Raw genomic sequence first — 42,648 nt, 5'->3', positions numbered from 1 at the left:
GCCGAGACCGGCCCGCCCGCTCGACGAGGCCGCCGGGGCGGCTGCCGGACTGGCCGACGAGCCGGCGCCGGCGGCGGGCGCGACAGCCGGATCGTCGTCGCCGCAGGCAGGGACCGTCGCCGTCGCCAGGGTGAGGACGAGCAGAGTGACAGCCGACTTCACGCGCACCGCCCGATGCTAGGAGGACCGCCCGCCCCGGCACGACTCCACAGCCGATCCTTAACCCGCCGCTAAGCCGGCGGCCGGCGACCGGGCGGAAGCAACGCGGCGGCACCGGCGACCGAGCACGCCGGTCAGGCGTGCGAGAGCGCGAACGCGACCAGGAAACCGAGCACTGTGATCAGCCCGACCAGCAGGTGCGCGTCGGCGAACGCCTCCGGGACCATGGTGTCGGTGATCATCGCGAGGATCGCGCCCGCCGCGAGCGCGGTGATCGTCGCCAGCACCTCGGGCGGCGCGCCGCCCAGCAGTGTGTATCCGGCAAGCGCCGCCGCGCCGGAGATCAACGCGATGGCCGTCCACAGCCCGAACACGTAGCGCCGGGTGCGCCCGGCCTGCCGCATGCCGGCCGCGCTGGACAGCCCCTCCGGCACGTTGCTGAGGAACACCGCGATGACGGTGACCAGGCTGACCGGGCCGCCGGCGAGCAGGCTCGCGCCGATCACCACCGATTCGGGTACGCCGTCGAGCAGCGCGCCGACAGCGATGGCCGTACCCGAGCCGGGCTGCTCCTGCTCGGAGGGCTGCTCGTCGCCGGAGCGCTTGCGGTGCCGCGCGCCGTGCCGGGCCAGCAGCACGTTCGCCCCGGTGTACGCGAGCGCGCCGATCGCCGCGCCGATCACCACCGGCCGCAGGCCGCCCTGCTCGTGCGCCTCGTCGATCAGCTCGAACGAGACGGCGGAGAGCAGCACGCCCGCCCCGAACGCCATCACCGAGGCGGTCATCCGGCGCGGTACGCGCGCGAAGAACCCGACGGCCGCCCCGATCAGCAGGGCCGACCCGGCGAGCAGGCCCCAGAATCCCGCTTCCAGCCACTCCGGCACGCGCTGGACCCTACCCCCGGACGCGTGCCGCCAACCGGGTCAGAAGTCGGCGAACAGGTGCGGAAGTTCGCGGGGGAAGAGGCGGCGCAGCTCACCGGCCGCGTCCACGGGCACCTCACCCAGTCCGCGTACGACCACCTCGGCCGGGTCGAGCACCCCGTACGCCAGGGCGGACAGCCCGGCGGCGGTGAGCCGCGCGGTCGGCACGCTGCCCTCGGCGGCGGTCGGCGCCGGCAGCACCGCGAGCTTGCCGGTGGTGCCGTCGAGCAGGTGGCGACCGGCGAGCCAGCGGTCGCCTACCACCTCGACCAGTACCCGGCCGACCCCGACCGGCTGCTCGGCGAGCGCGTCCAGGCTGAGCAGCCGGGCCATCGGCGCGGTCGGGTCGGGCCGGGCCACCCGCGCCTCCACCTGTACGTCGAGGTCGGTGAGCCACAGCTCGGGCAGTTCGTCGGGGGTCACCTGGACGCTGATCCGGGCCACCTGGTCGACGTGCCGGGCGAAGAACTGGAGCACCGACGCGCGGGCGTACGCGTCGTCGACCAGCAGGTCGTCGGCGAACAGCGTGCCGGCGTGGTCGTCGATGCGGTAGGTCACCGCGCCGACCGTCTCGCCGCCGCGCACCACGGCGACCAGCCAGCGGTCGTCGCGGTCGCGCAGCCCGACCGCCCGGAAGTCCGGGAAGACCGCGAAGCCGTGGCGTTCGCGCAGGCACCGCTCGGTGTACGCGCGCCACCGCGGATACCCCGCGCCGATCCGCTCCCAGACCAGCTCGTCGGGCAGCTCGGCGCGCAGCAGCGGCGCCAGGTCCGCCGGGTTGAAGATCGCGGTACGCCGCCGGGGCAGCCCGATGTAGCCGAAGCGCTCGTAGAACGAGGCGCGGAACGGGTGCAGCGCGGTGAGCTGGTGGCCCTCCTCGCGCACGCCGTCGAGGAGCTGCTGCATGAGCGTGCGGACGTGGCCGCGCCGGCGGGCCAGCGGATGAGTGGCCACGCCGGCGACACCGGCCATCGGCAGCACCGCGCCGCGCAGGTTCTGCCGCATCGGTATCGCCGACACGGCCGCCGCGGTGACCCCGTCCTCCTCGGCCACCAGCGTCGTGTTCCCGGCGTTGTACGGCAGGTACGCGCGGAACTGGTCGGTCCGGGTGGCGCCCATCGGCGAGGCCTCGAACGCGTACGCCTGGAGCGGGAAGCTGGTGGTCAGTCGTTCATCGGCGGCCAGCCGGCGAATGTGCATCCGTTCATCCCAACCGCACCCGCCGTGGTGCGCAACCGGAAAGGGCGCCCGCTCACGCCTGGGTGACGTCCGAGATGACCACAGTCACGTTGTCCGGCGCGCCGGCCTGGTGGGCCAGTTTCACCAGTTGCTCGCCGCACTGCTGGCGGTCCCCGTAGGTGGCGAGTGCCGCCGCGATGGCGGCGTCCTCCACGTAGTCGGAGAGGCCGTCGCTGCACAGCAGCAGCCGGTCGCCGGGGAAGACGGTGAGTGCGCCGACGGCGGGCGGCGCGTCGGAGCCCTGCACCGCGCGGGTGACGAGCGAGCGCTGCGGGTGGTGCCGGGCCTGGTCGCGGGAGAGCGCGCCCTGGTCGACGAGCGCCTGCACGAACGTGTCGTCGCGGGTGAGCTGGGTCAGCTCGTGGTCGCGCAGCAGGTAGCAGCGGGAGTCGCCGACCTGGGCCAGGACCAGGGTGTCGCCGGCGAGCAGGCCGGCGGTGAGCGTCGTACCCATGCCGTCGCGGGCCGGGTCCACCGTGATGGCCGCGCGGATGCGCTGGTTCGCGGTGCTGACGACGGCGCGCAGCGCGTCGGCCGCCTCGTCGGCGCCGGTGGGCGGCGTCAGCTCGTCCAGGATCCGGATGACGATCTCGCTGGCCACCTCGCCGGCGGGGAGCCCGCCCATGCCGTCGGCCACCGCCACGAGGCGGTCACCGGCGAGGGCGGAGTCCTCGTTGTTGGTCCGGACGAGGCCGACGTCGTTGAGGATGGCCGAGCGGAGGATGAGCGTCATGACGACAAGCTTGCCAAGAAGAACGGGTCCGCGTCTGCACGCGCTGGCGGGTCTGCTGAAAGAAATGTCATCAGCTTGCATCCTGGGTATGCGTCAACTGTCCGGTGTGGACGGACGAGGATAGCGCAGCAGGAGGCTCGCGTGGACCTCCTCCTCGCCCACCGCCGCGTAGGTGTGCGGCACGTCGGAGGACCACCGCAGGTAGCCCCCGGGACCGGCGGTCAGCGGGGCGTCGGCCGGGCCGGCGCGGAGCACGCCGGAGAAGACCGTCACGTGTTCGGTCACGCCGTCGGAGTGGGCGGGGGAGAGCTGCGCCGGTCCCGGTGCGACCCGCATCCGGTACAGCTCGTATGTCGCCTCCCGGTCGTCGAACACCTCCAGCAGCGTGGCGCCGACCGCGGCCCCGCGTACGGTCGGCGCCTGGTCGGGCGCGGAGAGCACGGCGGTCAGCGGTACGCCCAGCTGCGCGGTGATCGCGTACAGGGTCTCCAGCCGGGGGTTGCGCACACCGTTCTCCAGGCCGGAGAGCGTGGCCTTGCCGACGCCCGCGAGGCGGGCCAGCTCGGACAGGGAGATGCCCCGCTCGGTGCGGAGCGAGCGGATGCGCCGGCCCACCTCCAGGGCGCCCCGGTCGTCGGCTGGTGCGGCGGCTGTCATGGGGGCTATCGTGCTACACCGTGCCGTTCCGTAAACGGAACGGTCGGAGGAGGAGAGCATGGGCGGTCGGCTCCAACCCGTCCTGGCCGGCGTGGTGACCGCCCTGGTCGGCTTCGCCAGCTCGTTCACAGTCGTCCTGGCCGGGCTGCGCGCGGTCGGCGCCGAACCGGACCAGGCCGCCTCCGGCCTGCTCGCGCTCTGCGTCGCCAGCGGCGCCTGCGCGGTCTGGCTCGGCCTGCGGCACCGGCTGCCGCTCGCCATCGCCTGGTCCACGCCGGGCGCGGCGCTGCTCGTCGCCACCGGACCGGTCCCCGGCGGCTGGCCCGCAGCGGTCGGCGCCTTCCTGGTCGCCGGATTGCTGATCATCGCGGCCGGGCTGATCCCCGCGCTCGGCCGCGCGGTCGCCGCGATCCCGGCCCCGATCGCCTCCGCCATGCTCGCCGGGGTGCTGCTGCCGCTGTGTACGGCGCCGGTACGCGCCCTGGTCGAGGTGCCCCGGCTCGCCGGGCCGGTGGTGCTGGTCTGGCTGCTGCTGCACCGGTTCGCCCGCCGCTGGGCGGTACCCGGCGCGCTCGCCGTGGCGGTGGTCGCGATCGCGCTCACCACCACCGGGCCGGCCCGGCTGGACGCCGCACCCGTCGTCGCGCTGACCGCACCGGCCTGGACGCTGCCCGCCGTCGTCGGGCTTGCGCTGCCGCTGTTCCTGGTCACCATGGCCGCCCAGAACGTGCCCGGCACCGCAGTGCTCGCCGGGTACGGCTACCGGGCCCCGCTGGGCTCCGCACTGCGGGTGACCGGGCTCGCCACCGTGCTCGGCGCCCCGGCAGGCGGCCACGCGGTGAACCTGGCCGCGATCACCGCCGCGCTGGCCGCCGGCCCGGACGCCCACCCGGACCCGGAGCGGCGCTGGATCGCCTCGGTCACCGCCGGGATCGGCCTGGCCCTGCTCGGTCTGAGCGCGGGCGTGGCGACCGCCCTGGTGCTGCTCTCCCCGCCGGTGCTCGTCGAGGCCGTCGCCGGGCTCGCCCTGCTCGGCGCGCTCGCCGGAGCGGTCACGGCGGCGGTCGCCCAGCCGGACGCGCGGGAGGCGGCGGTGGTGACGTTCGTGGTGACCGCCTCCGGGGTGAGCCTGCTCGGGGTGGGCGGCGCGTTCTGGGGACTGGTCGCGGGCTGGCTGATGCTGCTGCTGTTCCGCCGCCGGGCCGCACCCCCGCCGGTCGAGCCGGCCGAGCCGGAACCCGCCCCGTCGGTTCCCGCCCGCTCAGGGTGACAACTGTTAGCGTGACGTACGCAGGAGGCCCGCGAGGGTTCCCGCAACCGCCTCAGGGCCCGCTCTCACGCGGGCCCTTTGTGCCTCACCCACCCGGTTGCTCAGCCCATCGCTGTCTGCTGAGGCGGAAACCGCAGTTCGAGTTCGACCGTCTGAACATTCTCCTGACTCACTGTTATCGGTGCTGGCCGCCCGATGTGGTAGCCCTGAGCGAAGTCGACCTCGGCCGCGTGCAGAAGGTCCATCGTCTCCTTGTCCTGGACGTACTCGGCGGCGACACGGATGCCGAGCGTGTGACACAGTTCGACAAGCGCCGACACCACAGCCTGGTCTGCCGGGGATCGGCAGAGGTCGACGATGAACGCTCCGTCGATTTTGACGAGGTCCACCGGCAGGTACTTCAGTTGAGCGAGAGCGCCGTAGCCGGTGCCGAAGTCGTCGAGCGCGAGGTGGCACCCGATTTCCCTGATTCCCGTGGCGAAGGTCAGGGCCTCGTTCCGATTCTCGATCAGCGCGGTTTCGGTGATTTCGAATGTCAGGCACTCCGGCTTGACGCTGTGCCGATTGATCGCCTCGGTCACGAAGGTGAGTAGACCCGGGTCGGCGAGCGATTTTCCGGAGACGTTCACTTGATAGTGGGAGGTCTGGGCTCCGCGGCCGATCAGTTCCAGAGCATGATCGATGACCCATTTGTCGACGGACAGGATCTCACCCACACGCTCGGCCATGTCGAGGAAGGCCCACGGCGCGACCGGTTCGCCGGTGTCACTCCGTATCCGCAGCAGAATCTCGTGACGGGCGATCTGGTTGAGTGCGAGATCGGTGATGGGCTGGGCGTACAGGGCGAAACGGTTCGTCGAGACAGCGCCGAGAATCCGCGAACGGCAGCGCTCCGTCCGCTCCCTCTCGGCGGCCGGATGCTCCAGGACCTTGACGTCGGTCGCGCTCCGGCGTGCGTCGCGGGCCGCGTGCTCGCCGTCGATGAGAAGGTCGAAGCCGGTGTCCGGGATGTCGCTGCCGAAATGGACCACACCGGCTGAGATGTTGAGCCGCAGTGGCTTCTGGCGGACGCTGAAGAGATGATTCCGGAACTTGTCGACGATCCGCGCAGCCAGGCTCTCAGCCGCCCCCGCTTGTTCCTGTCGGGCAAGTAGCAAGCCCCACGAGCCGGAGCCCACCAGGCCGCTGGTCACGTCATGCCCGACGACTGTGCGCAGGGTCCGGGCGATGTCAGCCGTCAGTTGGTCCCGGTCCTCGTCGGTGAGCGCGTCAGGCATGCGGGTGGCGGGCTCGGTCGTGACGACGATCAGGGCGCCGCCGGTCGTGCGACGCGCCCTGTCGACCTCGTCGATGACATAGCCCCGGGTCTGTAGTCCGGTGAGCACGTCCCGTACGGCCAGATCGGCGCCGAGCATCTGACGGCGGATGGCGAGCCGACGCTGCTCCTGGCGAGCGAGCTCGAGCGCGGTGACGTCCTCGCCCGTGGCGATGACGCCGACCGGCCGGCCCGCCTCGGTCAGGATCTCGAGGTGGCAGGACACGTGGCGGATGCTGCCTCCGGGTTGGACCACCCGGAAGCCGATCTCGTCGGGACGGCTCTGCTCCCACGCCGTCCTCACCACGTCGAGGACACGCTCGACATCAGCGGGATGGACGAGTTCGAAGAGCGTCCGCGGGGTGAGGCGGAGCGTTCCGGGCGCGTGGCCGACGATCATCGCCATCTCGTCGGACCAGGAGAGCCGCTCGGAATGTTCCGTCTGGCCGGCGCCGAGCAGCCAGGTGACCGTGCCCCGCTTCGCGAGCTGGGCGGCGCGCGCCACCCGGGTGGCCTCGTCGGCGTCCCACGTCAGCGGGTCGACGAGGTCGGCATCCACGATGATCTTGTAGCCCTCTGTCAGGGAGAGGTCGTACTGACTCTGCACCGTCCGTGCGACACGTCGGGCGCGGGCGAGTTCGAGAGGGCTGGGCCTGGTCTCGGCCAAGGTCAGGATGTCATCGAGGTCCACGGCCCGCCCCCTGACGCCGGTCGCGCTCCGAACGGGTGAAGCCTGCTTCCTCGGCCAGTTCGCCCAGCCTCTTCTTGGCGGCGGTCTTGTAGGAGCGGACACTGTTCTCGGTCAGCCCGAGAATGCTTGCGATCTCCTGGTTGGAGAAGCCCTCCCGCGACATCTGGAACACTTCGGCGTGCCGTGCCGGTAGCTGGTGCAGCCAGCCTCGCAGCGTCTCCTGCGCCTCCCACACGTCCGCGATGTCCGAGTGGGACGACGGTGGCAGGTCTTCCGGTGCCACCGCGGCTTCCCGCTGGCGCCGATCGTGGTCCTTCAGCATCTTGAAACGGGCCGTGCTGATGATCCAGCCGGCCGGTTTGACGTGCTCGCGAAGCTTGGGCCACTCGACTCGGCCGTGCAGATACGCTTCCTGAAGGGCGTCGTCCACCGCTTGACGGTCTCGACACGTCGCCCTGAGGATCCGTTCGACCCGGTAGTAGGAGCCCTCGGCGAATTCGGCGAACTCCCGGTCGTGGAGCGCTTTCAGGCGGGCTGCCTCCGCCTCGCGCAGAGCGTCGCTGTCGGCGGGGCCCGGTGTCAGAGCGGCCGTGCCCTTGATGTCGGTCACGCCGCCTCCTCGACGGCCTCGGGCTTCGACGCGCTGCGTCCGCCCAGCTCGACCTCTCGATGCCCGTCGCGGTCGCGTTCCACGATCCGCACGACGTCATGGTCGGCCTCCGCGAGCCGAATCAGCCATGTCACCCGGGCTGTGGTGCGTGTCGTCGCCTCGCGTTCCTCGTTTATCCGGGCCCGGTATGCCACATAGGCTCGCACCAGGCCGGCGACCACTCCGGCGACTGCTGCAGCCACGGCCACCACCTGGTATCCGGTGAGCGGTTCCGCCAGCGCTTCGTTCATCGTTCCCCCTCGACCCCCTTGGTTCGCCAAATAACTATCCGTGGCGGAGGGTCGATGTAGATACGTGAGCGCGCGCAATGTTTTTGAAGATCAATGATCAAGGCATTCATCTGCGATTAGAGCGCAAAGTCACGCCATTGGGACTCTGTGCAAGCGGATTGGTGAGCGCCTTTTCGGGGCAACTTGCATTGATCATTGATTACCGTGGGTGATAAATGCATCACCTCTGCCGGGGCTCACTCCTCGGCGGGCAGCTCCGCGGCCGGGACGGTGAGGCGTACCGCGCCGTCGCCCACCGCGGCGATCCGGTCGGCCAGCACGTAGACCGCGCCGGTGCGGACCAGTTCGGTGGAGACCTTGAGGTAGCCGTCGCGCAGCAGCCGGGCGGCCAGGTCGGCCGGTACGTCGGGCTCCTCGACCGCCGCCGACTCGATCAGCTCGTCCAGGCTGCTGCCCGGGTCGACCGGGGCGGGCGCCTGCACTGTCACCGCGGCCGGGTCGCCACGCTGCACGAGATCGACTGTGCCCACCTCGACGCCTGCGGAGTCGACCACCCGCATGCCGGTGGTGACCCGGGAGACGGTGTCCTGCTGCTGGCTCATGCAGAAGCGGTTCCCGGGGCGCGCGGGCGCTAAACGGACGGGGCCCAGCCGCCCGGCGGGCGGGGGGACAGCTCGCGCCAGGTGTCGGTGCCGTCCAGCAGCGCGCGGACCGTCTCCTCGGCCTCCTCGACGCTGGCGTGCTCGTAGAACCGGGAGACCCCCTCGGCGCCGCCGGCCCGCTGCTCCACGTGCCAGCGGTCGCCGTCCACCCGGAGGAAGACGTCACGCCGGGCGAGGCGTCCCCATTTCCCGTTCCACCAGTGCCTACGCTGCTCCATGCCCGGACTCTATCGAACATGTGTTCGATAGACGTCGGCCCCCGCGGGATTCCCGCGAGGGCCGATCGGCTATGGCGTCAGCGCGGCGCGGGCGGCTCCTGCCGGCGGCCGAGCGCGTCGTCCAGGGCGCTGCGCTGGCCGGGGGTGCCGTGGTTGCCGGCGAGCAACGCGTCCCGGATCTCGGTGAGCAGCTTGACCTCCTCGCTCGGGGCCGACGGCGGCGGCTCCTCGCCGCGCTTGCGCCGCTCGGCGAGCCTGTTCATCGGGTAGACGACGAGGAAGTACAGCGCCGCCGCGGTGAGCAGGAACGTGATCGCCGCGTTGACGAAGGCCACCCAGTCGAACGGGATCTCACGGAACGTCGGCGTCGAGCCGGTGAGCCCGTTCTTGCTGCCGGTGATCAGCGCGATGAACACCCGCACCAGCGGTTCCAGGAACGACTTGGTGAGCTGGGTCACCACGCCGGTGAACGCGGCACCGATGACGACACCGACCGCCAGGTCGACGACGTTGCCGCGCATGATGAAGTCTTTGAAGCCCTTGAGCATCCGTACTCCCGTGCCCTGATGAGTCTGCGTCGGGGACAACCTATGCCTCGGCGGGCCCTTCGAGAAAAGCACCGGCCTCGATCGCCGCCCGCTGCGGGTCGCCGTCCCGGATCGCCTCGACCAGCCGCCCGTGGTCCACGTACCGCTCCGGGGTCAGCGCCTCGCCCATCGCCTGGGCCACGGTGCTGCGCAGTGCGGCGCCGACCGACGCGTACAGCTCGGCGAGCATGGCGTTGTGCGCGGCGGCCACCACGACCGTGTGCAGCGCGGCGTCCGCCTCGACGAACTCGTCCACCCGGCCGCCGCGCCACGCGGCCTCGCGGGCCGCGAGCGCGCCGTCGAGCGCCGCCAGGTCCTCGGGGGTACGCCTCAGCGCGGCGAGCCGGGCGGCCTCCACCTCGAACGCGCGCCGGACCTCGATCACCTCGGTCATCCGGTCGTCGGTGAGCCGGCGGGCCACCACCGGCGCCAGTTCGTCGGTCGACACCACGTAGGTGCCGGAGCCCTGCCGGCACTCCAGCACCCCGGCGTGCACGAGCGCCCGGACCGCCTCACGAACGGTGTTCCGCCCCACACCGAGCGCGGCGACCAGTTGCGGCTCGGTGGGGATGCGCCCGCCGACCGGCCACTCGCCGCCGAGGATCCGTTCCCGGAGCTGCTCGATCGTCTGCCGGACCCGGTGACCGCGCGGAGGCACGGCGACGGAATCCCGGGCGGGTGTCACCGGTTACACCTCGTGCCGAAATTCATCCCATGATTGTAGGTTCGAGGTCATGACTCCGCCACCTGCGCCCGCCGCGACAGTGCCCGCCCCGGGCGTCACCGCCGCGTCGGGCCGATCCCCGGCGACCGGCCCGGTCCGGGGCGGTCTGCTCGTCCTGGCCGGGATGCTGCTCGTCGCGCTGAACCTGCGGGCCGCGGTGACCAGCCTCGGTGCCCTGCTCGACGAGATCCGGGTCGGGCTGGGGCTGTCCGGCGCGATGGCCGGCCTGGTCACCACACTGCCCACCATCGCGTTCGCCGGACTGGGCGCGCTCACCCCGTGGCTGGTCCGCCGCTGGGCCGCGCCCCGGGTGCTGGTGCTGGCCATGCTGGCGCTCACCGCCGGGCAGGTGCTGCGCGCGGTCACCGGCTCGGCTGCGGTCTTCGTGCTCACCAGCGCGCTCGCGCTCGCCGGCATCGCGGTGGCGAACATCCTGCTGCCGATGCTCGTCAAGCAGCACTTCCCGCACCGCACCGGACTGGTCACCGGGGCGTACACGATGGCCCTGACGGTGGGCACGACGGTGGCCGCTGCGGCAGCCGTGCCGGTGGCGCACGCGTTCGGCTCCTGGCGGGCCGGACTCGGCATCTGGGCCGGGCTGGCCGCGCTGGCCGTAGTCCCGTGGGTGCCGCTCGCGCTGCGGGCCCGCGCCGCGCGACGGAACGCGCCCCCGGCGGTGGCCGTCGCCACCCCGGCCCGGGTGCAGCCCGCCCGGACCCGGCTCGGCTGGGCCATGGCGGTGTACTTCGGGGCGCAGTCGCTCAGCGGGTACGCGATCATGGGCTGGCTGGCCCAGCTCTTCCGGGACGCCGGCTACCGGCCGGAGGCGGCCGGGCTGCTGCTCGCCGGCGTGACCGCGCTGGGCGTGCCGGTGGCGCTGATGATGCCGACGCTCGCCGGCCGGCTGGCCACGCTGCGTCCGTTGGTGCTGTCGCTGACCGTGTTCTCCGCCGCCGCGTACACCGGTCTGGCGCTCGCCCCGCACGGCCTCGCGCCGCTGTGGGTGCTGCTGCTGGCGCTCGGCCAGGGCGCGTTCCCGCTCATCCTGACCACGATCGGGCTGCGCGCCCGGACCGCCGAGGGCACCGTGGCGCTGTCCGCGTTCGCGCAGAGCACCGGGTACGTGATCGCGGCACTCGGGCCGCTGCTGGTGGGCATCCTCTACGAGGCGACCGGCGGCTGGACCGCCCCGCTCGGCTTCCTGCTGGTGGCGCTGGCCGTGCAGACGGCGGCGGGCATGGTGATCGCTCGTCCCCGCTTCATCGAGGACGAGCGCTGAGCGGGATCGGTCAGGAGGAGGCTGGGGTGGGATCGCCCGCGACGGCCTGCTCGACCGTCGGGTACGTGTGCAGCACCTCGACCAGACCGCTGACCTCGAGGATGCGCAGCACGCCGCGCTGCGGTGCGGCCAGCCGGACCACGCCGCCGACCTCGTCACAGTTGTTCTTCGCCCGGACGAACACCGACAGGCCGGTGGAGTCGCAGAACGACACCTCGGCCAGGTCGAAGACGAGGCGGCTGCGCCCCTTGTCCAGCAGATCCGTGATCTGGTCCTGGAGCTGCGGTGCCGTGGCCATGTCCAGCTCGCCCGCGACCGACACGACGACCACGTCGCCGCGCTGTTCCGTGTGCACCGTCAAGGACATTCGTCGACCTCCTGTGTTCGGGGGAAACGGTATCCCACGATGGGCGCGCCGCGCAGAACGGGAGCGGTCACGGGTGCGGTCGATCATTCTTTGCTCCGCGACAAGTACCGCGTCAGCCTCCGGTGATAGAGTCCGCCCGTCCAAATCAGGGAGGTCAGCATGGCGTTGAGCGCCGAACAGGGTGGTCGGCTCGCCCACCTGCTCAGTCAGCACGCGGACCGGCTGACCAACCGCTGGACGGAGATCGTCGCGAGTTCGCTGCGCGGTCGCCTGAGCCGGGCCGAGCTGGCCCGGCAGGTCCAGGAACTGCACCGCGCGCTGATCGACGCCGGTCGCCAGGGCGTCTCCGACCTGGCCGGCGAGCACGGCGGTGAGCTGCGGGCGGTGCTGTCCGAGCTGTCCACCAACCGGGCCCGGCAGGGATTCTCCGCCACCGAGACCGCGATCAGCGTGTTCGCGTTCAAGGACGCCCTGCTGGAGCTGATGGAGGAGGAGAAGGGCGACGAGACCCTGCGCGACTTCGTCTCCATCTCCGCGCTCGTCGACCAGATGGGCCTGTTCACCTTCGAGACGTTCGTCCGCGCCCGGGAGAGCCTGATCGCCGACCAGGCGGAGCAGCTGCTGGAGCTGTCCACCCCGGTGGTCAAGCTCTGGGAGGGCGTCGTCGCCGTCCCGCTGGTCGGGACGCTGGACTCGGCCCGCGCCCAGGTGGTGATGGAGCGGCTGCTGCAGACGCTCGTCGACACCGGCTCGCCGTACGCGATCATCGACATCACCGGCGTGCCGGCGGTCGACACGCAGGTCGCGCAGCACATCCTCAAGACCGTGGTGGCCGCCCGGCTGATGGGCGCCGACTGCATCATCTCCGGCATCCGCCCGCAGATCGCCCAGACGATCGTCGCCCTCGGCATCGAGTTCGGCGACATCGCCACCAAGGCGAGTCTCGCCGACGCGCTGCGCCACGTGCTGCGCCTGACCGGGGTCGAGACCACCGCTCGCCGCCCGCGGCGGGAGTCCTGATGGAACGGGTGCCGATCCTCAAGATCGGCGACATCCTGCTGGTCTCCATCCAGGTCGACATGTCCGACCAAACGGCGATCCAGTTGCAGGAGGACCTCGCCGAGCGGATCGTCGCCACCGGCTGCCACGGCGTGATCATCGACATCACGGCGCTGGACATCGTCGACTCCTTCGTCGGCCGGATGCTGTCCACCATCGCGTCCATCTCGAAGGTGCTGGACGCCGAGACGGTGGTGGTCGGCATGCGCCCGGCCGTCGCCATCACCCTTGTCGAGCTGGGGCTGTCGCTCAACGGCATCCGTACCGCGCTGAACGTCGAACGCGGCATGGAGCTGATCGCGGTCAGCCGCGCCGACGAGTGGGACCAGGCGGCCGACGACGAGGACACCGAGACGACGGCGACGGCATGACCACGGGCGTCGACCTGGGTGTGCCGGCGACCCAGGCGATCCGCAGCGACGAGGACGTGGTGCGGGTCCGGCAGTTGGTGCGTACCACAGCCGTCGCGGCCCGGCTCTCCCTGGTCGACCAGACGAAGCTCGTCACCGCCGCCAGCGAGCTGGCCCGCAACACGCTGATCTACGGCGGTGGAGGCAGCGCCGAGGTGAGCACCGTCTCCGACGGCCGCCGGCGCGGCGTGCGGATCGTCTTCGCCGACGAGGGACCGGGCATCCCCGACCTCGACCTGGCGCTCACCGACGGCTACACCACCGGCGGCGGGCTGGGCCTGGGACTGAGCGGCGCCCGCCGGCTCGTCGACGACTTCGACATCCGCACGGCTGTCGGCGAGGGGACGCGGATCACCGTCACCAAGTGGTCGCGATGATCGCCGACGTGGTACCCGACCACGGCATCTGGTTTCGGGTCGACACCGGCGCGACAGCCGGCAGCGTACGCCGGGCGGCCGAACGTCTCGGCCGGCAGCTCGAACTGAGCGCGCCGCGCGTCGCGGACCTGGCCATCGTCACCGCCGAGCTCACCAGCAACCTGGTCAAGCACGCCCGCGAGGGCACGCTCCTGATGCGCCCCGCGCGCCGGGGCGGGCAGGCCGGGGTGGAGCTGGTGGCCATCGACTCCGGTCCCGGCATGGCCGACCTGACGCTCTCCTCCGTCGACGGCCACTCCACCGCAGGCACGCTCGGCATCGGGCTCGGCGCGATCACCCGGCAGTCGAGCCGGTTCGACGGCTACTCGACGCCCGGCCGGGGCACTGTCCTCGTCGTCCAGGTCTGGGACGCCGCACCGCCGGAGCCGGACTGGGCAGCCGGACTGGCCCGGCCGATCACCGGCGAGCAGACCAGCGGCGACGGGTACGCGGTCCGCCAGGTCGACGGTCGGCGGCAGGTGCTGGTCTCCGACGGGCTGGGCCACGGACCGCTCGCCGCCGCCGCCACAGGTGCCGCCGTGTCCGCGTTCCGCTCCGCGCCGGACGGTCCGCCGGACGTCGTGGTACGGCACCTGCACGCCGCCATGTCGCACACCCGGGGCGCGGCGCTCGCGGTGGCCGAGCCGGATCCGGCTGCCGGACTGCTCCGCTACGCCGGGCTCGGCAACATCGCCGCGATGATCGTCGCGCCGGGCGAGCGGCGCCGCGGCCTGGTCTCGCTGCCGGGCATCGCCGGGCACCAGCGTCCGGCGATCCGCGGGTACGACTACCCCTTCTCGCGCGACGCCACCCTGGTCATGCACAGTGACGGGGTGGTGGATCGCTGGGACCTGGACGACTATCCCGGGCTCGCCGGGCGCAACCCGCTGCTGGCCGCCGCGACGCTGCTGCGTGACGCCGGCGTCCGCCGCGACGACGCCTGCGTCCTGGTGGCCCGGGGGGCGGCATGACCGGACCCCTCCTGCACCTCGCGCTCCGGGTGGAGCAGGACATCTTCCTGGTCCGGCAGCGGGGCCGGGAGGTGGCCGCGGCGGTCGGGCTGGAACATCAGGACCAGGTCCGGATCGCCACCGCGCTGAGCGAGGTGGCCCGGGAACTGCTGCACGGGGCAGACGGCGCGGACGTCACGTTCGCCCTCGACCGCGACGCGGTGGGCCGCCCGGTCCTCCAGGTGGACCTGTCGCCGCTGCGTCCGCTCCCCGGTGGACGGTACGAGCCGCAGTCCGGCGCCGTCGCGCGTCTGGTGGACACGTTGCGGGTGGTGGCCGTCGATGGCGATACGGTCGTGAGGATGTCCCGACGAGTGCCCGACCACGCCGAGGAGCTGACGGCTGATCGCGCCGCCGAGCTTCGCGCCGAGCTGGCCGAGCGCGCGCCGGGTTCCGCGCTGGACGAGTTGGCCGCCCAGAACGCGCAGCTCATCGCCGCCCTCGACGAGGTACGCAGCCAGCGCGACGAGCTGGCGGTGCTCAACTCCGAACTCCAGGAGACCAACCGGGGCGTGATGGCGCTCTACAACCAGCTCACCGAGGAGCTGGAGGAGACCAACCGCGGCGTGGTGGCGCTCTACGCCGAGCTGGACGAGAAGTCCGCCCAGCTGCGGGCCGCCAGCGAGTCGAAGAGCCGGTTCCTGGCGAACGTCAGCCACGAACTGCGCGCCCCGGTCACCGCGATCATCGGCCTGGCCCGGCTGCTCGCCGACTCCGCCTCCGACCCGCTCACCGGCGAACAGGCCCGCCAGGTGGGGCTGATCCGCTCCTCGGCGGGCGACCTGCTGGGGCTGGTCAACGAGCTGCTCGACCTGGCCAAGGCGGAGTCGGGCCGGATCGAGCCGGACTGGTCCGAAGTCGACCTGCGCGCCGTGTTCGGGCAGTTGCGCGGCACGCTGCGGGCGCTCGCCTCCCGCCCCGAGGTGGAGCTGGTGGTCGAGGAACCGCCGGCCCCGGCCACCGTGCGCTCGGACGAGGTGCTGCTCGCCCAGGTGCTGCGCAACCTGCTGCACAACGGGCTGAAGTTCACCGAGCGCGGCGAGGTACGCCTGCGCGCCGAGCGCCGCGGCGACCAGTGGACGCTGTCGGTCACCGACACCGGCGTGGGCATCCCGCCGGAGCTGCACGAACGGGTCTTCGAGGAGTTCTACCAGGTGCCCGGCACGACCCGGGTCGGCGGCACCGGGCTCGGCCTGCCGTACGCGCGACGGCTGGTCACGCTGCTCGGCGGGACGCTGGTGCTGACCAGCGAAGCCGGCCGGGGCAGCACGTTCACAGTGGCCCTCCCCGTGGGCGGAGCGTGACGGTGGACGGCGGGCCGGTGACCGTGCTTGTGGTCGACGACAGCGGCCCCAAGCGATATCTGCTGGTCAACTGGCTGACCCGGGCCGGCTTCGTCACCGTCGAGGCGGAGAACGGCACGGCGGCGCTGGACCGGGTGGCCCGGGAACCCATCGACCTCGTGGTGCTCGACGTCCGGCTGCCCGACATGAGCGGCTTCGAGGTGTGCGAGCGGATCAAGGAGGCGTACCCGTCGATCCCGGTCATCCACGTCTCCGCGCACGCCGTCGACGTGGTGGACCGGGCGCAGGGCCTCACCCGGGGCGCGGACGCCTACCTGGCCGAGCCGATCGAGCCGGAGGAACTGGTCGCCACCGCCCACGCGGTGCTGCGCTACTACCAGGCCCGGCGCCGGGCCGAGCAGCTCGCCGAACGGCTCGCCGCGCTCGCCGACGCCACAGTCGAGATGCACGCGACACCGAACTTCGTCCGGCTGCTGGAGGCGGCCGCGAGCGGCGCGGCACGGATCTTCAACGCCCCCGCGGCGGTCGTCGCGGAGACGTTCGACGGGGACTGCCTGGCCGGAGTGGCGGTCGACCCGCACACGCCGGCCACCATCGTGCCGTGGGTGGTGGACGACACCGGAGTGCCGATCGGCACCCGGGTACGCGTCGACGAGCCGGCCAACTGGGCGCTGGCCGGCTGGCCGGACGGCGACACCGTGACGGTTGCCGCGTCCCGGCTGCGCGAGGACCGGGCCCCGCTCTACGTGGTGGTCCCGACCGCCACCCAGACCGTACGCACGCCGGTGCTGGTGCAGCTCGCCCAGGCGGTCGCCTCGGCGGTGGAGGCGCAGCGGTCCTTCGACGAGGAGCACCGGATCGCTGTGACGTTGCAGCGCAGCCTGCTGCCGCAGCGGCTGCCGGACGTGAACGGCCTGGACCTGGCCGTCCGGTACGAGCCGGCGAGCGCGCAGACCGAGGTGGGCGGCGACTTCTACGAGCTGGTGATGCTCGACGGGCACCTGCTGGTGGCGATCGGTGACGTGGCCGGGCACTCGCTGCACGCCGCCACCGTGATGGCCGAGCTGCGGCACGCGGTGCGGGCGTACGCGGTCGAGGGGCACCAGCCGGGCGTGATCCTGGACCGGGTCAACGAGCTGATGCGCACCCTGCTGCCGACCGAGCTGGCCACCATCTGCGTCCTGCTGCTCCACCCGCCGACCGGGCTGGTCCGGCTGGCCAGCGCCGGGCACCTGCCGGCACTGCTGAGCCGGGACGGGCGGGTCGAGTTCGTGACGCAGTCCGCGCCGCTGCTCGGCGTACGCGCGCCGCGCCCGCCCGACCTCGAGTTCGTGCTGCCCGCCGGGGCCACGCTCGTGCTCTACACCGACGGGCTGATCGAACGGCGGGACGCCACGATCGACGACGGCATGGCGGCGCTCGGCGTGGCCGCCACCCGGGTGGACGACGACCTGGACGAGTTCTGCCGGCGGCTGCTCGTCGAGCTGGCACCGCCGGAGATCCACGACGACGTGGCGGTGGTGGCGGTCCGCCGCCGCTGACCCGCATCGGCGCGGCCCGCCCCGCGTCACTGTCGCAGGGCGGCCAGCGAGCGGGCGTACGCCGCGGGTGAGACCCCGGCGACGGCGGTGAACTCGCGGACCAGGTGGGCCTGGTCGGCGTACCCCAGATCGGCGGCGACCCGCGACCAGTCGAGCGGCCCGGCGGCGGCCTGTTCGATCGCCTCCTGGAGCCGGTAGCGGCGGATCACCCACTTCGGACCGACGCCGACGTGGTCCAGGAAGAGGCGCTGGAGCCGGCGGACGGAGACGGCCCGCCGCCGGGCGAAGTCGGTCACCCGCAGCACGGTCCGGTCGGCGCGGATCTCCTCGACCAGGGCGGTGGCCTCCGCGTTGAGCGGATCAGCGACCGGCGACCACGAGGTCAGCAGGGCGTCCAGGCTCGCGCAGCGCTCGTCGTCGGTGCCCGGGCAGACCGGCCCGTCCGGGATCGGTACGCGCCGGCCGGTCAGCTCGGCGACCGGGCGCCGCCAGAACGGCCGGAAGCCGCCCGGGCGGAACTGGACGCCGGAGACCCGGCCGGCGCCGTGCAGCGTGACGGCGAACAGGCCGGTGTCGACGCCGGCGATCTCGCCCTGTTCGGGCGCGCCCTCCTGCGCCTGGAACACCACGTTCACGGCGGGGTGCGGCACCACCCGTTGCTCGAACGGCTCGTCCAGGTCCCAGTCGATCAGCCAGTAGTGCTCCACCCACTGGCGCAACGCCGGGGCGGCCATCCGGCGCCGGAACCGGACCTGCTGCCGAAGCCGGACGGGATCGAGGATGCCCCGGTTGTCACGCCGCGGTTCGTGTCGCATTTCTTCAAGACCGCCCTCATACGCTGCCACTATGAGCACGAAGACTAGTGAGCTGCTCGCCGTCGCGGCGCCGCGTACGGCGGCGGTGGTACGGGGTATTTCGGACGACCAGCTCGCCCTGCCCACGCCCTGCCCCGACTACACAGTGCGCGACCTGCTCAATCACCTGTTCGACGTGGTGGTCAACTTCCAGGCGCTGGCGCGTCGGGAGGAGGTCGACTGGTCCGGCAAGACCGATCATCTGACCGACGGATGGCGGGACCGGTTCGCGACCGAGACGATCCGGCTCACCGAGGCGTGGTCCGATCCGGCCACGCAGGAGGGCGTCTCGCCCGGCATGGGGCTGCCGCAGGAGACGGTCGGCTCGATGGCGCTGATCGACCTCACCGTTCACGGATGGGATCTGGCGCGGGCCACCGGCCAGGAGTTGACAGTGGACCCCGCGGTGGTTGCGGCGGGGCACGAGTTCATGGACCGGATGGGCGACACGGGCCAGAAGATGGGCGCGTTCGGCCCGCCGGTGCCCACCGACGCGGCACCGGACGGCATGGACGCGCTGCTCGGCCGGGCCGGACGCGATCCGGCCTGGACCCGCTGATCCGAACGGCCCGCGTTGTCCCGCGCGGGCCGTTCTTGACAGCGCTATTCGCTCAGCGAATAGTAAGGGAGATGTCCACTCAGCACGTTCTGCTCGGGCTGCTCGCCGCCGGGCCACGCCACGGCTACGAGCTGAAGCGCGCGCACGACGAGCGCCTGCCCCGGGCCCGGCCGCTCGCCTTCGGGCAGGTCTACGCGACGCTGGCCCGCCTGCACCGGGACGGCCTGGTCGTGCCGGCCGGCCAGGAACGCGACGGCGGTCCGGACCGGACCGCCTACGCGCTCACCGACGACGGGCGGGCGGCGCTCGACCACTGGCTGGGCACCGTCGAACCACCCATGCCGTACGTGGCGAGCACGCTGTTCGCCAAGGTGGTCGTCGCGCTCCTGGTGGCAGACGCCGCCCGGGCCCGCGGCTACCTGATCGCCCAGCGCCGGGCGCACACGCAGCGGCTGCGTGAGCTGACAGCGCTCAAGACCGCCCCCGGTGCCCGCCTCGACGAGGTGGTCGCCGCCGATTTCGCCGTCGCCCACCTCGACGCCGACCTCCGGTGGCTGCACACCACCCTGGACCGGGTCGTCGACTGGCACCGGGAGGTGCACTCGTGACGTTCCTGCAAGCGCGCGGCGTGGTCCGCGCGTACGGCCACACGCCCGCGCTGCGTGGCGTGACGCTCGACGTGGCCGAAGGCGAGATCCTCGCGGTCACCGGGCCGAGCGGATGCGGCAAGTCCACCTTGCTGCACTGTCTGGCCGGCATCCTGCGTCCCGACGCCGGTCAGGTCACCTGGCGCGGTGAACGGATCGACACGTGGCCGGAGGCGGCCCGCTCCCGGCTGCGCCGTACCGAATTCGGGGTGTTGTTCCAGTTCGGCCAGCTCGTCGCCGAGCTGACCGCGGCGGAGAACGTCGCCCTTCCGTTGTTGCTCGCCGGCACGGGGCGGCGAGCGGCACGGACGGCGGCACTCTCCTGGCTGGACCGGCTCGGTGTGGCCGACGTCGCCGACGTCCGGCCCGGCGAGATGTCCGGCGGGCAGCAGCAACGGTGCGCGCTGTCCCGCGCCCTGGTCACCGAACCACGGGTGATCTTCGCCGACGAACCGACCGGCGCGCTCGACACGCTGGCCGGTGAGCAGGTGCTCACCCAGATCGTCCGGCTGGCCCGCGAGCAGCGCACCACAGTCGTGCTGGTGACCCACGAGCCGCGCATCGCCGCGTACGCGGACCGGGAGGTGAGCCTGCGCGACGGCAGGGTCGACCACACCGGCCTCGGGCTCGACCCGGCGCTGCCGGGCGGATCACGGTGAGGCCGGGCACGCTGCTGCGGCTCGCGCTGGCCGGCACCCGCACCGACATCGCCCGGGTGGTGCTGACCGCGGTGAGCGCCGCGCTGGCGACGCTGGCCGGGCTGGCCGCGCTGACGGTGCTGGCGGTGGTGAAGCCGCCGGTCGGCGATGCCTGGACGCAGTCCGACCAGTACACGAACGCCCTGCTGCGGGAACCCGGCCTGCGTCCCGGCGTCGCGTTCGCGGTGCTGCTGCTCTGCGTACCGGTGCTGGGACTGGCCGGGCAGTGCGCCCGCCTCGGTGCGCCCGGCCGGGACCGGCGGCTCGCCGCGTTCCGGCTGGCCGGCGCCACCCCCGGGCAGGTCACCCGGGTCGCGGTTGCCGAGACCGGCGTGGCGAGCCTGCTCGGCACCCTCGTCGGCCTGGCCGTCTTCCTGGCCGGGCGCCGGCTGCTGCACCGGCCCGACGCCGACGGGCGGCTGCCGCTGCCCACCGACGTGCGTCCGGCGCCGGTCGCCGTGGCCGCCGTGGTGCTCGGCCTGCCGCTGGTGGCCGCGCTGGTCAGCGCGCTGCTGCTGCGGCGGGTCACCACCACCCCGTTCGGCGTCGTACGCCGGGTCCGCACCCGGGCGCCCTGGCCGTGGCCGGGCGTGCTCGTCCTCGCCGCGCTGGCGATGTTCGCCGCGATCCGCCCGCTCCTGCTCTGGTACGAACGGCGTGGCGCGGTGGCCCCCGACTGGCTGGTGCCGACACTGCTCGTCGTCGGCGGGCTGACCGCGATGATCGGCGTGGTGTCGGGCACCGGCTGGATCTCGTACCACACCGGCCGGCTGCTGCACCGGCACGGACGCGGCCCGGCCGCACTGCTGGCCGCCCGCCGGCTGGCCGCCGACCCGTGGGCCGGCAGCCGCACGTTCGCCGCGCTGCTGGCCGCGCTGATCTTCGGCGCCGGTGCCGCGGGACTGCGTGCCGACTTCCAGGCCGAGGCCGAGGTGACCCGCCGCACCGGCTCCGGACTTGCCGACCCGGGCTTCTACCTCGGCGCGATGGACCTGGTCGACCTCGCGGTCGTGGTGGCGATCGCGATCGCCGGCGGCGGGCTGCTCGTGGCGGTGGTCGAGGGGATCACCAGCCGGCGGCGGGCGTACGCGGCGCAGGTGGCGACCGGCGTGCCACGGGCCACCATCGGCCGGTCGCTGCTCTGGGCCGCGCTCGCCCCCGCCGTACCCGCGATCGGGCTCGCGCTGACGGTCGGCTACCTGCTGGTCCGGGGCGTCATGCCGGCACCGAGCAACGGCGGCTTCACGCGGACGATCTGCGACGCCGGCACGGAACTGTGCGGCGACCCGGCCACCGCGGCGCGGTACACCCGTACCGAATGGGTGCCGAAGACGACTGTTCCGCCGGACGTACCGTGGGATCAACTGGCCTGGCTCGCGGCGGGCGGGCTGGCGGCGGTGCTGTGCACGGTCGTGGCCGGCCTGCTGTTCCTGCGCACCGCGACCTCGGTGGAGGAACTGCGCGCGGGCTGAGCGGTCAGCGGCCGAGCAGGCCGGCGGAGCCGGCGACGGTCAAGCCGATCACCGTCGAACAGCAGCAGACCACGAGCGCGGCGGCGACCACCACGAGGATCAGCCAGGTCGGTCCCCGTCGCGCCGCCGAGGGCTCCTCCGCACTCATGCGGGCAGTCTAGGTTGGTGCGATGGAGCTGATCTCGATCGCCGATGTCCGCGCCGCCGCAGAGGACGTCGCCGGCACCGTGCTGCGGACTCCGCTGGTGCCGGCGCTCTGGGACGATCAGCTGTGGCTCAAGCCGGAGAACCTGCAACCGGTGGGGTCGTTCAAGCTGCGCGGGGCCACCCACGCGGTGGCCCGGCTCGACCCGGCGACCCGGTCGCGGGGCGTGGTCACCCACTCGTCGGGCAACCACGGTCAGGCGCTGGCGTACGCGGCCCGCGCGTTCGGCGTGCCCTGCACAGTGGTGGTCCCCGAGGGCGCGCCGGAGGTCAAGGTGACCCGGATGCGGGCACTCGGTGCGGACGTGCGACTGGTGCCGCCGGCCCGCCGGTTCGCCGAGGCGGAACGGATGGTGGCGGAGACCGGCGCGACGCTGGTGCCACCGTTCGACCACCCGGCGGTCATCGCCGGGCAGGGCACCATCGGGCTGGAGATCGTCGCCGACCTGCCGGACGTCGACGTGGTGCTGGTGCCGGTCGGCGGCGGCGGGCTGGGCTCGGGCGTCGCCACGGCGGTCAAGGCGCTGCGCCCGTCGGCCGCCGTGATCGGCGTGGAGCCGGCACTGGCCGCCGACGCCCAGGAGTCGCTCGCCGCCGGCGAGGTGGTGGTCTGGGACGTGGAACGCACCTACCGGACCTGCGCCGACGGGCTGCGTACGAACCTGTCCGCGTTGACGCTCGCCCACCTGCGCGAGCGGCTCGACGGCATCGTCACGGTCACCGAGGACGAGATCATGGCGGCCACCGGCCGGCTGCTGCGGGACGTGCGGCTGGTGGCCGAGCCGAGCGGCGCAGTCGCCCTGGCCGCCCGGCTGTTCCACAGTGGCGAGCTGCCGACCGGCCGTACCGTCGCGGTCGTGACCGGCGGCAACGCCGACCAGCACGTGCTGTCCGCCGCGCTCGCCCAGGTGTAGGGAAGGGCCCCTCCTTACACGGCGCGGCCGACGCGGTCGAGGATCCAGGCGTTGACGAACGCCTCCTCGCGCCACGAGTCGTAGCGGCCGCTCGGACCGCCGTGACCCGCGCCCATCTCGGTCTTGAGCAGGTAGTCGCCGGCCGGCGCGAACGACCGCAGCCGGGCGATCCACTTGGCCGGCTCGTGGTAGAGCACGCGGGTGTCGTTGAGGCTGGTCACCGCCAGGATCGCCGGGTATTCGACGGTGGTCACGTTCTCGTACGGCGTGTACGACTTCATGTACGCGTAGACCTCGGGGTCGTCGAGCGGGTTGCCCCACTCCTCCCACTCGGTCACGGTCAGCGGCAGCGACGGGTCGAGGATCGAGGTGAGCGCGTCCACGAACGGCACCTGCGCGACGATGCCGGTGAACGCGTCCGGGGCGAGGTTCGCCACCGCGCCCATCAGCAGGCCGCCGGCCGAGGCGCCCCGGGCGACCAGCCTGTCGCTCGCCGTCCAGCCCGCCTTGACCAGGTGCCGGGCGCAGGCCACGAAGTCGGTGAACGTGTTCTTCTTGGCCAGCAGCTTGCCCTCGTCGTACCAGCGCCGGCCCAGCTCACCGCCGCCCCGGATGTGTGCCACCGCGAAGATCACGCCGCGGTCGAGCAGGCTCAGCCGGGCGATCGAGAACCACGGGTCCATGCTCGCCTCGTACGAGCCGTAGCCGTAGATGACGGCGGGCGCCGAACCGTCGCGCGGCGTGTCGCGGCGGCAGACGAGCGAGATCGGTACGCGGGTGCCGTCGTCGGCGAGCGCCCAGTCCCGGTGCTGCTCGTAGTCGGCCGGGTCGTACGCCCGCCCGTCCGGCCCGGGAAGGACCGGCTTCTGCCGGCGCAGCGTCAGCTCACGGGTCACCAGGTCGTAGTCGTAGACCGAGTCGGGGGTGACGAGCGAGGTGTAGCGCAGCCGTACCTCGTTCGTGCGGTACTCCGGGTTCGCGTCCAGCCCCACGCTGTAGATCGGCTCGGGGAAGTCGATGTCCCAGCTGTCGTCGCTGCCCACCGGCAGCACCCGCAGGCCGGTCAGCCCGTTGGTGCGCAGCGACACCACGAGGTGGTTCTCGAACGCGTCGACCGCCTCCAGCCGGGTGCCGGGCGTGTGCGGGATCAGCGGCTCCCACTCGCCCGGCGCGTCCGCCGAGGTGTACGCCAGCGCGAAGTCTTCCGCGCCGTCGTTGTGCAGGATCAGGAAGCGGTGGCCGTGGTGCTCCACCGCGTACTCGATGCCCTGACGCCGCGGGGCCACGACGGCGGGCGCACCGGTCGGGTTGGACGCCGGGATCACCCACACCTCGCTGGTGATCTTGCTGTGGATGTCGATGACCACGAAGCGCTCGGAGCGGGTCAGCTCGACGCCGACCCAGAACCGCTCGTCGTCCTCCTGGTGGACCACCACGTCCTCGGTGGACGACGTGCCGACGGTGTGCCGCCAGACCCGGTTCGGCCGCCACGCCTCGTCCACCGTCACGTAGAACAGCGTGGACGCGTCACTGGACCAGGCCGTGCCGTAGAACGTGTCCGGCACCTCGTCCGGCAGCGACTCGCCGGTGGTCAGGTCCTTGATCCGCAGCGTGAAGCGCTCGTCGCCGGAGAAGTCGGTGGAGTAGGCCAGCCAGCGCCCGTCCGGGCTGACGTCGAACGCCCCGAGGGAGAAGAAGTCGTGCCCCTCGGCGAGCTGGTTGCCGTCGAGCAGCACCTCCTCGCCGTCGAGCGGGGCGCCGTCCACGCTGACCGGGGGCGCCGTCTCGCCCGCCCGCACCGCGCGGCGGCAGTGCACGCCGTACTGCTGCCCCTCGACCGTACGGGTGTAGTACCAGTAGCCGTCCTTGCGCGTCGGCACCGACAGGTCGGTCTCCTGGGTGCGCCGGCGCGTCTCCTCGAACAGCTCCGCGCGCAGCCCGGCCAGGTGGGCGGTGCGCGCCTCGGTGTACGCGTTCTCGGCGTCCAGGTACGCGATCGTGTCCGGGTCGTCCTTGACGGCGAGCCAGGCGTACTCGTCGATCACGGTGTCACCGTGGTGGACGCGCTCGGACGGGACGCGCTTGGCGACGGGCGGTGGGGTTTCGGTCACGGCGCCACGTTACCGGTCGCCGGGCCGCCGCCGGGCTCGCCCGCCGACCGAATCCCACGACTCGCCGCCAGGTCTTTCGAACATGTGTACGATAGCCGCCATGGCGGATGCGGCACGTTCCACCCCCCGGCTCGGAGCCCTCGACATCACCCGGAAGCTGGCCGCGATCTGCGGCGACCCGTTCGCCCGCTTCGCCGGCCCGGCCGACGAGGTGGCCGGCCGTACCGCCCGATGGGTGGCAGTGCCGGGCGGCCCGCACGCCGCGGCGGAGGTGTTGCGGCTGGCCGCCGCGTACGACCTGACAGTGGTGCCCCGCGGCGCCGGCACGAAGATCGACTGGGGTGCCGCGCCGGAACAGGTGGACATCATGCTCGACACCGGCCGCCTCGCCGGGGTCTGGCACGAGCCGCGTGACGCGGCGGTGGCCGAGATCGGCGCCGGTACGCCGCTGCGCGCGGTCCAGGCCACGCTGGCGCGCACCAACCGGCGGCTGCCCGTCGACGCGCCCTCGCCGGGCGCGACGCTCGGCGGGGTGCTCGCCGCCGACGAGTCCGGTCCGCTGCGGCACCGGCACGGCAGCCCTTGCGCCCAGCTCGTCGGGGTGCGCTACCTCGACGCCGACGGCGAGTTGGTCAGCGTCGGCGAGTCCGGCACGGAGGCGCTCGGCCGGGCCGCCCCGGGCAGCGGCGCCGGCCGGCCGGGTGGCGGGGACGCGATCCTCGGCCGGGGCGAGGTGCCCGGGCTCGACGTGGCCCGGCTGCTCTGCGGCTCGCAGGGCGGGCTCGGCGTGCTCGTCTCGGCCACCATGCGGGTGCACGCCGTGCCGGCCGGGCGGCTCTGGGTGTCCCGTCCGGTGTGGACGCCGCTGGAGGTGCACGACCTGGTCCGGGCCGTCCTGGCCGCCGACGTCGACCCGGCCGCCGTCGAACTGGACCTGCCGGTGCCGGTGCCGCTGCCTCGGCGTCGCATCCCGGCCACGCACCCGTCGGTGGTCAACCGCCCCGACCACCCGGCCGTGACCGGGCGACCGGCGGCGGGCAGCCTGGTGGTGCTGCTGGAGGGCGGCCCGGCCGACGTGACCGAGCGGGCCGGGCGGCTCACCGCCGTCCTCGGCGCCGAGGCGATGGTCGGTCACCACCCGCCGGAATGGTGGGGGCGTTACCCGTTCGCGCCCGGCGACACGGCGCTGCGCATCGAGGTGCCGATAGGCGACCTGCACGCCGCCGTCTACGCGTTGCGCGACGCCACCGGCGGCCCGGTGCCGGTACGCGGCTCGGCCGGCTCGGGCACCGTGCACGCCGCACTGTCCGGCGCGCTGCCGCCCGAGCGGGTCGCCTCGATCCTCACCGCCGTCCGCAGCGTGCTGATCGCCCGGCGGGGCCGGTGCGTGGTGGTGGCCGCGCCGGCGGCGGTACGCCGTGCCGTGGACCTCTGGGGCGAGTTGCCCGCGTTGCCGCGCCTGCGCAGCGCCAAGGCCCACCTGGACCCGCACCACCGCCTGGCTCCCGGCCGCCTCCCCGGCGGCCTCTGACCGCCTCGCCCTCCCCGGCACCAGCCGGCCCGCGCGCCGAAGTGGGTTGACCATGAAGTTGACGGGGAGGAAACGGGCGAATCGAGCGGCCAAGTTCATGATCGACGGGGCGCGTGTCCGGACGCGGGCCCGCCCCGCGCGGGGTGGGAGAGCTAGGGGGTGTCGTTTCGGAGGACGAGGATGGCTATGTCGTCGCGTGGGGGCTCGACCGAGAACGCGATGGTGGCGGCGCGCAGCCGGGCGGCCACCACGTCGGCCGAGTACCCGGCCAGCGGTGCCGCCGACTCACGCAGCCGGTCGGTGCCGAACAGCTCGCGTCCGCGCCGCCGCTCGGTGACCCCGTCGGTGTAGAAGATCAGCGCGTCCCCGGGCTTGAGCGTCAGCTCGGCGGTCGGTGTGGTGATCGTGTCGAGCAGGCCCAGCGCCGTACCGCCGACGCCGACGAACGTCGCCCCTCCACCGCCGTGCAGCAGCACCGGGCGGTCGTGGCCGGCCAGGTGCAGCGAGACGTCGAGCTGGCCGCCGTCGCCGGGTGCGACAGCCGCCAGCGCCAGCGTGCAGTAGCGTCCGCCGCCGCGCTCCACGAGCGTCTCGTTGAGCCGGCCGAGCACCTCGGGCAGCGGTTTGCCGTCACCGACGAGCACCCGGATCACGTCCCGGACCAGGCCGGTCACGGCGGCGGCCTGCACGCCCTTGCCTGATACGTCGCCGACCACCACGAGCCAGCGGCCGTCCGGCAGCGGAAGCACGTCGTAGAAGTCGCCGCCGACCTCCGCGTCGTCGCCGGTCGGGACGTACTCGGCGGCGAAGCCGATGCCCTCGACCACCGGAAGCACCGGCGGCAGCAGCGACTGCTGGAGCGTCTGGGCGACCCGGCGGCGCTCGGCGTGGATGCGGGCGTTCTCGATGGCGAGGGCGGCGCGGCGGGCCACGTCCTCCAGCACCGACACCTCGTCCGGGTCGTGCCGGTGCCGCTGGTGGCGGCCCACGGCGAGGGTGCCGAGCCGCTGGCCGCGGGCGATAAGCGGTACGGCGAAACCCTCCATCGGTCCGCCGAGCGGCACCTGGGCGGCGTTGCGGGACGCCTCGCGCAGCCGGGACTGGATCGAGTCCGGGCCGGTCTCCTGGAGGATCCGGTGCAGCTGCGGCAGCATCGCCTCGTCGGCGTGGCTGGACGCGGCGAGGCGCAGCCGGCCCCACTCGTCGGTGGTGTGCACGGCGCACCACTGGCCGAGCCGGGGCACCACGAGCTGCGGGACGAGTGCCATGGTCAGCTCGACGTCGAGCGACTGGGCGAGCAGTTCGCTGGCCTCAGCCAGGAACGTCAGCCAGGTGGACCGGCGTACGTCGGCGCGGCGCAGCCGGTCGTTCTCCAGGTGCAGCGACAGCCGCTCGGCGGCCAGCACGGCGAGTGGCCGCGCGTACGCCGAGGGCGCCGCGTCCAGCTCCAGCTCACCGGCGTACGGGCGGTGCACGGCCAGCGGTACGCGCAGCAGCTCGCTGCCGTCGCGTGGCGGCCGGCCGTACCTGGCGAAGACCTGGGTGCCGAGTCCGTCGCCCCGGTCCAGCCGTACCGTGCCACCGGCGGCGCCCACCATCTCGCCGACCCGGGTCAGCAGTCCGGTGGCGAACTCGGGCAGCGGCTCGTCGGCGTACGCGTCGGGGGTGAGCTGCATCAACTCGCTCATGGCCGCGGCGCTCGGCGTACCGTCGCCGTTTCGGTCCGGTTCGGCGACGCGCAGTGGGCCGGCCGACGGCCGGGCGGACCCACCCGGGCCGGGCCGGTCGAGGCGGAACCAGACGCCCTTGCCGGTGGGCAGGTACGTGGTGCCCCACCGGCTGGAGAAATGGTCGACGAGCAGCAGGCCGCGCCCCCGGGCGGCGACCTCGGTGATGTCGGACGTGGTGTTGCGCACGCCCACGATCAGCTCGTCGACCGGGCCGGAGGCGAAGTCGGTGACTGTCACGGTGAGGCCGTTGTGGTCGGTGTCGACCTCGATGTCCAGTTCGGTACGCGCGTGCTCGACGGCGTTCGTGGTCAGCTCGGTGGTGAGCAGCAGCGCCTCGTTCAGCAGTTCGGGCAGCCGCGCTTCGAGCAGCATGGTGCGGACCAGTGCGCGGGCCGCCGCCGGCGTGCGGCGGTCGGCGGGGAGGCGGACCCGGCGGACGCGCTCGTCCGCGCCTCCGCTAGCAGGCCCTGCCTCCGCTGACACCTTCGTATCCTCCACCGCCTCCACCCCGGGTGCCAAGCGTCCCGGTGAACCCACCACCCGGGTCGATACCGCACGTGACGCGCGATCACACGCGGTGACCTCGACGGATCGCGCGGCACAATGATGGGATGGCCCGTGTGACCGCACGAGCCCGAGCGGAGCGAGGAACGATGGCCACGGTGAATCAGTCGGTGACCGCTGACCCGTCCGCGTCCGACCACGAGGCGCTCCTCGGCGAACTGGTCGAGGCGTTGCGTCGGGTGGGGCGCGGCGATCTGCGGGTGCGCCTGCCCCGGCGGGCGGGTCTGCCCGGTGAGGTCGCCGACGCCTTCAACGACGTGGTGTCGTTGCAGGAGCGGCAGCACCTGGACCTGCGGCGGATCAGCCGGATCGTCGGCCGTGACGGCCGGCTCACCGAGCGCCTGGACGACGAGGGCCTGGACGGCTCGTGGGCGGAGGGGCAGCGGGCGGTCAACTCGCTCATCGACGACCTGGGCCGGCCGACCACCGAGATCGCCCGGGTCATCGTGGCGGTGGCCGACGGCGACCTGTCCCAGCACATGGCGCTGGAGATCGACGGTCGCCCGCTCCGCGGTGAGTATCTGCGCATCGGCCGGACCGTGAACACGATGGTGGACCAGCTCTCGTCGTTCGCCGACGAGGTGACGCGTGTGGCCCGCGAGGTGGGCACCGAGGGCAAGCTGGGCGGCCAGGCCGACGTGCGCGGGGTGGCCGGCACCTGGAAGGACCTCACCGACTCGGTGAACACCATGGCGTCGAACCTCACCGGGCAGGTCCGGTCGATCTCCCAGGTGGCGACGGCTGTGGCGAAGGGCGACCTGTCGCAGAAGATCACGGTCGGGGCGCGCGGCGAGGTGGCCGAGCTGGCCGACACGATGAACTCGCTCACCGACACGCTGCGGCTGTTCGCCGAGCAGGTGACCCGGGTGGCCCGCGAGGTGGGCACCGAGGGCAAGCTGGGCGGCCAGGCCGAGGTGCCGGGCGTGGCCGGCACCTGGAAGGACCTGACCGACAACGTCAACTCGATGGCGTCGAACCTGACCGCGCAGGTGCGCAACATCGCCCAGGTGTCGACGGCGGTGGCGAAGGGTGACCTGTCGCAGAAGATCACCGTGGCGGCCCAGGGCGAGATCCTGGAGCTGAAGGACACCGTGAACACGATGGTGGACCAGCTGTCGTCGTTCGCCGACGAGGTCACGCGGGTGGCCCGCGAGGTGGGCATCGAGGGCAAGCTGGGCGGCCAGGCGCAGGTACGAGGCGTCTCCGGCACGTGGCGCGACCTCACCGAGAACGTCAACCAGCTCGCCGGCAACCTGACCAGCCAGGTCCGCAACATCTCCCAGGTCTCCACGGCGGTCGCCAAGGGCGACCTGGGTCAGAAGATCACTGTGGACGCGCAGGGCGAGATCCTGGAGCTGAAGAACACCGTCAACACGATGGTGGACCAGCTCTCCTCGTTCGCCGACGAGGTGACCCGGGTGGCCCGTGAGGTGGGTACCGAGGGCAAGCTGGGTGGTCAGGCCCAGGTCAAGGGCGTCTCGGGTACGTGGCGCGACCTGACCGACAACGTGAACTCGATGGCGTCCAACCTGACCAGCCAGGTGCGGAACATCGCCTCGGTCACCACCGCCGTGGCGAAGGGTGACCTGTCGCAGAAGATCACAGTGGACGCGCGAGGCGAGATCCTGGAGCTGAAGTCCACTGTCAACACGATGGTGGATCAGCTCTCGTCGTTCGCCGACGAGGTGACCCGGGTGGCGCGCGAGGTGGGTACCGAGGGCAAGCTGGGTGGTCAGGCGCAGGTGCGCGGCGTCGCCGGCACCTGGCGCGACCTGACCGACAACGTGAACTCGATGGCGTCGAACCTGACCGCGCAGGTGCGCAACATCGCCCAGGTGTCGACGGCTGTCGCCAAGGGTGACCTGTCGCAGAAGATCACTGTGGACGCGCAGGGCGAGATCCTGGAGCTGAAGTCCACAGTCAACACGATGGTGGACCAGCTCTCGTCGTTCGCCGACGAGGTCACGCGTGTGGCCCGTGAGGTGGGTACCGAGGGCAAGCTGGGTGGTCAGGCCCAGGTCAAGGGCGTCTCGGGTACGTGGCGGGACCTGACCGACAACGTGAACTCGATGGCCTCGAACCTGACCAGCCAGGTGCGGAACATCGCCTCGGTCACCACGGCGGTGGCGAACGGCGACCTGGGTCAGAAGATCACTGTGGACGCGCAGGGCGAGATCCTGGAGCTGAAGAACACAGTCAACACGATGGTGGACCAGCTCTCCTCGTTCGCCGACGAGGTCACACGCGTGGCGCGTGAGGTGGGTACCGAGGGCAAGCTGGGCGGTCAGGCCCAGGTCAAGGGCGTGTCCGGTACGTGGCGCGACCTCACCGAGAACGTCAACCAGCTCGCCTCCACCCTGACCACGCAGTTGCGCGCCATCGCGCAGGTCTCCACGTCGGTGACCCGCGGCGACCTGACCCAGCGGATCAACGTGAAGGCGCAGGGCGAGGTCGCCGAGCTGAAGGACAACATCAACCAGATGATCGTCACCCTCCGGGAGACGACGAAGAAGAACGCCGAGCAGGGCTGGCTGGACTCGAACCTGGCCCGGATCGGCGGTCTGCTCCAGGGCCAGCGCGACCTGGGCGAGGTCTGCCGCATGATCATGCAGGAGGTGACCCCGCTGGTGGACGCGCAACTCGGCGCGTTCTTCCTGACGGACAGCTCCGAGGGCAGCATGCGGCTGCGGCTCACCGCCTCCTACGGGTACGTGGCACGCGGCCACGACGTCACGTTCGGCCCGGGTGAGGGGCTGGTCGGGCAGGCCGCCCTGTCGCGTCGGACGATCCGGGTCAAGGCGCAGCCGGACGGGCGCCTCGTCGTACGGTCCGGGCTGGCCGACACGCCCCCGGCCGACCTGGTGGTGCTGCCGGTCCAGTTCGAGGGCGAGCTGCTCGGCGTCATCGAGTTCGCCGGCGTGGCCACGTTCTCCGAGCTGCACCTGGCGTTCCTGGAGCGGCTGGTGCTCACCATCGGCGTCGCGGTCAACACCATCCAGGCCAACCGGCGTACGGAGGAGCTGCTGGCGCAGTCGCAGCGGCTGGCGCACGAGATGCAGGACCAGTCGGCCGAGTTGCAGCGCACCAACGCCGAGCTGGAGGACAAGGCGAAGCTCCTGTCCGAGCAGAAGGCCAACATCGAGACGCAGAACCGGGAGATCGAGCTGGCCCGCCTCGGCCTGGAGGAGAAGGCGCAGCAGCTCACCCGCGCGTCGGCGTACAAGTCGGAGTTCCTGGCGAACATGAGCCACGAGCTGCGTACGCCGCTGAACTCGCTGCTCCTGCTGGCCCGGCTGCTGGCCGAGAACCCGGAGCGCAACCTCAGCGCGAAGCAGATCGAGTTCGCCCGGACCATCCACGGAGCCGGGTCGGACCTGCTGTCGCTGATCGACGACATCCTCGACCTGTCCAAGATCGAGGCGGGCCGGATGGACGTGGAGCCCACCGAGATCCAGTTCGCCGAGATCCGCGGCTACGTCGAGCAGGCGTTCGCGCCGCAGGCCGAGGAGAAGGGCCTGGACTTCCAGGTGCGGGTGAGCCGCGACCTGCCGCCCGCGCTGGTCACCGACGCCCAGCGGTTGCAGCAGATCCTGCGCAACCTGCTGTCGAACGCGGTGAAGTTCACCGACAACGGCGCGGTGACGCTGCGCATCGGCCCGGCGGCCGAGAACGCCGTCTTCGACGTGCCGGCGCTGACCAACGCGCAGCGGGTGATCGCGTTCACCGTGATAGACACCGGGATCGGGATCTCCGACGACAAGCTCTCGCTGATCTTCGAGGCGTTCCAGCAGGCGGACGGCACCACCAGCCGCCGCTACGGCGGCACCGGGCTCGGCCTGTCCATCAGCCGTGACCTGGCCCGCCTGCTCGGCGGCACGATCACCGTCTCGTCCGCGCCCGGTCAGGGTTCGACGTTCACCCTCTTCGTACCCGATGTGCTGGCGCCGGACGCGGTGGTGGCGCCGGCGCCGCCGTCGCCGAGCCGCGCGGGCCTGCCGTCGTCGCTGCTCATGCCGATGGAGCTGCCGCAGCCGCAGGAGACGCCCGCCACCCGGCGCCTGGACGGCGTGACCGTGCTGATCATCGACGACGACGTACGGAACGTGTTCGCGCTGACGTCCGCGTTGGAACTGCACGGGATGACCGTGTTGTACTCGGACAACGGGGCGGACGGTGTCCGCCAGCTCGCCGAGCACCCGGAGGTGGACATCGTCCTGATGGACGCCATGATGCCGGACCAGGACGGGTACGAGACGACAGCGCAGATCCGCCGCAACCACCGGTTCGCGGACCTGCCGATCGTCTTCCTGACCGCGAAGGCGATGCCCGGCGACCGGGAGTCGGCGCTCGGCGCCGGCGGCAGCGACTACATCACCAAGCCGGTGGACCTGGACGAGCTGATCGAACTGATGGCGTCCTGGATCGGCCGGAGCCGAGGCGAGGAGAACGCGTGACGCAGACGGCCAAGGCCCTGCTGGTGGACGACCGGCGGGAGAACCTGATGGCGCTGGAGGCGATCCTCCAGGGCCTCCCGGTGCAGTCGGTCGCGGTGGAGAGCGGCGAGGCGGCGCTCAAGCAGCTCCTGGTGGACGACTTCGCGGTGATCCTGCTGGACGCCCAGATGCCGGACATGGACGGGTTCGAGACCGCCACCCACATCAAGCGGCGCGAGCGCACCCGGCACGTACCGATCATCTTCCTGACCGCCGCGGACAAGGACGCGCAGCTCGCGCTGCGCGGCTACGCGGCCGGCGCGGTCGACTACCTGACCAAGCCGTTCGACCCGTGGGTGCTGCGCGCCAAGGTGACGGTCTTCGTCGACCTGTGGGTGAAGACGCGGCAGCTCGCCGCCCAGTCGGATCTGGTGCGGGAACGGGATCTCCAGTGGCGGCACCTGACCGACGCGGTGGACGAGGCGACGGCGCTGCTGCGTGCCGACGACGACCCGTCGACCCGGGAACGCGCGGTGGAGCTGCTGGAGCAGGCGCGCTGGGGCAACACCCGCTGACGGTTCAGCCGCCGGCCGGGCCGCCGTGCCCGGTCGCGGCCCGCCGGGCCCGCCAGCGGTCGCCGAGCGATTCCAGTTCCTCCTGTACGAAGAGGAAGAAGTCGCGCATCTCGGCGACCCGCTCACCGGCCGGTGTGTTTCGCCCGTGCAGCGCGTCGACCCCGCCGGCGGCGATGTCGATGAAGTTCTTGTAGATCGTGGTCTTGGTGATGGTCGCCTCGTACCACGGGTTGTCGGGCATCCGGTAGCGGTCGCTCCGGGAGCCCTTGACCGGCTCGCGGACCAGCATGGCGAACTGGGTCAGGTAGCGCACCGCGCCGCTCACCGCCGCCGCGCTGACGCCGAGCCGGCCGGCGATCTCGCCCGCGGTGAGCGGGTCGTCGGCGCTCATCACTGTGAACAGGACCCGGGCGGCCATCCGGGGGAAGCCCACGTCGGCGAAGGCCATCGCCATCCGCTCGACGAAGAGGTGGACCTCTTCCTCGTCGTGCTGGGGCGGCACGTTCATGGTCGGCTCCTCGACACTCACCCCGTGACCCTACAGTCTTCACAAGTTTGTGAAACAAGCGTAGCTTCTGAAGTATGGAAACGGCAATCGATGTGTCCGGCCTGGTGAAGACCTTCGGCCGCACCCGGGCCCTCGACGGGCTCGACCTGACCGTTCGCGCCGGAGAGGTGCACGGCTTCCTGGGCCCGAACGGCTCCGGCAAGTCGACCACCATCCGGGTGCTGCTCGGCCTGCTGCGGGCGGACGCGGGGGCCGTCCGACTGCTGGGCGGCGACCCGTGGCGGGACGCGGTGGCGCTGCACCGCCGCCTCGCGTACGTGCCCGGCGACGTCACGCTCTGGCCCCACCTCAGCGGCGGCGAGGTGATCGACCTGCTCGGCCGGCTGCGCGGCGGGCTCGACCCGAGACGCCGCGCCGAACTGCTGGAGTCGTTCGAGCTGGACCCGCGCAAGAAGGGCCGCACCTACTCCAAGGGCAACCGGCAGAAGGTCGGCCTGGTCGCCGCGCTCGCCTCCGACGTCGAACTGCTCATCCTCGACGAGCCGACCTCCGGGCTCGACCCGCTGATGGAGGAGGTCTTCCAGCACTGGGTCCGCCGGGCCCGGCAGGACGGGCGCACCGTGCTGCTGTCCAGCCACATCCTCGCCGAGGTGGAGGCGCTCTGCGACCGGGTGACGATCATCCGGGCCGGCCGGACCGTCGAGTCCGGCACGCTCGGCGACCTGCGCCACCTCCACCGCACCGCGATCGACGCCGAGGTCACCGCGCCGCTGGACGGCCTGGCCGACCTGCCGGGTGTGCACGACCTGCGGGTGGACGGGCAGCGGGTCCGCTTCGACGTGGACACCGCGTCGCTCGACGCCGCGCTGCGCCGGCTCACCGAGCTGGGCGTACGCAGCCTGGTCAGCACGCCGCCCACGCTTGAGGAACTGTTCCTGCGGCACTACGAGGCCGCGTCCCCCGCGTCGGCGCCCTCCTCCGGCGTGGCGCGTTCCGAGACGGCGGACCGGTCATGAGCACGCTCACCGGCACCCGTCACCTGGTCCGGCTGATCATGCGCCGGGACCGCCTCCTGCTGCCGCTGTGGGTGCTCGTGCTCGCGGTACTGCCGATCACGTACGCGGCCAGCTTCTTCGAACTGTTCCCGACCGCCGCGGAGCGGGCCGCGTACCTGGAGGGCACCGCCCGCAACCCGTCGATCGTCGCGCTGCTCGGCCCGGCGTACGGCGACAGCGTCGGCGCGCTCACCGCCCAGCGCAGCGGCTTCCTGCTGCTCATCGTCGCGCTGGCGAGCCTGCTCACGGTCATCCGGCACACCCGCACCGAGGAGGAAGCCGGGCGGCGGGAACTGCTCGGCGGCAGCGTGCTCGGACGGCACGCCGGACTGACCGCCGCGCTGCTCGTCACGTACGGCGCCGACCTGGTGCTCGGGCTGCTCACCGCCGCCGGGCTCGTCTCGACCGGGCTGCCGGTCGGCGGCTCGGTCGCGTACGGGCTGGTCACCGTGCTGACCGGCGCTGTCTTCGCGACGCTCGGCGGGCTGGCCGCCCAGCTCACCGAGACCGCGGGCGGGGCGCGGGGCGTCGGCCTCGCCGGTCTCGGCGCCGCGTTCGGGCTGCGCCTGGCCGGGGACACCGCCGGCAACGACTGGCCGAGCTGGCTGTCCCCGCTGGGCTGGGGCGCCCGCGTCCGGCCGTACGAGGGGGAGCGGTGGTGGGTGCTGCTGCTGCCGCTGGCCGCGACGGTGCTGCTCGCCGCGCTCGCGTACCCGATCTCGGTCCGCCGCGACCTGGGCGCGGGCGTGCTGCCGCCCCGGCTCGGCCCGGCCGGCGCGGGCGGCGCGTTGTCCGGGCCGTTCGGGCTGGCCTGGCGGCTGCACCGGGGGCAGATCCTCTGGTGGTCGGTCGGGTTCGGCCTGCTCGGGCTGATCCTCGGTGGCGCCGCGGAGGCGGCCGGCCGGTCCGTCGAGGGGAGTCCGCGGATGGAGGAGATCGTGGCCCGGCTCGGCGGGGCGTCCGGGATGGCCGACGCGTACCTGGGGGTCACGCTGAGCCTGGCCGGGCTCGCCGCCGCCGGGTACGGCATCCAGGCCGCGCTGCGGATGCGCGCCGAGGAGGCCGCCGGGCACGCGGAACCGGTGCTCGCCACCGGGACGAGGCGCTCGACCTGGCTGCTGTCGCACGTGGCGTTCGCGCTGCTCGGCCCGGTGGTGGTGCTCGCGGTGACCGGGCTCGCGACCGGCCTGACGTACGGGCTGAGCACCGGTGACGTGCCCCGCCAGCTGGGCCGGATGCTCGCCGCAGGCCTGGCCCAGGTGCCGGCGGCGTGGGTGCTGGCCGGGCTCGCCGTGCTGCTCTACGGCCTGCTGCCCCGGCTCGCGTCCGCCGCGTGGGTGGTGCTGGCGGTCTGCGTGCTGCTCGGGCAGCTCGGCGCGGTGCTGGAGCTGGACCAGTGGCTGCTGGACGTGTCCCCGTTCACGCACACTCCGCAGGTGCTGCGCGCCACGTGGACCGCAACCCCCCTCTACGTGCTGACGGCGTTGGCGATGACCCTGGCCACAGTCGGCCTGCTGACGTTCCGCCGCCGCGACATCCCCGTCCTCTAGCGCCGTTGATCTTGCACTTGTGGCCCCGACAAAAGGTGTGAATCACCCGAGTGAAGGGCCGCAAGTGCAAGATCGCGGGGAGAACCCCGAGGGTCAGGGGGTGGCTTCGTTGCGGATCATCAGGGCGCTGCGGAGGCCGGTGATGTCCAGGACGCGGATCAGGAAGTCGCCGACGTTTGTGAGCATCAGCACGCACTGGGCGTGACTGGCCTTGCGGCTGAGCACCACGAGCGTGCCGAGCCCCTGCGAGTCGCAGAACGTGACCCCGGCCAGGTCGAGCACGATGCGCGGGGGCGGATCCGCCAGCACCTCGTTCACCACTGTCGAGAGCTGGGCGGCCGTGAGCATGTCGATCTCACCGGCCAGGCGAAGCACTGCTTCGTCACCCGTCCGGTGTACGGTGATGGACAGTTCGGCACGATCCACCCGGTCAGCCTATCGCGATCTCGACCAACGGGCCTGTCGAGCGGATCGCCGTCGGCCCGTCGCGCCGCTCAGGCGGGTGAGCCTGGTAACCCCCGTCGCGGGGTGCCTGCCAGGCAGCACTCCGGCGCTGACACAATGGCCCCATCGTGACCGAGACCTTTTCCGCCGGATCCGACCGCTACCCGGCCGACGCCCCGGCCTCCGAGGCCCTGTTCGACCGCGCCAAGGCCGTCGTGCCCGGCGGGGTCAACTCTCCCGTGCGCGCGTTCCGTGCCGTCGGCGGCACCCCGCGCTTCATGGTCCGGGGGGAGGGTCCGTGGCTCTTCGACGCCGACGGTCGTCGCTACGTCGACCTGGTCTGCTCCTGGGGCCCGCTGATCCTCGGCCACGCGCACCCGGCGGTGGTGGAGGCGCTGCGCGAGGCGGCGCCGCTCGGCACCAGCTTCGGCACGCCGACGCCGGGTGAGGTCGACCTCGCCGAGGAGATCATCGCGCGGACGCCGGTGGAGCAGGTGCGCCTGGTCAACTCCGGCACCGAGGCGACCATGTCGGCGATCCGGCTGGCCCGCGGCTTCACCGGTCGCGCCAAGATCATCAAGTTCTCCGGCTGCTACCACGGCCACTCGGACGCGCTGCTCGCCGCGGCCGGCTCCGGCGTGGCCACGTTCGGCCTGCCCGACTCGCCCGGCGTGACCGGCGCGGCAGCGGGCGACACCATCGTGCTGCCGTACAACGACCTGCGCGCGGTCGAGGAGGCGTTCGCCGCCGAGGGGCAGCACATCGCCGCGATCATCACCGAGGCCGCGGCCGGCAACATGGGCGTGATCGCGCCCCGCGACGGCTTCAACTCCGAGCTGGCCCGGATCGCCCACGCGAACGGTGCGCTGCTCATCGTCGACGAGGTGATGACCGGGTTCCGGGTGTCCCGCGCCGGATGGCACGGCCTCGACCCGTCGGACGCGGACCTGTGGACGTACGGGAAGGTCATGGGTGGCGGCCTGCCCGCCGCGGCGTTCGGCGGGCGCGCGGAGATCATGGCGAAGCTCGCCCCGGCCGGCCCGGTCTACCAGGCCGGCACGCTCTCCGGTAACCCGCTGGCCTGCGCGGCCGGTCTGGCCACGCTGCGGCTGGCCGACGACGCGCTCTACCGGCGGCTCGACGAGACCGCCGCCGCGCTCGGCAAGCTCACCACCGAGGCGCTGTCCGCGGCCGGCGTGCCGCACCGCCTCTCCACCGCGGGCAACATGTTCTCGGTCTTCTTCACCGACGCGGACGTGCACGACTACGACAGCGCCCGCACCCAGGTGGTGCCGGCGTTCAAGGCGTTCTTCCACGCGATGCTCGCCGGCGGCGTCTACCTGCCGCCGAGCGCGTTCGAGTCGTGGTTCGTCTCGACCGCGATCGACGACGCCGCGTGGGAGCAGATCGCCGCCGCCCTGCCGGTGGCGGCGCGGGCGGCAGCGGCGGCGGGAAGCGGGGGGTAAAGATGGCGGAGACCGTGGTGCACGTGCTGCGGCACGGTGAGGTGTACAACCCGGACGGCATCCTCTACGGTCGCCTGCCCGGGTTCCGCCTCTCCGAGCTGGGCGTGCAGATGGCCAAGGCGGCGGCGCAGGCGCTCGCCGACCGGACCGTGGTGCACGTGGTGGCCAGCCCGCTGGAGCGCGCCCAGCAGACCGCCGAGCCGATCGCGGCGCAGTTCGGCCTCTCCGTCGGCGTCGACGAGCGCCTGATCGAGAGCGCGAACTGGTTCGAGGGCAAGAAGGTCTCGCCCGGTGACGGTTCGTTCCGCGACCCGCGCAACTGGTGGGTGCTGCGCGACCCGGTGACCCCGTCGTGGGGCGAGGCGTACCGGGCCATCGCGGAGCGCATGTTCGCCGCGCTGCACGCCGCCCGGGTCGCCGCCGAGGGGCGGGAGGCGGTGCTCGTGTCGCACCAGCTCCCGATCTGGACGCTGCGCCGGCACGTCGAGCGCAAGCGCCTCTGGCACGACCCGCGCCGCCGCCAGTGCGGCCTGGCCAGCCTCACCTCGTTCCACTTCGACGGCGCCAAGATCGTCGGTATCGGGTACTCCGAGCCGGCCGCCCACCTCGTCTCGATCTCGCCGACCGCCCGGACGGCCAAGGGGGCCTGATGCTCACCCGGAGGCTCGCCGCCGCCCTGCTCGCCGCCGTCACCGCCGGTACGGCGCTGGTCGGCTGCTCCTCCGGCAGCCAGGAGAGCCGGTGCGCGGCCGACGGCTCGACCGTCACCTGCGCCCCCGACCAGCGCTCCAAGACGCCGAAGGTGAGCGGTGAACTGCTCACCGGCGGCAGCTACGACATCTCCCGCGACCGCGGCCAGGTCGTCGTGGTCAACTTCTGGGGCTCCTGGTGCGCGCCCTGCCGCGCCGAGGCGGACGACCTGGAGGCCACGTACCAGGCCACAAAGGGCTCCGGCGTGACGTTCCTCGGCATCAACGTGCAGGACAGCAAGGACAAGGCGATCGCCTTCGAGGAGGGCCGGGTCACGTACCCGAGCATCTTCGACCCGGCCAGCCGGCAGGCGTTGAACTTCGACATCCCGCCGAACACCACCCCGGCCACCGTCGTGCTCGACCGCGAGGGCCGGATCGCCGTGGTGATCCGCCGGGCCGTCACCCGTGACGAGCTGCGGCCGATCGTCGAGGACATCGCGGCCGAGTCGCCGGCGCCGAACGGCGCCCGCTGATGGGCGAGACGTTCCGGCAGCTCGCCGAGTCCGGCCCGCTGCTGCTCGCGGTCGGCGCGGCGGCGCTGGCCGGACTGGTCAGTTTCCTGTCGCCGTGCGTGCTCCCGCTGATGCCCGGCTACCTGTCGTACGTGACGGGCCTGGCCGGCTCCGACCTGGAGGGCCGCCGCCCGGGCGCGCCGCAGCCACCGGACCCACCGTCGACCGGGGGCGGCGTCGCCGTGGCGGAACGGACGCAGGCCCGGACCACCGCCGCCGTCAAGGGCCGGGTGCTCGCCGGCACGCTGCTGTTCATCGCGGGCTTCACCGTCGTGTTCGTCGCCACCGCGATCCTCTTCTCCGGCGTCGGCAAGCTCTTCTTCCGGTACGAGCGCACGCTGGAGATCGTCATCGGCGCGCTCGTGGTGGTGCTCGGTCTCGGCTACCTCGGGGTGATCCCCGGCATGCAGCGGGAGTTCCGCATCCGCTGGCTGCCCTCCGCCGGGCTGCTCGGCGCACCGGTGCTCGGCGCGGTCTTCGCGCTCAGCTGGCTGCCCTGCACCGGCCCGACGCTCGGCGCGGTGCTCGGCATGGCGGCCACCGAGGGCGGGACCGACCGGGCCGTGGTGCTCGCCGTGGCGTACTGCCTCGGATTGGGGATACCGTTCGTCGTCTTCGGGCTGGGCTTCCAGCGCCTGCTCGGGGTGTTCCGCGCCGTCCGGCGCAACAGCCGGTGGGTCACCCGGATCGGCGGCGCGCTGCTGATCGCGATCGGCTTGGCGCTGATCACCGGCGGCTGGGTGAACGTGGTGATCTGGTTGCAGACGAACGTGGGCGTGGGCGAGGTGAGCATCTGATGACGACCGTCGACGACCGGCCGTCGACCCCACCCGCGCAGGCGCCCCGGCGGCGGGTCAACCCGGTGCTGGCCCTGCTGCGCAACTCGTGGCGGCAGCTCACCAGCATGCGTACGGCGCTGATCCTGCTGTTCCTGCTCGCCATCGCGGCCATCCCCGGCTCGGTGCTGCCCCAGCGCGGCGTCAACCCGGAACGCGTCAACCAGTGGTTCGTCGACCACCCCGACCTCGCGCCCCGGCTGAACCAGATCGGCGCGTTCGAGGTCTTCGGCTCGGTCTGGTTCTCCGCGATCTACCTGCTGCTGTTCACCTCGCTGATCGGCTGCATCCTGCCCCGCGCCCGCGACCACGTCCGTGCGCTGCGGATGAGGCCACCGGCCGCGCCGAGACGGTTCGACCGGCTGCCGCAGCACGCGGTGCTGGAGGCCCCGGCCGCCGCCGATCCCGAGGCGATCGCGGCGGTGCTGCGCGGCCGCCGGTGGCGGGTCACCGTGCGCGGCAACGAGGTCTCCGCCGAGAAGGGCTACCTCAAGGAGACCGGCAACCTGCTCTTCCACGTGTCGCTGGTCGCCGTCCTGCTCGGGGTGGCGCTCGGTTCCTGGTACGGGTGGCACGGCAACCGCATCCTGGTGGCCGGCGAGGACAACGCGTTCTGCAACACCCGCCAGCAGTACGCCGAGGCGTCGCTCGGCCCGCGCGTGGACAGCTCCGACCTGCCGCCGTTCTGCCTGACGCTGGAGAAGTTCGAGGCCGACTACCTGCCGTCCGGGCTGGCGTCCCGCTACTGGGCCACGGTGACCGTGGACGAGCCGGGCGGCACGGAACGGACCGCCGGGTTCTCGGTCAACTCGCCGCTGCGGCTCGGCTCGGCGAACGTCTACCTGCTCGGCAACGGCTACGCGCCGCTGCTGAAGTACACCGACAAGTACGGTCGCAGCCAGACCAGCGAGGCGCCGTTCCTGCGTACCGGGGACTCCAACGCGACCGAGGAGGGCGTGGCGATCTTCCCGGACGCCAACGTCGACCCGAAGACCGGCGCGCGTGCCCCGGATCAGCAGATCGCCTTCGACGGGCTCTACCTGCCCACCGCGCCGGAGAGCGCGCCGTACGTCTCGTCGCAGTACCCGGCCGAGCGGAACCCGGCGGTGAACCTGACCGCGTACCGGGGCAACCTCGGGCTGGACGCGGGCATCCCCGGCTCGGTGTACGCGCTGGACCGGCGGCAGATCGACGACGGCAAGCTCAAGGAGATCGGCACCAAGCTGCTGCGGCCGGGGGAGAAGTGGACCCTCGACGACGGCAGCACGCTGGAGTTCGTCGGCACCAAGCCGTACATCACGCTCGCGGTCCGGCACGCGCCCGGGCAGACGTTGCTGCTGGTGGCGAGCGGCACGCTGCTGCTGGGCCTGATGGGCTCGCTGTTCGCCCGGCGGCGCCGGGTCTGGTTCCGGGTTTCGCCCCCCGAAGGTGGATCTCCGACGAGCGGTAGTAGCTTGGTGGAGGCCGGTGGGCTGCCGCGCACCGAGCACCCTGGGTTCGCCGACGAGTTCGCGCAGCTCGTCGCCGCGGTGAGCGGTGACGCGCCGGACGCGCGGCGGGCGCGAGAAGGAGACGACTGATGTCCGCACTCTCCGACCAGCTGGTCGCGTTCGCGATCCTGGCGTACCTGATCGCGATGATCAGCCACGCCGTGGAGTTCGCGCTGGGCAACGCGCGGAAGGTGCCCGCGGCCGCACCGGCGCGGGAGCTGGTCGGCGCGGGCGTCGGCGGAGCCGGCGGCACGATCGACGAGCCGGCCGTCGCGGCGA

General features: G+C 72.6%; 41 protein-coding genes and 1 pseudogene. 24 read left to right on the top strand and 18 right to left on the bottom strand.

Going from position 1 to position 42,648, the window contains the following annotated elements:
- Window positions 1-293: 293 nt before the first annotated feature.
- From AC2CHG_RS10235 to AC2CHG_RS10220, 4 genes are all read right to left on the bottom strand, one after another.
- The gene (locus AC2CHG_RS10235) at window positions 294-1,043 is read right to left on the bottom strand and encodes a ZIP family metal transporter (protein WP_194802106.1); all 750 of its coding nucleotides are present in this window, start codon (window positions 1,041-1,043) and stop codon (window positions 294-296) included.
- 39 nt (window positions 1,044-1,082) lie between these two features.
- The gene (locus tag AC2CHG_RS10230; protein ID WP_402810472.1) at window positions 1,083-2,282 is read right to left on the bottom strand and encodes a GNAT family N-acetyltransferase; all 1,200 of its coding nucleotides are present in this window, start codon (window positions 2,280-2,282) and stop codon (window positions 1,083-1,085) included.
- Window positions 2,283-2,334: 52 nt separating this feature from the next.
- Entirely contained in the window at window positions 2,335-3,054 is a 720-nt protein-coding gene (locus AC2CHG_RS10225) for a PP2C family protein-serine/threonine phosphatase (protein ID WP_402810470.1), read from the bottom strand.
- Window positions 3,055-3,147: 93 nt separating this feature from the next.
- The gene (locus AC2CHG_RS10220; protein ID WP_262015633.1) at window positions 3,148-3,711 is read right to left on the bottom strand and encodes a helix-turn-helix domain-containing protein; all 564 of its coding nucleotides are present in this window, start codon (window positions 3,709-3,711) and stop codon (window positions 3,148-3,150) included.
- 58 nt (window positions 3,712-3,769) lie between these two features.
- On the opposite strand from AC2CHG_RS10220, the gene AC2CHG_RS10215 reads away from it, so the two are divergent.
- The gene (locus AC2CHG_RS10215) at window positions 3,770-4,981 is read left to right on the top strand and encodes a benzoate/H(+) symporter BenE family transporter (protein ID WP_366618564.1); all 1,212 of its coding nucleotides are present in this window, start codon (window positions 3,770-3,772) and stop codon (window positions 4,979-4,981) included.
- Window positions 4,982-5,082: 101 nt separating this feature from the next.
- Here AC2CHG_RS10215 and AC2CHG_RS10210 read toward each other — a convergent pair whose 3' ends face one another.
- The 7 genes from AC2CHG_RS10210 to AC2CHG_RS10180 form a co-directional block, all read right to left on the bottom strand.
- A complete protein-coding gene (locus tag AC2CHG_RS10210) occupies window positions 5,083-6,987 on the bottom strand; it encodes an EAL domain-containing protein (protein WP_262015631.1) in 1,905 nt (634 codons plus the stop codon).
- Window positions 6,974-7,597, bottom strand: a complete 624-nt coding sequence (locus AC2CHG_RS10205) for an RNA polymerase sigma factor (RefSeq protein ID WP_262015630.1) — start codon at window positions 7,595-7,597, stop codon at window positions 6,974-6,976. Before AC2CHG_RS10205 ends, AC2CHG_RS10210 begins: the two co-directional genes overlap by 14 nt.
- Entirely contained in the window at window positions 7,594-7,887 is a 294-nt protein-coding gene (locus tag AC2CHG_RS10200; RefSeq protein ID WP_262015629.1) for a hypothetical protein, read from the bottom strand. Before AC2CHG_RS10200 ends, AC2CHG_RS10205 begins: the two co-directional genes overlap by 4 nt.
- Before the next feature lie 236 nt (window positions 7,888-8,123).
- Entirely contained in the window at window positions 8,124-8,489 is a 366-nt protein-coding gene (locus AC2CHG_RS10195) for a hypothetical protein (RefSeq protein WP_402810464.1), read from the bottom strand.
- A gap of 29 nt (window positions 8,490-8,518) precedes the next feature.
- Complete coding sequence (locus AC2CHG_RS10190; protein ID WP_026268772.1) at window positions 8,519-8,767, bottom strand: hypothetical protein; 249 nt, start codon at window positions 8,765-8,767, stop codon at window positions 8,519-8,521.
- A 77-nt stretch (window positions 8,768-8,844) separates the two neighbouring features.
- Window positions 8,845-9,315 carry a large conductance mechanosensitive channel protein MscL gene (gene mscL, locus AC2CHG_RS10185; RefSeq protein ID WP_262015627.1) on the bottom strand — a complete coding sequence of 157 codons (471 nt, stop codon included), beginning with the start codon at window positions 9,313-9,315 and terminating at the stop codon, window positions 8,845-8,847.
- Window positions 9,316-9,355: 40 nt separating this feature from the next.
- A complete protein-coding gene (locus AC2CHG_RS10180) occupies window positions 9,356-10,039 on the bottom strand; it encodes a FadR/GntR family transcriptional regulator (RefSeq protein WP_262015626.1) in 684 nt (227 codons plus the stop codon).
- Window positions 10,040-10,088: 49 nt separating this feature from the next.
- Here AC2CHG_RS10180 and AC2CHG_RS10175 point away from each other — a divergent pair, with 49 nt between their 5' ends.
- A complete protein-coding gene (locus AC2CHG_RS10175; RefSeq protein ID WP_484524614.1) occupies window positions 10,089-11,357 on the top strand; it encodes an MFS transporter in 1,269 nt (422 codons plus the stop codon).
- A gap of 10 nt (window positions 11,358-11,367) precedes the next feature.
- On the opposite strand, the gene AC2CHG_RS10170 is transcribed toward AC2CHG_RS10175, so the two are convergent.
- Window positions 11,368-11,724: an STAS domain-containing protein gene (locus AC2CHG_RS10170; RefSeq protein WP_135242831.1), complete on the bottom strand. Its 357-nt coding sequence runs from the start codon at window positions 11,722-11,724 to the stop codon at window positions 11,368-11,370.
- A gap of 159 nt (window positions 11,725-11,883) precedes the next feature.
- Here AC2CHG_RS10170 and AC2CHG_RS10165 point away from each other — a divergent pair, with 159 nt between their 5' ends.
- The 6 genes from AC2CHG_RS10165 to AC2CHG_RS10140 are packed head-to-tail and all read left to right on the top strand — an operon-like array spanning window position 11,884 to window position 17,464.
- Window positions 11,884-12,744: an STAS domain-containing protein gene (locus AC2CHG_RS10165; protein ID WP_262015624.1), complete on the top strand. Its 861-nt coding sequence runs from the start codon at window positions 11,884-11,886 to the stop codon at window positions 12,742-12,744.
- Window positions 12,744-13,154, top strand: a complete 411-nt coding sequence (locus AC2CHG_RS10160; RefSeq protein ID WP_262015623.1) for an STAS domain-containing protein — start codon at window positions 12,744-12,746, stop codon at window positions 13,152-13,154. Before AC2CHG_RS10165 ends, AC2CHG_RS10160 begins: the two co-directional genes overlap by 1 nt.
- Window positions 13,151-13,570: an ATP-binding protein gene (locus AC2CHG_RS10155; RefSeq protein ID WP_252451931.1), complete on the top strand. Its 420-nt coding sequence runs from the start codon at window positions 13,151-13,153 to the stop codon at window positions 13,568-13,570. The genes AC2CHG_RS10160 and AC2CHG_RS10155 overlap by 4 nt, the downstream gene beginning before the upstream one ends.
- Window positions 13,567-14,580 (top strand): SpoIIE family protein phosphatase, encoded by a 1,014-nt coding sequence (locus tag AC2CHG_RS10150; protein WP_262015679.1) that lies wholly within the window; start codon window positions 13,567-13,569, stop codon window positions 14,578-14,580. Before AC2CHG_RS10155 ends, AC2CHG_RS10150 begins: the two co-directional genes overlap by 4 nt.
- Entirely contained in the window at window positions 14,577-15,923 is a 1,347-nt protein-coding gene (locus tag AC2CHG_RS10145) for a sensor histidine kinase (RefSeq protein WP_484524613.1), read from the top strand. The genes AC2CHG_RS10150 and AC2CHG_RS10145 overlap by 4 nt, the downstream gene beginning before the upstream one ends.
- 2 nt (window positions 15,924-15,925) lie before the next feature.
- Complete coding sequence (locus tag AC2CHG_RS10140; RefSeq protein WP_355511382.1) at window positions 15,926-17,464, top strand: SpoIIE family protein phosphatase; 1,539 nt, start codon at window positions 15,926-15,928, stop codon at window positions 17,462-17,464.
- A 26-nt stretch (window positions 17,465-17,490) separates the two neighbouring features.
- Here AC2CHG_RS10140 and AC2CHG_RS10135 read toward each other — a convergent pair whose 3' ends face one another.
- Window positions 17,491-18,279, bottom strand: a complete 789-nt coding sequence (locus AC2CHG_RS10135; RefSeq protein ID WP_262015620.1) for a helix-turn-helix domain-containing protein — start codon at window positions 18,277-18,279, stop codon at window positions 17,491-17,493.
- 31 nt (window positions 18,280-18,310) lie between these two features.
- Between AC2CHG_RS10135 and AC2CHG_RS10130 the strand changes: the two genes are divergently transcribed.
- From AC2CHG_RS10130 to AC2CHG_RS10115, 4 genes are all read left to right on the top strand, one after another.
- A complete protein-coding gene (locus AC2CHG_RS10130; protein WP_262015619.1) occupies window positions 18,311-18,877 on the top strand; it encodes a TIGR03086 family metal-binding protein in 567 nt (188 codons plus the stop codon).
- 71 nt (window positions 18,878-18,948) lie between these two features.
- The gene (locus AC2CHG_RS10125) at window positions 18,949-19,485 is read left to right on the top strand and encodes a PadR family transcriptional regulator (RefSeq protein ID WP_484524612.1); all 537 of its coding nucleotides are present in this window, start codon (window positions 18,949-18,951) and stop codon (window positions 19,483-19,485) included.
- The gene (locus AC2CHG_RS10120; protein WP_262015617.1) at window positions 19,482-20,183 is read left to right on the top strand and encodes an ABC transporter ATP-binding protein; all 702 of its coding nucleotides are present in this window, start codon (window positions 19,482-19,484) and stop codon (window positions 20,181-20,183) included. Before AC2CHG_RS10125 ends, AC2CHG_RS10120 begins: the two co-directional genes overlap by 4 nt.
- Window positions 20,180-21,694 (top strand): FtsX-like permease family protein, encoded by a 1,515-nt coding sequence (locus tag AC2CHG_RS10115; protein WP_484524611.1) that lies wholly within the window; start codon window positions 20,180-20,182, stop codon window positions 21,692-21,694. Before AC2CHG_RS10120 ends, AC2CHG_RS10115 begins: the two co-directional genes overlap by 4 nt.
- 4 nt (window positions 21,695-21,698) lie before the next feature.
- Here AC2CHG_RS10115 and AC2CHG_RS10110 read toward each other — a convergent pair whose 3' ends face one another.
- On the bottom strand, window positions 21,699-21,842 hold the full coding sequence (locus AC2CHG_RS10110; protein ID WP_484524610.1) for a hypothetical protein: 144 nt from the start codon (window positions 21,840-21,842) through the stop codon (window positions 21,699-21,701).
- Window positions 21,843-21,864: 22 nt separating this feature from the next.
- On the opposite strand from AC2CHG_RS10110, the gene AC2CHG_RS10105 reads away from it, so the two are divergent.
- Window positions 21,865-22,812, top strand: coding sequence for a threonine ammonia-lyase (locus AC2CHG_RS10105; protein ID WP_262015614.1), 948 nt, complete (start codon window positions 21,865-21,867; stop codon window positions 22,810-22,812).
- Window positions 22,813-22,826: 14 nt separating this feature from the next.
- On the opposite strand, the gene AC2CHG_RS10100 is transcribed toward AC2CHG_RS10105, so the two are convergent.
- A complete protein-coding gene (locus tag AC2CHG_RS10100) occupies window positions 22,827-24,923 on the bottom strand; it encodes a S9 family peptidase (protein WP_262015613.1) in 2,097 nt (698 codons plus the stop codon).
- Between the two features lie 100 nt (window positions 24,924-25,023).
- Between AC2CHG_RS10100 and AC2CHG_RS10095 the strand changes: the two genes are divergently transcribed.
- Window positions 25,024-26,454: an FAD-binding oxidoreductase gene (locus AC2CHG_RS10095; RefSeq protein ID WP_484524609.1), complete on the top strand. Its 1,431-nt coding sequence runs from the start codon at window positions 25,024-25,026 to the stop codon at window positions 26,452-26,454.
- Between the two features lie 152 nt (window positions 26,455-26,606).
- Here AC2CHG_RS10095 and AC2CHG_RS10090 read toward each other — a convergent pair whose 3' ends face one another.
- Window positions 26,607-28,667, bottom strand: coding sequence for a SpoIIE family protein phosphatase (locus tag AC2CHG_RS10090; RefSeq protein ID WP_484524608.1), 2,061 nt, complete (start codon window positions 28,665-28,667; stop codon window positions 26,607-26,609).
- 170 nt (window positions 28,668-28,837) lie between these two features.
- Between AC2CHG_RS10090 and AC2CHG_RS10085 the strand changes: the two genes are divergently transcribed.
- Both AC2CHG_RS10085 and AC2CHG_RS10080 read left to right on the top strand, forming a co-directional pair.
- Entirely contained in the window at window positions 28,838-33,202 is a 4,365-nt protein-coding gene (locus tag AC2CHG_RS10085; protein WP_463840087.1) for a HAMP domain-containing protein, read from the top strand.
- On the top strand, window positions 33,199-33,756 hold the full coding sequence (locus AC2CHG_RS10080; RefSeq protein WP_013283536.1) for a response regulator: 558 nt from the start codon (window positions 33,199-33,201) through the stop codon (window positions 33,754-33,756). The genes AC2CHG_RS10085 and AC2CHG_RS10080 overlap by 4 nt, the downstream gene beginning before the upstream one ends.
- A gap of 4 nt (window positions 33,757-33,760) precedes the next feature.
- Here the strand turns inward: AC2CHG_RS10080 and AC2CHG_RS10075 are convergent, their stop codons facing one another.
- Window positions 33,761-34,285: a GbsR/MarR family transcriptional regulator gene (locus AC2CHG_RS10075; protein ID WP_262015609.1), complete on the bottom strand. Its 525-nt coding sequence runs from the start codon at window positions 34,283-34,285 to the stop codon at window positions 33,761-33,763.
- Window positions 34,286-34,338: 53 nt separating this feature from the next.
- Here AC2CHG_RS10075 and AC2CHG_RS10070 point away from each other — a divergent pair, with 53 nt between their 5' ends.
- Window positions 34,339-35,280, top strand: a complete 942-nt coding sequence (locus AC2CHG_RS10070; RefSeq protein WP_354867702.1) for an ABC transporter ATP-binding protein — start codon at window positions 34,339-34,341, stop codon at window positions 35,278-35,280.
- The gene (locus AC2CHG_RS10065; RefSeq protein ID WP_463840086.1) at window positions 35,277-36,869 is read left to right on the top strand and encodes an ABC transporter permease; all 1,593 of its coding nucleotides are present in this window, start codon (window positions 35,277-35,279) and stop codon (window positions 36,867-36,869) included. The genes AC2CHG_RS10070 and AC2CHG_RS10065 overlap by 4 nt, the downstream gene beginning before the upstream one ends.
- 93 nt (window positions 36,870-36,962) lie before the next feature.
- Here AC2CHG_RS10065 and AC2CHG_RS10060 read toward each other — a convergent pair whose 3' ends face one another.
- On the bottom strand, window positions 36,963-37,295 hold the full coding sequence (locus AC2CHG_RS10060) for an STAS domain-containing protein (protein WP_262015606.1): 333 nt from the start codon (window positions 37,293-37,295) through the stop codon (window positions 36,963-36,965).
- A gap of 146 nt (window positions 37,296-37,441) precedes the next feature.
- Here AC2CHG_RS10060 and hemL point away from each other — a divergent pair, with 146 nt between their 5' ends.
- From hemL to AC2CHG_RS10030, 6 genes and pseudogenes are all read left to right on the top strand, one after another.
- A complete protein-coding gene (gene hemL, locus AC2CHG_RS10055; RefSeq protein WP_484524607.1) occupies window positions 37,442-38,779 on the top strand; it encodes a glutamate-1-semialdehyde 2,1-aminomutase in 1,338 nt (445 codons plus the stop codon).
- A 2-nt stretch (window positions 38,780-38,781) separates the two neighbouring features.
- A complete protein-coding gene (locus tag AC2CHG_RS10050; RefSeq protein ID WP_116503393.1) occupies window positions 38,782-39,429 on the top strand; it encodes a histidine phosphatase family protein in 648 nt (215 codons plus the stop codon).
- Complete coding sequence (locus tag AC2CHG_RS10045; protein ID WP_262015604.1) at window positions 39,429-40,004, top strand: TlpA family protein disulfide reductase; 576 nt, start codon at window positions 39,429-39,431, stop codon at window positions 40,002-40,004. The genes AC2CHG_RS10050 and AC2CHG_RS10045 overlap by 1 nt, the downstream gene beginning before the upstream one ends.
- Window positions 40,004-40,840: a cytochrome c biogenesis CcdA family protein gene (locus tag AC2CHG_RS10040; RefSeq protein ID WP_194802080.1), complete on the top strand. Its 837-nt coding sequence runs from the start codon at window positions 40,004-40,006 to the stop codon at window positions 40,838-40,840. The genes AC2CHG_RS10045 and AC2CHG_RS10040 overlap by 1 nt, the downstream gene beginning before the upstream one ends.
- Window positions 40,840-42,459, top strand: coding sequence for a cytochrome c biogenesis protein ResB (resB, locus tag AC2CHG_RS10035; protein WP_355511335.1), 1,620 nt, complete (start codon window positions 40,840-40,842; stop codon window positions 42,457-42,459). Before AC2CHG_RS10040 ends, resB begins: the two co-directional genes overlap by 1 nt.
- Window positions 42,459-42,648 (top strand): annotated as a pseudogene (locus AC2CHG_RS10030) (c-type cytochrome biogenesis protein CcsB); the annotation flags it as partial. The gene resB and the pseudogene AC2CHG_RS10030, both read left to right, overlap by 1 nt.

It is taken from the genome of Micromonospora sp. ATLC20 (genome assembly GCF_057196585.1).
The sequence above is the reverse complement of the archived record's forward strand: the minus strand, read 5'-3'. Positions and strand labels throughout refer to the sequence as shown.

Coding starts and splice junctions, on each gene's coding strand:
- AC2CHG_RS10230 (WP_402810472.1), bottom strand. CDS start 2,282: ATGCACATTCGCCGGCTGGCCGCCGATGAACGACTGACCACCAGCTTC.
- AC2CHG_RS10225 (WP_402810470.1), bottom strand. CDS start 3,054: ATGACGCTCATCCTCCGCTCGGCCATCCTCAACGACGTCGGCCTCGTC.
- AC2CHG_RS10220 (WP_262015633.1), bottom strand. CDS start 3,711: ATGACAGCCGCCGCACCAGCCGACGACCGGGGCGCCCTGGAGGTGGGC.
- AC2CHG_RS10215 (WP_366618564.1), top strand. CDS start 3,770: ATGGGCGGTCGGCTCCAACCCGTCCTGGCCGGCGTGGTGACCGCCCTG.
- AC2CHG_RS10200 (WP_262015629.1), bottom strand. CDS start 7,887: ATGAACGAAGCGCTGGCGGAACCGCTCACCGGATACCAGGTGGTGGCC.
- AC2CHG_RS10195 (WP_402810464.1), bottom strand. CDS start 8,489: ATGAGCCAGCAGCAGGACACCGTCTCCCGGGTCACCACCGGCATGCGG.
- AC2CHG_RS10190 (WP_026268772.1), bottom strand. CDS start 8,767: ATGGAGCAGCGTAGGCACTGGTGGAACGGGAAATGGGGACGCCTCGCC.
- mscL (WP_262015627.1), bottom strand. CDS start 9,315: ATGCTCAAGGGCTTCAAAGACTTCATCATGCGCGGCAACGTCGTCGAC.
- AC2CHG_RS10175 (WP_484524614.1), top strand. CDS start 10,089: ATGACTCCGCCACCTGCGCCCGCCGCGACAGTGCCCGCCCCGGGCGTC.
- AC2CHG_RS10170 (WP_135242831.1), bottom strand. CDS start 11,724: ATGTCCTTGACGGTGCACACGGAACAGCGCGGCGACGTGGTCGTCGTG.
- AC2CHG_RS10165 (WP_262015624.1), top strand. CDS start 11,884: ATGGCGTTGAGCGCCGAACAGGGTGGTCGGCTCGCCCACCTGCTCAGT.
- AC2CHG_RS10160 (WP_262015623.1), top strand. CDS start 12,744: ATGGAACGGGTGCCGATCCTCAAGATCGGCGACATCCTGCTGGTCTCC.
- AC2CHG_RS10155 (WP_252451931.1), top strand. CDS start 13,151: ATGACCACGGGCGTCGACCTGGGTGTGCCGGCGACCCAGGCGATCCGC.
- AC2CHG_RS10150 (WP_262015679.1), top strand. CDS start 13,567: ATGATCGCCGACGTGGTACCCGACCACGGCATCTGGTTTCGGGTCGAC.
- AC2CHG_RS10145 (WP_484524613.1), top strand. CDS start 14,577: ATGACCGGACCCCTCCTGCACCTCGCGCTCCGGGTGGAGCAGGACATC.
- AC2CHG_RS10135 (WP_262015620.1), bottom strand. CDS start 18,279: ATGCGACACGAACCGCGGCGTGACAACCGGGGCATCCTCGATCCCGTC.
- AC2CHG_RS10130 (WP_262015619.1), top strand. CDS start 18,311: ATGAGCACGAAGACTAGTGAGCTGCTCGCCGTCGCGGCGCCGCGTACG.
- AC2CHG_RS10125 (WP_484524612.1), top strand. CDS start 18,949: ATGTCCACTCAGCACGTTCTGCTCGGGCTGCTCGCCGCCGGGCCACGC.
- AC2CHG_RS10110 (WP_484524610.1), bottom strand. CDS start 21,842: ATGAGTGCGGAGGAGCCCTCGGCGGCGCGACGGGGACCGACCTGGCTG.
- AC2CHG_RS10105 (WP_262015614.1), top strand. CDS start 21,865: ATGGAGCTGATCTCGATCGCCGATGTCCGCGCCGCCGCAGAGGACGTC.
- AC2CHG_RS10095 (WP_484524609.1), top strand. CDS start 25,024: ATGGCGGATGCGGCACGTTCCACCCCCCGGCTCGGAGCCCTCGACATC.
- AC2CHG_RS10085 (WP_463840087.1), top strand. CDS start 28,838: ATGGCCACGGTGAATCAGTCGGTGACCGCTGACCCGTCCGCGTCCGAC.
- AC2CHG_RS10070 (WP_354867702.1), top strand. CDS start 34,339: ATGGAAACGGCAATCGATGTGTCCGGCCTGGTGAAGACCTTCGGCCGC.
- AC2CHG_RS10065 (WP_463840086.1), top strand. CDS start 35,277: ATGAGCACGCTCACCGGCACCCGTCACCTGGTCCGGCTGATCATGCGC.
- AC2CHG_RS10050 (WP_116503393.1), top strand. CDS start 38,782: ATGGCGGAGACCGTGGTGCACGTGCTGCGGCACGGTGAGGTGTACAAC.
- AC2CHG_RS10045 (WP_262015604.1), top strand. CDS start 39,429: ATGCTCACCCGGAGGCTCGCCGCCGCCCTGCTCGCCGCCGTCACCGCC.
- AC2CHG_RS10040 (WP_194802080.1), top strand. CDS start 40,004: ATGGGCGAGACGTTCCGGCAGCTCGCCGAGTCCGGCCCGCTGCTGCTC.
- resB (WP_355511335.1), top strand. CDS start 40,840: ATGACGACCGTCGACGACCGGCCGTCGACCCCACCCGCGCAGGCGCCC.